61 protein-coding genes and 1 tRNA gene (2 of these 62 cut by a window edge) are annotated in these 53,138 nt (G+C 66.1%); 43 read left to right on the plus strand and 19 right to left on the minus strand.

Annotation, left to right across the window (positions count from 1 at the left end):
* Both glnA and LX70_RS07925 read right to left on the minus strand, forming a co-directional pair.
* Window positions 1–507 carry the start of a type I glutamate--ammonia ligase gene (glnA, locus tag LX70_RS07920; protein ID WP_105514005.1) on the minus strand. It extends 903 nt beyond the left edge of the window, so 507 of the gene's 1,410 nt are visible here — the first part of the coding sequence; its start codon is at window positions 505–507; its stop codon lies beyond the left edge, outside the window.
* A gap of 48 nt (window positions 508–555) precedes the next feature.
* Window positions 556–894: a P-II family nitrogen regulator gene (locus LX70_RS07925; protein WP_105514006.1), complete on the minus strand. Its 339-nt coding sequence runs from the start codon at window positions 892–894 to the stop codon at window positions 556–558.
* A gap of 178 nt (window positions 895–1,072) precedes the next feature.
* On the opposite strand from LX70_RS07925, the gene LX70_RS20910 reads away from it, so the two are divergent.
* The 3 genes from LX70_RS20910 to tig all read left to right on the plus strand — a co-directional run bounded on the left by LX70_RS20910 (window position 1,073) and on the right by tig (window position 4,512).
* Window positions 1,073–2,971, plus strand: a complete 1,899-nt coding sequence (locus LX70_RS20910; RefSeq protein WP_245884988.1) for an NAD(P)H-hydrate epimerase — start codon at window positions 1,073–1,075, stop codon at window positions 2,969–2,971.
* 101 nt (window positions 2,972–3,072) lie between these two features.
* A tRNA-Leu gene (locus tag LX70_RS07935) sits at window positions 3,073–3,157 on the plus strand.
* Window positions 3,158–3,177: 20 nt separating this feature from the next.
* Window positions 3,178–4,512 (plus strand): trigger factor, encoded by a 1,335-nt coding sequence (tig, locus tag LX70_RS07940; protein ID WP_105514180.1) that lies wholly within the window; start codon window positions 3,178–3,180, stop codon window positions 4,510–4,512.
* A gap of 73 nt (window positions 4,513–4,585) precedes the next feature.
* Here the strand turns inward: tig and LX70_RS07945 are convergent, their stop codons facing one another.
* The 6 genes from LX70_RS07945 to rpsF all read right to left on the minus strand — a co-directional run bounded on the left by LX70_RS07945 (window position 4,586) and on the right by rpsF (window position 8,547).
* Window positions 4,586–5,389 carry a CDP-alcohol phosphatidyltransferase family protein gene (locus LX70_RS07945; RefSeq protein WP_245884989.1) on the minus strand — a complete coding sequence of 268 codons (804 nt, stop codon included), beginning with the start codon at window positions 5,387–5,389 and terminating at the stop codon, window positions 4,586–4,588.
* Window positions 5,390–6,088 carry a phosphatidylserine decarboxylase gene (locus LX70_RS07950; protein WP_105514007.1) on the minus strand — a complete coding sequence of 233 codons (699 nt, stop codon included), beginning with the start codon at window positions 6,086–6,088 and terminating at the stop codon, window positions 5,390–5,392. It lies immediately after the preceding gene.
* Between the two features lie 84 nt (window positions 6,089–6,172).
* Window positions 6,173–7,117: a DMT family transporter gene (locus tag LX70_RS07955; RefSeq protein WP_105514008.1), complete on the minus strand. Its 945-nt coding sequence runs from the start codon at window positions 7,115–7,117 to the stop codon at window positions 6,173–6,175.
* A gap of 207 nt (window positions 7,118–7,324) precedes the next feature.
* Window positions 7,325–7,906, minus strand: coding sequence for a 50S ribosomal protein L9 (rplI, locus tag LX70_RS07960; protein ID WP_105514009.1), 582 nt, complete (start codon window positions 7,904–7,906; stop codon window positions 7,325–7,327).
* Between the two features lie 12 nt (window positions 7,907–7,918).
* Entirely contained in the window at window positions 7,919–8,146 is a 228-nt protein-coding gene (rpsR, locus tag LX70_RS07965; protein ID WP_105514010.1) for a 30S ribosomal protein S18, read from the minus strand.
* Window positions 8,147–8,175: 29 nt separating this feature from the next.
* Window positions 8,176–8,547: a 30S ribosomal protein S6 gene (gene rpsF / locus LX70_RS07970; RefSeq protein WP_105514011.1), complete on the minus strand. Its 372-nt coding sequence runs from the start codon at window positions 8,545–8,547 to the stop codon at window positions 8,176–8,178.
* Between the two features lie 306 nt (window positions 8,548–8,853).
* On the opposite strand from rpsF, the gene fabD reads away from it, so the two are divergent.
* From fabD to mltG, 7 genes are all read left to right on the plus strand, one after another.
* Window positions 8,854–9,783: an ACP S-malonyltransferase gene (fabD, locus tag LX70_RS07975; RefSeq protein WP_105514012.1), complete on the plus strand. Its 930-nt coding sequence runs from the start codon at window positions 8,854–8,856 to the stop codon at window positions 9,781–9,783.
* A gap of 84 nt (window positions 9,784–9,867) precedes the next feature.
* Complete coding sequence (gene fabG, locus LX70_RS07980; protein ID WP_105514013.1) at window positions 9,868–10,605, plus strand: 3-oxoacyl-[acyl-carrier-protein] reductase; 738 nt, start codon at window positions 9,868–9,870, stop codon at window positions 10,603–10,605.
* Window positions 10,606–10,780: 175 nt separating this feature from the next.
* Window positions 10,781–11,014, plus strand: coding sequence for an acyl carrier protein (locus LX70_RS07985; RefSeq protein WP_085816406.1), 234 nt, complete (start codon window positions 10,781–10,783; stop codon window positions 11,012–11,014).
* A 69-nt stretch (window positions 11,015–11,083) separates the two neighbouring features.
* A complete protein-coding gene (locus LX70_RS07990; protein WP_105514014.1) occupies window positions 11,084–11,608 on the plus strand; it encodes a GNAT family N-acetyltransferase in 525 nt (174 codons plus the stop codon).
* A gap of 115 nt (window positions 11,609–11,723) precedes the next feature.
* Entirely contained in the window at window positions 11,724–12,194 is a 471-nt protein-coding gene (gene dps / locus LX70_RS07995) for a DNA starvation/stationary phase protection protein Dps (RefSeq protein ID WP_105514182.1), read from the plus strand.
* A gap of 131 nt (window positions 12,195–12,325) precedes the next feature.
* The gene (gene fabF, locus LX70_RS08000) at window positions 12,326–13,588 is read left to right on the plus strand and encodes a beta-ketoacyl-ACP synthase II (protein ID WP_105514015.1); all 1,263 of its coding nucleotides are present in this window, start codon (window positions 12,326–12,328) and stop codon (window positions 13,586–13,588) included.
* Window positions 13,588–14,754 carry an endolytic transglycosylase MltG gene (gene mltG, locus LX70_RS08005; RefSeq protein ID WP_105514016.1) on the plus strand — a complete coding sequence of 389 codons (1,167 nt, stop codon included), beginning with the start codon at window positions 13,588–13,590 and terminating at the stop codon, window positions 14,752–14,754. Before fabF ends, mltG begins: the two co-directional genes overlap by 1 nt.
* Window positions 14,755–14,766: 12 nt before the next feature.
* Here mltG and LX70_RS08010 read toward each other — a convergent pair whose 3' ends face one another.
* Window positions 14,767–15,261 (minus strand): anthrone oxygenase family protein, encoded by a 495-nt coding sequence (locus LX70_RS08010; protein WP_105514017.1) that lies wholly within the window; start codon window positions 15,259–15,261, stop codon window positions 14,767–14,769.
* A gap of 79 nt (window positions 15,262–15,340) precedes the next feature.
* On the opposite strand from LX70_RS08010, the gene LX70_RS08015 reads away from it, so the two are divergent.
* The 21 genes from LX70_RS08015 to cysE all read left to right on the plus strand — a co-directional run bounded on the left by LX70_RS08015 (window position 15,341) and on the right by cysE (window position 32,004).
* Window positions 15,341–15,961, plus strand: coding sequence for a TetR/AcrR family transcriptional regulator (locus tag LX70_RS08015; protein WP_105514183.1), 621 nt, complete (start codon window positions 15,341–15,343; stop codon window positions 15,959–15,961).
* Between the two features lie 144 nt (window positions 15,962–16,105).
* A complete protein-coding gene (locus LX70_RS08020) occupies window positions 16,106–16,432 on the plus strand; it encodes a BAR domain-containing protein (protein ID WP_146111566.1) in 327 nt (108 codons plus the stop codon).
* Window positions 16,380–17,723 (plus strand): DNA-packaging protein, encoded by a 1,344-nt coding sequence (locus LX70_RS08025; protein WP_105514019.1) that lies wholly within the window; start codon window positions 16,380–16,382, stop codon window positions 17,721–17,723. The genes LX70_RS08020 and LX70_RS08025 overlap by 53 nt, the downstream gene beginning before the upstream one ends.
* Before the next feature lie 103 nt (window positions 17,724–17,826).
* The gene (locus tag LX70_RS08030) at window positions 17,827–18,999 is read left to right on the plus strand and encodes a phage portal protein (RefSeq protein WP_105514020.1); all 1,173 of its coding nucleotides are present in this window, start codon (window positions 17,827–17,829) and stop codon (window positions 18,997–18,999) included.
* Between the two features lie 2 nt (window positions 19,000–19,001).
* Window positions 19,002–19,238, plus strand: a complete 237-nt coding sequence (locus LX70_RS08035) for a GTA head formation protein, RCAP_rcc01685 family (protein WP_105514021.1) — start codon at window positions 19,002–19,004, stop codon at window positions 19,236–19,238.
* A 2-nt stretch (window positions 19,239–19,240) separates the two neighbouring features.
* Complete coding sequence (locus LX70_RS08040; RefSeq protein ID WP_425430578.1) at window positions 19,241–19,804, plus strand: HK97 family phage prohead protease; 564 nt, start codon at window positions 19,241–19,243, stop codon at window positions 19,802–19,804.
* Window positions 19,805–19,844: 40 nt separating this feature from the next.
* The gene (locus LX70_RS08045; protein WP_105514022.1) at window positions 19,845–21,053 is read left to right on the plus strand and encodes a phage major capsid protein; all 1,209 of its coding nucleotides are present in this window, start codon (window positions 19,845–19,847) and stop codon (window positions 21,051–21,053) included.
* Window positions 21,054–21,216: 163 nt separating this feature from the next.
* Entirely contained in the window at window positions 21,217–21,813 is a 597-nt protein-coding gene (locus LX70_RS08050) for a head-tail connector protein (protein ID WP_105514023.1), read from the plus strand.
* Complete coding sequence (locus LX70_RS08055; RefSeq protein ID WP_105514024.1) at window positions 21,810–22,148, plus strand: head-tail adaptor protein; 339 nt, start codon at window positions 21,810–21,812, stop codon at window positions 22,146–22,148. The genes LX70_RS08050 and LX70_RS08055 overlap by 4 nt, the downstream gene beginning before the upstream one ends.
* Complete coding sequence (locus LX70_RS08060; protein WP_105514025.1) at window positions 22,145–22,552, plus strand: DUF3168 domain-containing protein; 408 nt, start codon at window positions 22,145–22,147, stop codon at window positions 22,550–22,552. The genes LX70_RS08055 and LX70_RS08060 overlap by 4 nt, the downstream gene beginning before the upstream one ends.
* An 89-nt stretch (window positions 22,553–22,641) precedes the next feature.
* Entirely contained in the window at window positions 22,642–23,055 is a 414-nt protein-coding gene (locus LX70_RS08065) for a phage major tail protein, TP901-1 family (RefSeq protein WP_105514026.1), read from the plus strand.
* Complete coding sequence (locus LX70_RS08070) at window positions 23,055–23,375, plus strand: gene transfer agent family protein (protein ID WP_105514027.1); 321 nt, start codon at window positions 23,055–23,057, stop codon at window positions 23,373–23,375. Before LX70_RS08065 ends, LX70_RS08070 begins: the two co-directional genes overlap by 1 nt.
* The gene (locus LX70_RS08075) at window positions 23,372–23,620 is read left to right on the plus strand and encodes a rcc01693 family protein (protein ID WP_105514028.1); all 249 of its coding nucleotides are present in this window, start codon (window positions 23,372–23,374) and stop codon (window positions 23,618–23,620) included. Before LX70_RS08070 ends, LX70_RS08075 begins: the two co-directional genes overlap by 4 nt.
* Window positions 23,568–24,230, plus strand: coding sequence for a phage tail tape measure protein (locus tag LX70_RS08080; RefSeq protein WP_105514029.1), 663 nt, complete (start codon window positions 23,568–23,570; stop codon window positions 24,228–24,230). The genes LX70_RS08075 and LX70_RS08080 overlap by 53 nt, the downstream gene beginning before the upstream one ends.
* 9 nt (window positions 24,231–24,239) lie before the next feature.
* Window positions 24,240–24,872: a DUF2460 domain-containing protein gene (locus LX70_RS08085; protein ID WP_105514030.1), complete on the plus strand. Its 633-nt coding sequence runs from the start codon at window positions 24,240–24,242 to the stop codon at window positions 24,870–24,872.
* Entirely contained in the window at window positions 24,872–25,759 is an 888-nt protein-coding gene (locus LX70_RS08090; protein ID WP_105514031.1) for a DUF2163 domain-containing protein, read from the plus strand. The genes LX70_RS08085 and LX70_RS08090 overlap by 1 nt, the downstream gene beginning before the upstream one ends.
* On the plus strand, window positions 25,756–26,193 hold the full coding sequence (locus LX70_RS08095) for a C40 family peptidase (protein ID WP_105514032.1): 438 nt from the start codon (window positions 25,756–25,758) through the stop codon (window positions 26,191–26,193). Before LX70_RS08090 ends, LX70_RS08095 begins: the two co-directional genes overlap by 4 nt.
* Before the next feature lie 12 nt (window positions 26,194–26,205).
* Window positions 26,206–30,111, plus strand: a complete 3,906-nt coding sequence (locus LX70_RS08100; RefSeq protein ID WP_105514033.1) for a baseplate multidomain protein megatron — start codon at window positions 26,206–26,208, stop codon at window positions 30,109–30,111.
* Window positions 30,104–30,814: a DUF2793 domain-containing protein gene (locus tag LX70_RS08105; protein WP_105514034.1), complete on the plus strand. Its 711-nt coding sequence runs from the start codon at window positions 30,104–30,106 to the stop codon at window positions 30,812–30,814. The genes LX70_RS08100 and LX70_RS08105 overlap by 8 nt, the downstream gene beginning before the upstream one ends.
* Before the next feature lie 6 nt (window positions 30,815–30,820).
* On the plus strand, window positions 30,821–31,114 hold the full coding sequence (locus tag LX70_RS08110) for a DUF7742 family protein (protein WP_105514035.1): 294 nt from the start codon (window positions 30,821–30,823) through the stop codon (window positions 31,112–31,114).
* A gap of 80 nt (window positions 31,115–31,194) precedes the next feature.
* Entirely contained in the window at window positions 31,195–32,004 is an 810-nt protein-coding gene (gene cysE, locus LX70_RS08115; RefSeq protein ID WP_105514036.1) for a serine O-acetyltransferase, read from the plus strand.
* Between the two features lie 71 nt (window positions 32,005–32,075).
* Here cysE and LX70_RS08120 read toward each other — a convergent pair whose 3' ends face one another.
* From LX70_RS08120 to LX70_RS08135, 4 genes are all read right to left on the minus strand, one after another.
* Window positions 32,076–33,374 carry a pyruvate dehydrogenase complex dihydrolipoamide acetyltransferase gene (locus LX70_RS08120; protein ID WP_105514037.1) on the minus strand — a complete coding sequence of 433 codons (1,299 nt, stop codon included), beginning with the start codon at window positions 33,372–33,374 and terminating at the stop codon, window positions 32,076–32,078.
* Between the two features lie 12 nt (window positions 33,375–33,386).
* On the minus strand, window positions 33,387–34,742 hold the full coding sequence (locus LX70_RS08125; protein WP_105514038.1) for a pyruvate dehydrogenase complex E1 component subunit beta: 1,356 nt from the start codon (window positions 34,740–34,742) through the stop codon (window positions 33,387–33,389).
* Window positions 34,743–34,755: 13 nt separating this feature from the next.
* Window positions 34,756–35,745 carry a pyruvate dehydrogenase (acetyl-transferring) E1 component subunit alpha gene (gene pdhA, locus LX70_RS08130; RefSeq protein WP_105514039.1) on the minus strand — a complete coding sequence of 330 codons (990 nt, stop codon included), beginning with the start codon at window positions 35,743–35,745 and terminating at the stop codon, window positions 34,756–34,758.
* Between the two features lie 376 nt (window positions 35,746–36,121).
* The gene (locus tag LX70_RS08135) at window positions 36,122–36,424 is read right to left on the minus strand and encodes an FtsB family cell division protein (protein WP_105514040.1); all 303 of its coding nucleotides are present in this window, start codon (window positions 36,422–36,424) and stop codon (window positions 36,122–36,124) included.
* 160 nt (window positions 36,425–36,584) lie between these two features.
* On the opposite strand from LX70_RS08135, the gene LX70_RS08140 reads away from it, so the two are divergent.
* On the plus strand, window positions 36,585–38,240 hold the full coding sequence (locus LX70_RS08140; protein WP_105514041.1) for an acyl-CoA dehydrogenase family protein: 1,656 nt from the start codon (window positions 36,585–36,587) through the stop codon (window positions 38,238–38,240).
* Here LX70_RS08140 and LX70_RS08145 read toward each other — a convergent pair.
* The 3 genes from LX70_RS08145 to LX70_RS08155 all read right to left on the minus strand — a co-directional run bounded on the left by LX70_RS08145 (window position 38,216) and on the right by LX70_RS08155 (window position 41,240).
* Window positions 38,216–39,109, minus strand: coding sequence for a fructose bisphosphate aldolase (locus tag LX70_RS08145; RefSeq protein WP_105514042.1), 894 nt, complete (start codon window positions 39,107–39,109; stop codon window positions 38,216–38,218). The genes LX70_RS08140 and LX70_RS08145 overlap by 25 nt on opposite strands.
* 110 nt (window positions 39,110–39,219) lie before the next feature.
* Window positions 39,220–39,993, minus strand: coding sequence for an SDR family NAD(P)-dependent oxidoreductase (locus tag LX70_RS08150; RefSeq protein ID WP_105514043.1), 774 nt, complete (start codon window positions 39,991–39,993; stop codon window positions 39,220–39,222).
* A 56-nt stretch (window positions 39,994–40,049) separates the two neighbouring features.
* Window positions 40,050–41,240 carry a phosphoglycerate kinase gene (locus LX70_RS08155; RefSeq protein WP_105514044.1) on the minus strand — a complete coding sequence of 397 codons (1,191 nt, stop codon included), beginning with the start codon at window positions 41,238–41,240 and terminating at the stop codon, window positions 40,050–40,052.
* Window positions 41,241–41,389: 149 nt separating this feature from the next.
* Between LX70_RS08155 and LX70_RS08160 the strand changes: the two genes are divergently transcribed.
* The 3 genes from LX70_RS08160 to LX70_RS21115 all read left to right on the plus strand — a co-directional run bounded on the left by LX70_RS08160 (window position 41,390) and on the right by LX70_RS21115 (window position 43,260).
* A complete protein-coding gene (locus LX70_RS08160; protein WP_105514045.1) occupies window positions 41,390–41,896 on the plus strand; it encodes a peptidylprolyl isomerase in 507 nt (168 codons plus the stop codon).
* Window positions 41,889–42,509 carry a peptidylprolyl isomerase gene (locus tag LX70_RS08165; protein WP_105514046.1) on the plus strand — a complete coding sequence of 207 codons (621 nt, stop codon included), beginning with the start codon at window positions 41,889–41,891 and terminating at the stop codon, window positions 42,507–42,509. Before LX70_RS08160 ends, LX70_RS08165 begins: the two co-directional genes overlap by 8 nt.
* 256 nt (window positions 42,510–42,765) lie before the next feature.
* Entirely contained in the window at window positions 42,766–43,260 is a 495-nt protein-coding gene (locus tag LX70_RS21115) for a YaaC family protein (protein WP_146111567.1), read from the plus strand.
* Here LX70_RS21115 and LX70_RS08170 read toward each other — a convergent pair.
* Window positions 43,187–44,536: a tyrosine-type recombinase/integrase gene (locus LX70_RS08170; protein ID WP_105514047.1), complete on the minus strand. Its 1,350-nt coding sequence runs from the start codon at window positions 44,534–44,536 to the stop codon at window positions 43,187–43,189. The two genes, LX70_RS21115 and LX70_RS08170, sit on opposite strands and share 74 nt — an antisense overlap.
* A 185-nt stretch (window positions 44,537–44,721) precedes the next feature.
* Window positions 44,722–45,156, minus strand: a complete 435-nt coding sequence (locus LX70_RS08175; protein ID WP_105514048.1) for a MerR family transcriptional regulator — start codon at window positions 45,154–45,156, stop codon at window positions 44,722–44,724.
* Between the two features lie 94 nt (window positions 45,157–45,250).
* Between LX70_RS08175 and LX70_RS08180 the strand changes: the two genes are divergently transcribed.
* Window positions 45,251–47,464, plus strand: a complete 2,214-nt coding sequence (locus LX70_RS08180) for a heavy metal translocating P-type ATPase (protein ID WP_105514185.1) — start codon at window positions 45,251–45,253, stop codon at window positions 47,462–47,464.
* A 27-nt stretch (window positions 47,465–47,491) separates the two neighbouring features.
* Here the strand turns inward: LX70_RS08180 and LX70_RS08185 are convergent, their stop codons facing one another.
* The gene (locus LX70_RS08185) at window positions 47,492–47,902 is read right to left on the minus strand and encodes a c-type cytochrome (RefSeq protein ID WP_245884990.1); all 411 of its coding nucleotides are present in this window, start codon (window positions 47,900–47,902) and stop codon (window positions 47,492–47,494) included.
* Window positions 47,903–48,046: 144 nt separating this feature from the next.
* Between LX70_RS08185 and LX70_RS08190 the strand changes: the two genes are divergently transcribed.
* From LX70_RS08190 to LX70_RS08215, 7 genes are all read left to right on the plus strand, one after another.
* Window positions 48,047–48,430: a hypothetical protein gene (locus LX70_RS08190; RefSeq protein ID WP_245884992.1), complete on the plus strand. Its 384-nt coding sequence runs from the start codon at window positions 48,047–48,049 to the stop codon at window positions 48,428–48,430.
* Window positions 48,431–48,502: 72 nt separating this feature from the next.
* Entirely contained in the window at window positions 48,503–50,038 is a 1,536-nt protein-coding gene (locus LX70_RS08195) for a multicopper oxidase family protein (protein WP_105514050.1), read from the plus strand.
* A gap of 103 nt (window positions 50,039–50,141) precedes the next feature.
* Complete coding sequence (locus LX70_RS21025) at window positions 50,142–50,270, plus strand: SHOCT domain-containing protein (RefSeq protein WP_281260436.1); 129 nt, start codon at window positions 50,142–50,144, stop codon at window positions 50,268–50,270.
* Between the two features lie 87 nt (window positions 50,271–50,357).
* Window positions 50,358–50,843, plus strand: coding sequence for a DUF305 domain-containing protein (locus LX70_RS08200; RefSeq protein WP_105514051.1), 486 nt, complete (start codon window positions 50,358–50,360; stop codon window positions 50,841–50,843).
* A 66-nt stretch (window positions 50,844–50,909) separates the two neighbouring features.
* Window positions 50,910–51,296, plus strand: coding sequence for a DUF302 domain-containing protein (locus LX70_RS08205; RefSeq protein WP_105514052.1), 387 nt, complete (start codon window positions 50,910–50,912; stop codon window positions 51,294–51,296).
* 1 nt (window position 51,297) lies between these two features.
* Complete coding sequence (locus tag LX70_RS08210) at window positions 51,298–51,972, plus strand: TVP38/TMEM64 family protein (RefSeq protein WP_105514053.1); 675 nt, start codon at window positions 51,298–51,300, stop codon at window positions 51,970–51,972.
* Window positions 51,969–53,138, plus strand: the 5' portion of a protein-coding gene (locus tag LX70_RS08215; protein WP_105514054.1) for an APC family permease. 141 nt of this gene lie beyond the right edge of the window; the window shows 1,170 of its 1,311 coding nt (coding positions 1–1,170); the start codon lies at window positions 51,969–51,971; its stop codon lies off the right edge, out of view. Before LX70_RS08210 ends, LX70_RS08215 begins: the two co-directional genes overlap by 4 nt.

The following is a 53,138-nucleotide window of genomic DNA, read 5'->3' on the forward strand; positions in this document are numbered from 1 at the left end:
GCCCATCTCGTATTCGGTGTCGGTGTTCCAGGCGGCGTCCACGGCGTCGATCTGGAAGGCGACCTTCTGCGGCGTCACGGAATAGCGCACGTCGTCGAAGACGAAGAATTCGGCTTCCGGGCCGAAATAGGCGGTGTCACCGATGCCCGACGCCTTCAGATAGGCCTCGGCCTTGACCGCGGTGCCACGCGGGTCGCGGCTATAGGGTTCGCCGGTGTCCGGCTCGGCGACGGTGCAATGCACGCACATCGTCTTTTCGGCATAGAACGGGTCGATATAGACCGAAGAGGGGTCAAGGATAAGCTTCATGTCGGACTGGTCGATCGACTTCCAGCCGGCGATGGAGGAGCCGTCGAACATGAAGCCTTCCTCGAAGAACTCCTCATCCACCAGATCCACGACCAGCGTCACGTGTTGCAGCTTGCCTTTGGGGTCGGTGAAGCGGATGTCGACATATTCGACCTCCTCGTCCTTCATCAGCTTCAAGGCGTCCTTGACCTTGCTCATCCTTCAATCCTTTCGTTTGGATGTATCACCGGGGCCTGGCCCCGAACCTCAGATCGCGTCCTCGCCGGTCTCGCCGGTGCGGATGCGGATGACCTGTTCGACGGGCGAGACGAAAATCTTGCCGTCGCCGATCTTGTCGGTGCGCGCGGCGCTGACGATCGCCTCGATGGCGGTCTCGACCATGTCGTCGGCCAGCACCACCTCGATCTTCACCTTGGGCAGAAAGTCGACCACATATTCGGCGCCGCGATAAAGCTCCGTATGGCCCTTCTGGCGGCCAAAGCCCTTGACCTCGATCACCGAAAGGCCCTGCACGCCGACCTCCTGAAGGGCTTCCTTCACCTCGTCGAGCTTGAAGGGCTTGATGATGGCTTCGATCTTCTTCATGGGGCCGACTCTCCCTGCCGCTTTTTCTCACGTCGGCCCCTGTCACCACTTTCGCGGGGCGCGAACAATTGGCTAGGGTTCCGGGGCGCCGGGCGGGCGGGGGATTCCTGCGCTGTTGCCTAATTTTTGTGCAAACTGTCCGGGTGATGGGCAGTTCGCGAACTTTGCGGGGAAAGCCATGACCGAGCTTCTGACAGCCGCCCAGATGCGCGCGATAGAGCAGTCGGCAATTGCCTCGGGCGAGGTGACGGGGCTGGAGCTGATGGAACGCGCCGGGCGGGGCGTGGTCGAGGCGATCTTTGAGGAATGGCCGGAGCTTAAAGCGGGGTCATTCCGCGCCGTCGTCCTCTGCGGTCCGGGCAACAACGGCGGCGACGGGTTTGTGGTGGCGCGGCTGTTGAAAGAGTGGGGCTGGGAGGTGGAGGTGTTTCTCTACGGCGACCCCGAAAAGCTGCCGCCGGATGCGCGGGTGAATTATGAGCGGTGGTTGGGGCTGGGCTGCGAGGTCACTGGACTTAAGTTCACTGATGAACCAGAGACGTGGCGGGCTACCAACCTGATGCTGAGATCAGATGTTGTAGTGGATGCGCTTTTCGGAACCGGGCTGTCTCGCAAGCCGCCAGACATCGAACCTTTCTATCACGTTGTTCATTTCGCGTTTGCTGACCGCTTATGGAAGTATGGTGTTGCGGAACGACCATTCGTCGTCGCGGTGGATGTTCCAACCGGTCTTTGCTCAGATTCCGGCAGGCAACTTCTTGCACCTGGGGAATACTGGCTTGGCGAGCCATACGCCGCGCATCTCACCGTCACGTTTCACCAACGAAAGCTGGGGCATGTTCTAGATGGCGGACCGCACGTCTGCACGAAAGTTGTCTGCATCGACATCGGCCTGAAAGATAGCGCCAGCGGGGCGTCAGCCCCGCTTCGCCCCCGACCCGCCCCCCAGGGCGGGGGCGAAATCGCCCCCACCCTCGGGCCGGGGGCTACGCTTGGGGGGGCAAAGATGCCGGTCAGATTGACGGACGGGCGCGCGCTCGACGGCCTCGCCAAACTGTCCACCCACAAATACACCCACGGCCACGCCCTGATCCTTTCCGGCGGCGCGGGCAAAGGCGGGGCCGCCCGCCTCGCCGCGCGGGGGGCGCTGCGGATCGGGGCGGGGCTGGTCACGGTGGGCTGTCCGCCCGAGGCGCTGGCGGAGAATGCCGCGCGGCTCGATGCGGTGATGCTGACGCCCATGGCGGATGCCGATGCGTTGGGGCGCGTGCTGGAGGACAGGCGGATCAACGCGCTCTGCCTCGGGCCGGGGCTGGGGACCGGGGCGCGGGAGGTGGCGCTGGTGGCCTGCGCGCTTGGTGTCCCCGTCCCGGCCCTGAGCCGGGACCTCTGCACCCCCGAAGCGCGCGGCGAAGGCGAAGGCCCCGGATCGGGTCCGGGGCGCGATGGGGGGATTGTGGGCGGCGGGGGCAAAACCGACCCCGTCCCGGGCCTGACCCGGGACCTCTCGTCAAACGATAGCGACGGCGCGCAGGGAGGCCCCGGATCGGGTCCGGGGCGCGGTCACGGTTCCCGCCGCCTCGTCCTCGACGCAGACGCCCTGACGATCCTCTCCCGCGAACCCGACCTCTTCGCCGCGCTCCACGAAAATTGCGTCCTCACCCCCCATGCCGGGGAGTTCGCCCGCCTTTTCCCCGACATCGCGGAAAAGCTGGCGGAACCCGCCACCAAAGGCCCCGCTTATTCCAAGGTCGATGCCACCCGTGAGGCCGCCGCCCGCGCGGGCTGCATCATCCTTTACAAAGGCCCCGACACGGTGATCGCCGACCCCTCGGGCCGCTGCTCCATCAACTCCGCCCAGTACGATCGCGCCGCGCCATGGCTTGCCACCGCAGGCTCGGGCGACGTTCTCACGGGCTTCATCACCGGCCTTCTCGCCCGTGGTTTCGCGCCCATGCAGGCGGCCGAAACCGCCGCCTGGCTCCATGTCGAATGCGCGTTGACCTTCGGCCCCGGCCTGATCGCCGAAGACCTGCCGGATCAGCTTCCGGCCGTCTTCCGCGACCTCGGCCTCTGAGCGGCCGAACACGCCATTTTACCCTCGCATCGCGCCTTTCTTCTTGCTAGAAGGGCGCGGATTTCGGGGGCGGTTCCTGATCGGGGCCGCCTTCAGGCATTGCGGGTGTGGCGAAATTGGCAGACGCACCAGATTTAGGTTCTGGCGCCGCAAGGCGTGGGGGTTCAAGTCCCTCCACCCGCACCATGGACAAGAAGGACGAAGGAATGCAGGTCACCGAGACCCTGAAAGACGGCCTGAAGCGCAGCTACACGATCACCGTGCCGGCCGCCGATCTGGACGCGAAAGTGAACGAAAAGCTCGTCGAGGCACAGCCCGAAGTCGAGATGAAGGGCTTCCGCAAGGGCAAGGTGCCGATGGCGATCCTGAAAAAGCAGTTCGGCGAACGCCTGATGGGCGACGCCATGCAGGATGCCATCGACGGCGCGATGAAAGAACATTTCGACGCCACCGGCGACCGCCCGGCGATGCAGCCGAAGGTGGAGATGAAGGACGGCGAGAAGTGGCAGAAAGGCGACGATGTCGTCGTCGAGATGTCCTATGAGGCGCTGCCCGAGATCCCGGAAGTCGACCTCTCCAAGCTGAAGCTGGAAAAGCTGGTGGTCAAGGCCGACGACGCGGCGGTGACCGAGGCGCTGGACAACATCGCCAAGTCGGCGAAGAACTTCGAGGACCGCAAGAAGGGGTCGAAGGCCAAGGACGGCGATCAGGTCGTCATCGACTTCGTCGGCAAGATCGACGGCGAGGCGTTCGAGGGCGGCGCGGGTGAGGATTACCCGCTTGAGCTTGGCTCCGGCTCGTTCATCCCCGGTTTCGAGGAGCAGTTGGTCGGCGCCAAGGCCGGTGAAGAGGTCGCGGTCAAGGTCTCCTTCCCCGAGGAATACGGCGCGAAGCATCTGGCGGGCAAGGAAGCCATCTTCGACTGCACCGTGAAGGCGGTGAAAGAGCCGAAAGCGGCCGAGGTCAATGACGAGCTGGCCAAGCAGTTCGGCGCCGAGGATCTGGAGGCGCTGAAGGGCCAGATCACCGAGCGTCTGGAAGCCGAATACACCGGCGCCGCGCGTCAGGTGATGAAGCGCGCGCTGCTCGACCAGCTTGACGGGATGGTGAAATTCGACCTGCCGCCGAGCCTGGTTGAGGCCGAGGCGAACCAGATCGCCCACCAGATCTGGCACGACGAACACCCCGAGGAACATGGCCACAACCACGGCTCCATCGAACCGACGGACGAACACAAGTCGCTGGCCGAGCGCCGGGTGCGCCTTGGCCTTCTCCTGGCCGAGATCGGCCGCAAGGAGAATGTCGAGGTCACGGATTCCGAGATGACGCAGGCCGTGATGATGCAGGCCCGCCAGTATCCGGGCCAGGAACGCGCCTTCTTCGAATTCGTGCAGAAGAACCCGCAGATGCAGCAGCAACTGCGCGCCCCGATCTTCGAGGACAAGGTCGTCGACCTCGTCGTCGAGGGGGCCAAGGTGACGGACAAGACCGTTTCCAAGGACGACCTTCAAAAGGCCATCGAGGCGCTGGACGAAATCTGACGACGGCCGGGCCGGGGGCGACCCCGGCCCGTCTTTATGCGATGACGACCTTTGGCGGTATTACGGCCGGGGGTTAGCCCTTCTCCGCCGCCCTAGCGGCCCGCCTTGCCCGCCACCAGCCGAACCCGACCTTCTGGGCCGAGCGCAGCAGGGTGGCGATGTAAAGACCCTCGATCAGGATCAGCGACAGCCAGAACCGCGTCAGCATCATGCCGACGACGAAGGGCAGGGCGATCATCACCCAGATGATGGCCCCGCGCGGGATGCGCAGCGCCTTGGGCGAGAAGGTCGGCAGGCGGCTGGCCATCAGGAAGCCCACCACCAGCAGCCAGCCCGCCACCAGCATCGGCGCCTGACGGGCATCCAGCGCGTTTTCGAAGGTCAGGAACACCGGGAAGAGCGCCAGAAGCGCCCCGGCAGGCGCCGGAACGCCGGTGAAGTGCTTGGGCGAGGCGCCGCCCGTCGCTTGCAGCTTGTCATGGGCGACGTTGAAGCGCGCAAGGCGCAGGCAGCAGCAGCTTGCATAGATCAGGACCGCGATCCAGGCCCCGGTGCGGGCGCTGGGGGCCAGCGTGAATTCCCACACGAGAAGCGCGGGCGCGACGCCGAAATTCAGGAAATCCGACAGCGAATCCAGTTGCGCGCCAATCTCGCTCGTCGCCCTCAGGCGGCGGGCAAGCAGCCCGTCCAGCCCGTCGATGGCGGCGGCAAAGAGGATCAGGATCACGGCGAAATGGAAGTTGCCGGTAAAGACGAAGCGGATCGCCGTCAGCCCGGCGCACAGGCCCAGCAGCGTGACCATGTTCGGGACCAGCGACAGGAAGGGCAGGGTATCGCCCTCAAGCTCCATCTCCTCACTCTTGGGGCGGCGCGCCATCTAGCGGATCGCCCCGCGCCGCTGGCCTTCGTCCGAGGCAAGATCGGCGATCACGGTTTCCCCGGCCACGGTGGTCTGGCCCACCGCCACCAGCGGCGCCACGCCCTCGGGCAGATAGACATCAAGGCGGGAGCCAAAGCGGATCATGCCGAAACGCTGCCCGCCCATCAGGTGAACGCCCTCATTGACCTCGCAGACGATGCGGCGCGCGACAAGGCCCGCGATCTGCACCACACCGATGCGGCGGCCATCCTCCATCAGGATCGTCAACCCGTTCCTTTCGTTATCCACGCTCGCCTTGTCGAGCGAGGCGTTCAGGAACTTGCCCGGCCGGTAGGCGATGGTTTCGACCGTGCCGGGGACGGGCGCGCGGTTCACATGGCAGTTGAAGACGTTCATGAAGACCGAAACACGGGTCAGCGGCACCGCGCCCAGCCCAAGCTCCGCCGGGGCGACGGCGGGTTCGATCATCTGCACGATGCCGTCCGCGGGGGAAATCACCAGCCCCTCGCGCGCCGGTGTCACCCGGTCGGGGTCGCGGAAGAAGTAATAGCACCAGACCGTCAGCCCGACGCCGATCCAGCCCAGCGGCTCCCAGATCAGGAACAGGACGACCGTGATCGCGGCGAAGATGGCGACAAAGCGATAGCCCTCGCGGTGCATGGGCTTGAGGAAGGTGGACAGCATCGACACTGACATCGGCGGTTGGCCCCGGCTTGTTCCGAACGGATACCTTTTGACGATGAATGCGGTGGCGCGCAACCGTTACGCGCCCGTCCGGGGTCAACGGGTCGAGAGGTTCTCCCGGTAAAGGACGTAAAGCCCGGCGCCGATGATGACGAAGATCCCGGTCCAGCCGGTCGCATCGGGCCAGTCGCGCCAGAAGAGCCAGCCGTAAAGCACGCCCCAGACCATCGCGGTATATTCGAACGGCGCCACAAGGGCCGAGGCGGAGACGCGGTAGGCCTGCGTCAAAAGCGTCAACCCCGCCGCCGCGATCCCGCCGCAGAGCATCATCAGCGCAAGGTCGCGCGGCGTCGGCGTAACCCAGCCGCGCGTCAGGAAGCCAAGGCTGGGATGGACCTGATCCGAAAACTGCCCGTCCGCCAAGAGCAGCGTCATGGCAAGCGCGATGGCAAGGAACACGAGATTGCCCCAGAAGGCCAGCGCGGCGGCGGTCTCTGTGGTTCCCAGGCGTCGGGCTGTCACCATCGACAGCGCATAGGCCAGCCCCGCGCCAAGCGCCAGAAGCGCCGCCCAGTCGAACAGGTCCGACCCTGGCCGCACCATGATCAGAACCCCGCCAAAGCCCGCCAGCACCGCAACCCAGCGGCGCGGCCCCACCTGTTCGCGCAGGATCAGGACCGACAGGATGGTGATGAAGAGCGGCGCGGTGAAGAAAAGCGCGACCGTGGTCGCCAGCGGCAGCGAGGCCAGCGCGAGGTAATAGGCCGTATAGGCGCAGAAAAGCAGCCCCCCGCGCAGGATCATCTTGCCCATGGCGGGCGTGAAGAGCGTGCGGGTCCCGCCGTTTAGATACACCAGCAGCAGAAGGAACGGCAGCGCGGTCAGGCTGCGAAAGACCATCGCCTCATAAAGCGGATAGCTGCCGCTGAGAAGCTTCAGGATCAGGTCCTGAACCGAAAAGACCGCGATCCCCGCAACCAGATAGCCGATGCCGGAGGCACCGGCGCGCGGGCTGGGAAGCGGGGCTGCAAGATGTGCCATCGGGGGCCGTCCGTCCTGATCTTGTCAGGAAGGCTAGGGGAGGCGGCAGGACGGCGCTGCGCGACGCGCGACATCGGGTGTGACGGAAATGGCGGATGGGCTTCTGTCCGCCCGCAGACAGGGCGCGCCGCCGCGCCCCCCTTGCCAACGAAAAACCGCGCCGGGTTGCCCCGACGCGGTTTCCATTGTCTCTCGGGATCGGGCCGGTTATTCGGCCATCTCGTCGTCCTGACCGGCGCTGCCGATATCGTCGAACAGCTCCGCAATCTCGAAGTTCGCTTCGGCTTCGGCCTCGGCGGCAAGGTCCTGAATGGACTTGCCCGACGCCTGAAGCTCCGCTTCCTCGTTCGACCGCGCGACGTTCAGCGTGACGGTCGCCGTAACCTCGGGGTGCAGCACGACCTCGACCGTGTGCAGGCCCAGTTCCTTGATCGGGCGGGTCAGCACGACCTGCTTGCGATCGACGGTAAAGCCCGCCGCGGTCGCCGCATCGGCGGCGTCACGGGTGGTGACGGAACCGTAAAGCGCGCCGGAATCGGAGGCCGAGCGAATCACGATGAAGGTTTCACCGTCAAGCTTGGCGGCCACACCGTCGGCCTCTTTCTTGGTCTCGAGGTTTTGCGCCTCAAGCTGCGACTTGCGGGCCTCGAAGGACTTGATGTTGTCCGCCGACGCGCGCAGCGCCTTGCCCTGCGGCAGAAGGAAGTTGCGCGCATAGCCGTCTTTCACTTTGACGACTTCGCCCATCTGGCCAAGCTTGGCCACACGCTCCAGAAGGATGACTTGCATGGGACTCGCTCCTTACTTCACGGCATAGGGCAGCAGGGCGAGGAAGCGGGCGCGCTTGATGGCGCGGGCCAGCTCACGCTGCTTCTTGGCCGAAACGGCGGTGATGCGGGCAGGCACGATCTTGCCGCGCTCGGAGATGTAGCGCTGAAGAAGACGGACATCCTTGTAGTCGATCTTCGGCGCGTTGTCGCCCGAGAAGGGGCAGACCTTGCGGCGGCGGAAAAACGGTTTGTTCGCCATGGCTTATATTCCTTTCCTCAGGTCCCGGATCAACGACGGTCGCCACGGTCGCGGCGATCGCCACGGTCCCCGCGCTCGTCACGCTTCTGCATCTGGACCGAAGGGCCCTCTTCATGCGCGTCGACCTTGATCGACATCACGCGCATGACGTCGTCATGCAGACGGGCCAGACGCTCCATCTCCTGCACGGCGGCCGAGGGCGCGTCGGTGCGCAGATAGGCATAATGCCCCTTGCGGTTCTTGTTGATCTTGTAGGCCATCGTCTTGACGCCCCAGTACTCGCTCTCGACGACCTTGCCGCCGTTATCGGTAAGCACCGTGGAGAAATGTTCGACAAGGCCTTCGGCCTGCGCGTTGGACAGATCCTGACGCGCGATGAGGACATGCTCGTAAAGCGGCATGTAGGCTCCTTTTTCGTCTCAGGCGGCTTCATAGGCGGGCGACCCCTTCCGCAGCCCGCCACGAGAGGCATCGCCGGTTCCCGTGAATGCGGAAGGATGCGGCCTTATAGAGGAACGCGGGACGGATGCAAGCCGAAGGACTCCCGCCTGCTTCTTCGTTGTCCAAATACTCCGGGGGGGGTCTTGGGGGGCTGGCCCCCCAAGCGGGTCCGCGCCGCAAGGCGCGGAAGCATGTCCGGACGCGCCCTCGGCTTGTTTCATGACATTAAAGACCTTAGAGGTGATCGAAACGACGAAGGGGGCATCATGACACGGGCATTCGTATTTCCGGGACAGGGGGCGCAGACCGTGGGCATGGGCCGCGCGCTGGCCGAGGCCTATCCGGTCGCCAGGGCGGTGTTCGATGAGGTCGACGCGGCGCTTGGCGAAAAGCTCTCCACCCTGATCTGGGAGGGGGATCAGGACACCCTGACCCTGACGCAGAATGCCCAGCCCGCGCTGATGGCGACCTCGATCGCCGCGATGCGCGCGCTTGAGGCGGAGGGGATCGCGGTCACCTCGGCGGCCTATGTCGCGGGGCATTCCCTGGGTGAATATTCGGCGCTTTGCGCGGCCGGCAGCCTCAGCCTGGCCGATACCGCGCGGCTGTTGCGGCTGCGCGGGCAGGCGATGCAACAGGCGGTGCCGGTCGGCGTTGGCGCGATGGCAGCGCTTCTGGGCCTCGATTTCGACACCGCGCGCGCCGTGGCCGAGGAGGCCGCGGAGGGCGAGGTCTGCCAGGCCGCGAACGATAACGACCCGGCGCAGGTCGTGGTGTCCGGCCACAAGGCGGCGGTCGAGCGGGCGGTGGAAATCGCCAAGGCGAAAGGCGCCAAGCGGGCGCTGCTCCTGCCGGTTTCGGCCCCCTTCCACTGCGCACTGATGGAACCTGCGGCGCGCGTAATGGCCGAGGCGCTGGACGATGTGGAGATCCATGAACCCGCCGTGCCGCTGGTCGCCAATGTGCGGGCCGAGGCGGTGCGCAACCCGGCGCTGATCCGGTCGCTTCTGGTCGAGCAGGTGACGGGATCCGTGCGCTGGCGCGAGTCCGTCGCATGGATGGCCGCGAAGGGTGTGACCGAGTTCTGGGAGATCGGCGCCGGGAAGGCGCTGTCGGGGATGATCCGGCGCATCGCGAAAGAGGCGGAGACCCGCGCGGTCGGCACGCCCGAGGATGTGGCTGCCACCAAGGGCTGAGCAGATGGAGAGGCCGGGGCGGGCGCCGCCCTCCCCGGACCCCACCCGGAGTATTTTTGAACAGAAGAAGATGAGGAGCGGGCAATGTTCGATCTGACGGGAAAGGCGGCGCTGGTCACGGGTGCTTCGGGCGGGATCGGCGGCGCGATCGCGACGGCGTTGCATGGCGCGGGGGCGGTGGTCGGGCTGTCCGGCACGCGCGAGGCGCCTTTGGCGGAGCTGGCGGCGGAACTGGGGGAGCGGGCGCATGTGCTGCCCTGCGACCTGTCGGACATGGCGGCGGTCGAGGCGCTGCCGAAGCGGGCGGTGGAGGCGATGGGGGCGCTCGACATCCTCGTCAACAATGCGGGCATCACGCGCGACAACCTTTTCATGCGGATGTCGGACGAGGACTGGCAATCGGTCATCGACGTCGATCTGACCTCGGCCTTCCGGCTGTGCCGGGGCGCGGTCCGGGGCATGATGAAGGCGCGCTGGGGCCGGATCGTGAACATCACCTCGGTCGTCGGGACGGCGGGCAATCCGGGGCAGGCGAATTACTGCGCCGCCAAGGCCGGGCTGACCGGCATGTCGAAGGCGCTTGCCCAGGAAGTGGCGAGCCGGGGGATCACCGTCAACTGCATCGCGCCGGGCTTCATCGCCACCGCGATGACCGACAAGCTGAACGATGAACAGAAGGGCCGGATCACCGCGTCGATCCCGACGGGGCGCATGGGCGCGCCGGAGGAGATCGCCTCGGCCGTGCTATATCTGGCGAGTGTCGAGGCGGGCTATGTCACCGGCGCGACGCTGCATGTGAACGGCGGAATGGACATGGTCTGAGCCGGTCTTTTCGGCGTTGCGAAAGCGTTTGCGTCCCGTCTAGACTGTGATATAGGCGGCGCTGACCCGCCGGGGGGCTTGGCCGACCCGGGCGCCTGCGCTACATGCGGGGGCATAGCCGCTCGGAACGAGCAGAGAGAGGAGCGGGCCTGTCCCGCCAACATGAGGAAGTGACATGAGCGACATCGCCGATCGCGTGAAGAAAATTGTCGTCGAGCATCTGGGCGTCGAGGAAGACAAGGTGACCGAGAATGCGTCGTTCATCGACGATCTGGGCGCGGACAGCCTTGACACCGTCGAACTGGTGATGGCGTTCGAAGAGGAATTCGGGATCGAGATCCCGGACGATGCCGCCGAAACCATCCAGACCTTCGGCGATGCGGTGAAATTCATCTCTGACGCGTCCTGATCGGCCAAGGGCCGAGGGATCGGAAGCGGCGCCCCAAGCGGGCGCCGTTTTGCTTTTGGAGGGGTGGGTATGATACCGCGTATCGAGACGGACCGGCTGATCCTGCGCGGCTATGTCCGCGACGATTTCGAGGATTATGTGGCGCTGTGGCAGGACCCTGACGTGGTGCGGTTCACCGGGGGGCGGGCGCGGTCGGTTGCCGAGAGCTGGGGGCGCTTTCTGAACATCGTAGGCCATTGGGCACTGGAGGGTTACGGCCAATGGGCGGTGATCCGCCGCGCCGATGGCAGGCTGATCGGGCAGACCGGGATCTTCCGGGCCATGCGCGGCCTTGGTGCTGAGTTCGATGCGGCGCCTGAAGCAGGGTGGATTCTGACAGGCGCGGCGCATGGGCAGGGCTATGGGGGCGAGGCGGTGGACGCGGCGCATCGCTGGTTTGACGCCAGCCGCCATGCCGGGCCGCTTCACGCGATGATCGAGCCGGAGAATGCGGCCTCGTTCCGCATCGCGGAGCGGTTCGGCTATCTGCGGGGCCGCGAGGCTGAATATGAGGGCGCGGGGGTGGTGCTGATGCGGCGGCCCGCGCAGCGCTGAAGGGCGCGGGGTCTGCCGGGAAATTTTGCCCCGGCAGCGGAACCGGGCCGGGGGGCAGTCCGTTCTGATCCCGAGTGCCGCGAGGATACGCGGCGACGGGATGAAGGAGGCTGCCATGCCGGTTAAAGGCTTGAAAGATAACGCCATCAAAACCTCGATCGAGACGCTGAACGCCACGCTGGCCGACCTTGTCGCGCTGCGTCTTGCGCTGAAACAGGCGCATTGGAACGTGAAGGGACGCAACTTCATCGCCATTCATGAGCTGTTCGACGCGGTCTTCGACCGGGTGGGTGAAGGGGCCGATACGGTGGCCGAACGGGTGCAGATCCTTGGCGGCGTCGCCATGGGGACGGCCGAAGTGGTCGCGGGCAAGGCGAAGATGGCGCCCTATCCGACCGATGCGGTTGAAGATGCGCGCCATGTCGAGGAAATCTCCACCCGCCTCGCCGATGTCGGGGGCCGGGTGCGCAAGGCGATCGAGACGGTCGCAGAGACCGGGGACGAGGGGACGGTGGACATCTTCGTCGGCCTGTCGCGGCAGATCGACAAGGATCTGTGGTTCATCGAAAGCCATCTGGGCAAATAGCCTGGCAGGAAAGCCCGGCCCGCGCGCGGGGATGTGCCGCGGGGCATGGGGGCGTGGTCTCGGCGATTGCAGAGGCCGCGCCCCCCGTGTATCACCCTTTCGGACGTAAGAACTTGGCCGGAGAGGTGGGCATGAGGCGGGTCGTAGTCACGGGTTTGGGGATGGTCACGCCGCTGGCGGCGGGCGTCGAGGAGACCTGGAAGCGCTTGATCGCGGGGCAGTCCGGGGCCGGGCCGATCACGAGGTTCGACACGTCGAACGTGGTGACGACCTATGCCTGCGAGATCCCCTTTGGCGATGGCAGCGACGGGACGTTCAACCCCGATGCCTATATGGAGCCGAAGGACCGCCGGAAGGTCGACGATTTCATCCTTTACGGCATGGCCGCCGCGCAGATGGCGGTCGAGGATGCGGGCTGGACGCCCGAGGACAATGAAAGCCGGTTGCGCACCGGCGTGATGATCGGGTCGGGGATCGGCGGGCTGTCCTCCATCGCCGAGACGGCGGTGCTGATCAAGGAAAAGGGGCCGAAGCGGGTGTCGCCCTTCTTCATCCCCGGCGCGCTGATCAACCTCATCTCTGGCCAGGTGTCGATCCGCTACGGCTTCAAGGGGCCGAACCATGCGGTTGTCACGGCCTGTTCGACGGGCGCCCATGCCATCGGCGACGCGGCGCGGCTGATCCAGTGGGGCGATGCCGACGTGATGGTCGCGGGCGGCGCGGAAAGCCCGATATCCGAGATCGGGATCGCCGGGTTCAACGCCTGCAAGGCGCTGTCCACCAAGCGCGGTGAGGAGCCGACGAAGGCCAGCCGCCCCTATGACGCGGATCGCGACGGGTTCGTGATGGGCGAGGGCGCGGGCGTCGTCGTGCTTGAGGAATACGAACACGCCAAGGCGCGGGGTGCCAAGATCTATGCCGAGGTGCTGGGCTATGGCCTGTCGGGCGACGCCTATCACATCACCGCGCCGTCGGAGGATGGCGAGGGCGGCTATCGCGCGATGGAGGCGGCGCTGAAGCGCGCCGGGATCGCGCCCTCGGCGGTCGACTACATCAACGCGCATGGCACCTCGACCATGGCCGACACGATCGAGCTTGGCGCGGTGGAGCGACTTCTGGGCGATGCGGCGGCGAAGGCGACGATGTCGTCGACGAAATCCGCCATCGGCCACCTTCTGGGGGCTGCGGGCGCGGTGGAGGCGATCTTTTCCATCCTCGCGATCCGGGATCAGATCGCGCCGCCGACCATCAACCTCGACAACCCTGCGGTGACGCCGAAGCTTGACCTGGCCGCGAACAAGGCCGTGAAGCGCGACATCAAGGTGGCTTTGTCGAACTCCTTCGGGTTTGGCGGTACCAATGCCTCGCTCGTCCTTGGCAAGGTGGACGGCTGATGTGGCGTAGCATCGCCTCGAACTTCCTGACCATCGCGATTGTGCTGATCGCGGGGGTGGCGGGGATCATCGCCTGGGGGAAGAACCAGTATTCCGGCCCCGGACCGCTGGCCGATGCGATCTGCCTGAAGGTTCCGAACGGGGCCACCTTCCGCAGCGTCGCGGCCGATCTGGCCGACAGGCAGGCCGTCAGTTCCGCCTATATCCTGAAGGTCGGCGCGGAGTATGAGGGCAAGACCGCCAAGCTGAAGGCGGGGTCGTTCCTTGTCCCCGAACATGCCTCGATGGCCGAGATCGTGGACGCGGTGACGCGCGGCGGGCAATCGACCTGCGGGACGGAGGTGAATTATCGCATCGGTGTGAACGGCTCCGACCTGATCCTGCGGGAGCTTGATCCGGCGACCACCAATTACGTCGAGGTGGTGAAGTTCGACCCCGCGCAGGGGGCCGCGCCGGAGGAGTACACCCGGGCCACGGGCGATGCCGATGTGCGCTACCGCGTGACGCTGGCCGAGGGGGTGACAAGCTGGCAGGTGGTCGATGCGCTGACGCGGGCCGATTTCCTGAGCGGTGAGGCGGGCGACGTGCCGCCGGAAGGCATGCTGTCACCCGACAGCTATGAGGTGACGAAGGGCGAGCCGCGGGCCGAGCTGCTGGCCGACATGCAGGCGCGGCAGGAGGCGACGCTGGCCGAGCTGTGGGCCACGCGGGCCGAGGGGCTGCCCTATGCGACGCCGGAAGAGGCGCTGACCATGGCCTCCATCGTCGAGAAGGAAACCGGCATCGCGGATGAACGCCCGCTGGTGGCGAGCGTCTTCATCAACCGGCTTGAGCAGGGGATGAAGCTGCAAACCGACCCGACGGTGATCTATGGCATCACCAAGGGGCAGGGCATCCTCGGGCGCGGTCTGCGGCAGAGCGAACTGCGCGGGCGGACGCCCTACAACACCTATGTGATCGAGGGGCTGCCGCCGACGCCGATCGCCAATCCGGGCCGCGACAGCATCGCCGCCGCGCTGAACCCGGCGACGTCGGACTATCTGTTCTTCGTGGCCAAAAGCCTTGTGCCGAGCGACGGCCATGTCTTCGCGGCTACGCTGGCCGAGCATAACGACAATGTCGCGAAGTTCCGGGCGCTGGAGCAGCAGGGGGGCGCGGGGAACTGATCCCCGCGCGGTCTACTGCCCCAGAGCGTATAGTCCCAGCGCGGTGAGCAGAAGCGCGGCGCCCGAGGCGATGGTGCGGATCTGGTTGAAGACCTGCCAGCGTGAGGAATAGTCCGCCCAGATCGCGCGGGCGGCCTCGGCGTCGTCAGGGATTGCGACGGCGGCCAAAGCCTCATTCATCGGAACGTTGACGGATACCGTCAGGAAGAAGCCTCCCAGCGCGTAGGTTAGGGCCGCGACGGCGAAGAGCGTTGCGGGCAGACGCCGCCCCGAAGCCAGCGCGAGGCCCGCGGTCAGGAGCAGCGCGGGCGCGGTGCCGAAGAAGGTGGGCGCGAAAATGGCATTGCGGACCGAGGCGTTCATGGCCTGCATCGCCGCGATGGCGGTCCGTGGGTCGGTGGCATCGAGGCCCCACATTGTCGAGCAAACCCATGCGTAGAAGAAGCCGAAGATCCCCCCGGTGAGTAGGATTGAGACGAGAGCGGAGGGCAGGGTGAAACGTTGCATGAAAAATCCGTAATTTAGGTTACGCTTTTCAATACGCGTAATCGTGTGTACGGTAATTGTCAATGGTCGGGAGATGGGCATGCGCGAAGAAACACGGAGCGGGCGGCGGAAAGAGATCGAGGACGCGGCTTGCCGCTTGCTGGAAACGCAGGGATACGCCGGTGCGTCTATGTTGAGCGTCGCCAAGGCCGTCGGCGCATCGAACGAGACGCTCTATCGCTGGTATGGCGACAAGAAGGGACTGTTCCGGGCGGTTGCGGAAGCCAATGCAGAGACGGTAGGGGCGCGGCTGGACGCTGCGCTGGCGGGGCAGGGCGATCCCATTGCCGCACTTACAGAGGTCGGTGAGCCGCTGTTGAAAATGCTGACTGGCCCGCGTGCGGTCGCGTTGAACAGGGCCGCTGCGGCCGACCCAACGGGTGAACTGGGCAAGGCGATAGCAGAGGGCGGGCGGGAGGCTGTGCTGCCAAGGATCGTGGCGCTTGTGGCTGCGGGCGTCGGGGCAGGTCGGCTGGACGTTTCCTCAGCCGAGGCAGGGGCCGACCTATTCCTTCGGTTGCTGATCGGAGACTGGCAGGTTCGCCGGGTGATCGGGGCGATGGAGGTTCCGGAGCAGGCGGCAATTGCGGCACGGGCGCGAGAGGCCATGGTGGCGTTCCTGACGCTCTGCGCCCCGGCGAACGATCCGTTAACCATCTGATAACACAGTTTTTCTTGACTTTCCGAACGGTCGGGGATATTCCTTCGGGCAAGCTAGAAGAAGTGGGCAAGCGGCCGGGGGCGACCTCAGGGCCGCTTTTTCATTTCGCTCGTGCGGACAGGCATGAGAGGCGGGCCAGACTGCATGATTACCTTGATTTCGGAAGACGAAATCTCCTCCAGCCCTTCGGTCGTGGAGGTTGGGGAACTGATCAATGAGGCGAAGGAGGCGCTGAACGCCGCGCTGCGGAGGTTCAGGGCGGGTGAGTTGGGGGAGGCAAGGGAGATCGCCAAGCAGATTGGCGAGGTCCGGTCTGCCTACAAGACGGCATTGGAAGAGAGGATACGCGTTGCAAAACTTCGCAAAGACGAAGCCGGGGTCGTTTACGACTACGCGCTCGACTTCGACGCGGCGCGGGATGAAATCTGCCGCCGCCTGGCTTGCCTGCGCGACGCCGGAGACGGTCGATGAGTTCCTGACCGGCCTCAGCGACGCGGCGCTGATGTCGCTGCCCTGGCTTTTCGAGGTCTGGGCGCTGCCGCATCAGCTGCCGCCCGAGGGGGTCTGGAAGACCTGGATCATCATGGGCGGGCGTGGCGCGGGCAAGACCCGCGCCGGGTCCGAATGGGTCCGGGCCGAGGTCGAGGGGGCGCGCCCCCTCGATCCCGGCCGGTCGAAGCGGGTGGCGCTGGTCGGCGAGACGCTGGAGCAGGTCGAGAAGGTGATGATCTTCGGCGACAGCGGCATCATGGCCTGTTCGCCGCCCGACCGGAAACCGAAATGGGAGGCGACGAAGCGGCGGCTGGTCTGGCCGAACGGGGCGGTGGCGGAGGCCTATTCCGCCTTCTCCCCCGAGGCGCTGCGGGGGCCGCAATTCGATGCCGCCTGGGCCGATGAACTGGCGAAATGGACCAAGGGCGAAGAGGCCTGGGACATGCTGCAATTCGCGCTGCGGCTGGGTCCCGACCCGCGCCAGGTGGTGACGACGACGCCGAGGAACGTGGGCGTGTTGAAGGCGATCCTGAAGAACCCGTCGACCGTCATCACCCAGGCCCCGACCGAGGCGAACCGGGCCTATCTGGCGGCCTCGTTCCTCGAAGAGGTGCGGGCGCGCTATGCCGGGACAAGGAAGGGGCGGCAGGAGTTGAACGGCGAGTTGCTGGAGGATCTGGAGGGCGCGCTCTGGACCGCGTCGATGATCGAGGCGGCGCAGGCGGAGGCGCCCAAGGCCTTCAGCCGCGTGGTGGTGGCGGTCGATCCGCCGGTCACCGGGCATGAGGGATCGGACGAATGCGGTATCGTCGTTGTGGGCGCGCTGACCGAGGGGCCGCCGTCGGACTGGCGGGCCTGGGTTCTGGAGGACGCGAGCGTCAGCGCGGCAAGCCCCGACGCCTGGGCGCGGGCCGCGGTGGCGGCGATGCACCGGCATGGCGCGGACCGGCTGGTGGCCGAGGTCAATCAGGGCGGTGCGCTGGTGGAAAGCGTGGTGCGGACGGTCGATCCGCTGATCTCTTACCGGCCGGTTCATGCCTCGCGCGGGAAGGCGGCGCGGGCGGAGCCGGTGGCGGCGCTTTACGAGCAGGGCCGGGTGCATCACCTGCGCGGGCTTGAGGTGCTGGAGGACCAGATGGGCCGGATGACGACACGCGGCTATGAGGGGCGCGGATCGCCGGACCGGGTGGATGCGCTGGTCTGGGCGCTGACCGACCTCATGCTGGACCCGGCGGCGAAATGGCGGCGGCCGCAGGTGCGAAGCCTGTGACGGCGCGGCGGGGGGCCGTCTGCCCCCCGCACCCCCCGAGAGTATTTCGACCACAGTGAAAGCAGGGGCGCCGGCCCCTGGTGGCTGAACGAGGAGAATTCGGATGGCATGGAACATCTTCCGGCGCGCCGAGGGCGTGGTGCCGGAGCAAAAGGCCTCGGCCACGGGGCGGGTGATCGCCTGGGGATCGTCGGGGCGCGTGGCCTGGTCGCCCCGCGACGCGGTGAGCCTGACCAAGACCGGGTTTTCCGGCAATCCGGTGGGGTTCCGGGCGGTCAAGCTGATCGCCGAGGCGGCGGCGGCGCTGCCGCTGGTCTGTCAGGACCGCGAGCGGCGCTATGACCTGCACCCGGTGATCGACCTGATGCGGCGGCCCAATCCGGGGCAGGGGCGGGCCGAGCTGTTCGAGGCCTTGTATGGTCAGCTCTTGTTGAGCGGGAACGGTTATGTCGAGGCGGTGGGGGGCGCCGGGCTGCCGGTGGAGCTGCATGTGCTGCGGTCCGACCGGATGTCTCTGGTTCCCGGTGCCGATGGCTGGCCGGTGGCCTATGACTATACCGTCGGCGGGCGCAAGCATCGTTTCGACATGGCGGGGCCGGTCGATCCGGTCTGCCATATCAAGAGCTTTCATCCGCAGGACGATCACTACGGGCTGTCGCCGATGCAGGCGGCAGCGGTGGCGGTCGATGTGCATAACAGCGCCTCGAGCTGGTCGAAGGCGCTTTTGGACAATGCGGCGCGGCCTTCGGGGGCCATCGTCTACAAGGGGACGGACGGGCAGGGGGCGCTGGCGCCCGACCAGTATGACCGGCTGATCCACGAGATGGAGATGCACCATCAGGGCGCGCGCAATGCCGGGCGGCCGATGTTGCTGGAAGGGGGGCTGGACTGGAAGCCGATGGGGTTCAGCCCGTCGGACATGGAGTTCCAGAAGACCAAGGAGGCGGCGGCGCGGGAGATCGCGGTGGCCTTCGGGGTGCCGCCGATGCTGCTGGGCATTCCGGGCGACGCGACCTATGCGAATTACCAGGAGGCGAACCGGGCCTTCTATCGCCTGACAGTTCTGCCGCTGGCAACGCGGGTCACGGCGGCGGTGGCCTATTGGCTGTCCACCCATCTGGGCGAGGAGATCGAGCTGAAGCCCGATCTGGACCAGGTGCCGGCGCTGGCGGGCGAGCGCGACCAGCAATGGAAGCGGGTCGGCGAGGCGCTGTTCCTGACCGATGCTGAAAAGCGCGCCATCCTTGGCCTGCCGCCGCTGCCGGGCGGGGCGTGAGCATGGCGGGTGCGGGGTCGCGTTACCTCAAGGAGCCGTTTCCCTGCGCGCATGAGCATCGCTTCGAGGCGGTGGACCGGATCATGTCCCTTCAGTTCGAGACCGTCGAAAAGCGGCTTGAGCGGATCGAGGGCATGATCCTGGGCGTGGAAAAGCGGCTTTGGATGACGGTGTTCGGGGTCGTCGGCGTGATCCTGAGCCAGGCGGCGCAGTCGATCATCGAGTTCGGGCCGAAATGAGGATGAGCCAGATGGTGAACGAATACGGGCTGGAGACGAAGTTCTGCCGGCTGGGCGAGGATATCCGGCTGACCGAGGGCAGCCGGATCGAGGGCTATGCGTCCTTCTTCGGCCTGACCGATCAGGGCGGCGATGTGGTGATGCCGGGGGCCTATGCGCGGTCGCTGACACGGCTGAAGGCCGAGGGGCGCGCGGTCAGGATGCTGTGGCAGCATGACGCGACGCAGCCCATCGGCGTCTGGGACGAGATCGCCGAGGACGGGCGCGGCCTGAAGGTGAAGGGCCGTATCCTGACCGAGGTGGACAAGGGCCGCGAGGCGGCGGCGCTGGTTGCGGCGGGGGCGATCGACGGGCTGTCGATCGGCTATCGCACGGTGACGGCGGAGAAGGATGCGAAGGGCCAGCGGCTTCTTCGTGAGGTGGAGCTTTGGGAGGTGTCGCTTGTCACCTTCCCGATGCTTCCCGAGGCGCGGGTCGGGGCCAAGGGCGACAGCCCGGAGGCCATGGACCTGCGCGAACTGGCGGCGCTGTTCGACGCGGCGCGGCGGGTGTTGGCGGGGCGCTAGCCGCCCCTTTCGACGCAACCCCTGACACGAGGTGATGGGTATGAAGACGACCGAGACGAAAGCTCGGGCCGGGGAAGGCGTGTCCGGCGCTCCGGCCGAGGAGGTGAAGTCCGCGCTTGCCGGTTTTCTGGGCGAGTTCAAGGGCTTTCAGGACGAGATGACATCGAAGCTGCAACAACAGGAAGAGCGACTGACCATGCTGGATCGCAAATCTACGACTGCCGGTTTTGCCCAGGGGCGCCCGGCGCTGTCCACCGCCGTTGACCTCGACGCGCCGCACAAGAAGGCGTTCGGCGCCTATCTGCGGTCGGGCGACGATGACGGGCTGCGGGGCCTTGTCCTTGAGGGCAAGGCGCTGAACACGCAGGTCAACGCCGATGGCGGGTTCCTTGTCGATCCCGAGACCTCGGACCGCATTCGCGGGGTTCTGAAATCCACCGCCTCGGTCCGCGCCATCGCCAATGTCGTGCAGGTCGAGGCGACCTCGTTCGACGTGCTGGTCGACCACACCGACCTCGGTTCCGGCTGGGCGACGGAGACCGGCACGCTGAGCGAGACCGGCACGCCGCAGATCGACCGCATCTCCATCCCGCTGCATGAGCTTTCGGCGATGCCCAAGGCCAGCCAGCGCCTGCTGGACGACAGTGCCTTCGACGTCGAGGGCTGGCTGGCCGAACGCATCGCCGACAAGTTCGCCCGCGCGGAATCGCAGGCCTTCGTGTCGGGTGACGGGATCGACAAGCCGACAGGTTTCCTGAGCCACACGGCGGTCGACAATGGCCTTTGGACCTGGGGCTCGCTGGGCTATGTGCCGACCGGCGCGGACGGCGATTTCGCGCCCACCAACGCCTCGGATTCGATCATCGACCTGGTCTATGCGCTGGACGCCGAGTACCGCGCCAACGCGACCTTCGTGATGAATTCGAAGACCGCGGGCGCGGTGCGCAAGATGAAGGATGCCGATGGCCGCTTCCTGTGGTCCGACGGTCTGGCGGCGGGGGAACCCGCGCGCCTGATGGGCTATCCGGTCCTGATCTCGGAGGACATGCCGGACATCGCCTCAGGTACCTTCGCGGTTGCCTTCGGGGACTTCCACAACGGCTATACGGTCGCCGAACGCCCCGACATGCGGGTGCTGCGCGATCCGTTCTCGGCCAAGCCGCATGTCCTCTTCTACGCCTCCAAGCGCGTGGGCGGCGATGTGAGCGACTTTGCCGCGATCAAGCTTCTGAAGTTCGCCATCGCCTGAGGTGGCGTTCCGGCCGGGGGCCTTCGCGGGTCTCCGGCCGTTCGGGCGCGGGTCGCCGGTTTTTCCCCCGTATTGTCTAGCTGCTCCCTCCGTCCGAGCAATGCGGGCAGACCCGCGCCCGTTTCCTTCCCGGATCGGGGGCGCATAAAGCGGAGATATTCCCATGATGCTGAGCGAAGTTCTGGCGGTGCCGCAGGCCGCCTTGCCGGTGGCGGCCTTCAAGGACCATCTGCGGCTTGGCACCGGGTTCGCCGATGACGGCGTGCAGGACGCGCTGGCCGAAAGCTATCTTCGCGCGGCGATGGCCGCGATCGAGGGGCGGATCGGCAAGGCGCTGATCGCGCGGGATTTCCTGCTGTCGCTGGAAGGCTGGCGCTGGCCGGACAGCCAGGCGCTGCCGCTGGCGCCGGTGACGGGGGTGGTCTCCCTCACGGTTTATGACCGCGACGGGGTGCCGGACCTGATCGACCCGGCGCGCTACCGGCTGGCAAAGGACATGCATCGGCCGCGCCTTGTGGCGGCGGGCGCGCTGTTGCCCGGCATCGCCAGCGGCGGGCGGGCGGAGATCGTGTTTTCGGCCGGGTTCGGCCCGGCCTGGGCCGATGTGCCGGGCGATCTGGCGCAGGCGGTGTTCCTGCTGGCGGCGTCTTATCACGAGGTGCGCCATGAACAGGGCGAGGGCGCGGCGATGCCTTTTGGCGTGACGGCTCTGATCGAGCGCTGGCGCACGGTGCGCGTGCTGGGCGGGGGCGCGGCATGAGGGTGCCGCATCTGAACCGCAAGCTGGTGCTGGAAGAGGCGCAGCGCGTGGCCGACGGCGCGGGCGGGTTCGCGCTGACATGGGTGGCGATGGGCGCGCTTTGGGCCGCGGTCGATGCCGGGACGGGGCGCGAGCGGGCGGGCGAATTCGCGACGCTGTCGCAGGTCACCTACCGCATCACCGTGCGCGGTGCGCCGCAGGGGGCGCCGTCGCGGCCGAAGCCGGAGCAGCGGTTCCGGGACGGTGCGCGTATCTTCCGCATCACGGCCGTGACCGAGGCCGATGAGGCGGGCCGTTATCTGGTCTGTTACGCGCAGGAGGAGGTCCTGGCATGAGCTATGGTGTCGGCGCCGCGCTTCAGGCGGCGGTCTATCAGCGGCTGGTGGGGGACGGGGCGCTGGATGCGCTGGTTTCCGGCGCGATCCACGATTCGATCCCGCCGGGGACGGTGACGGGGACCTATGTCTCGCTTGGCCCCGAGGATGCGCGCGATGCCTCCGATCAGGTCGGACGCGGCGCGCTGCATGAATTCACCGTCTCGGTCGTCACCGATCAGGCGGGGTTCCAGCAGGCCAAGGCGGTCGCGGCGGCGGTGTCGGACGCGCTGACCGGGGCAAGCCTGCCGCTGTCGCGGGGGCGGCTGGTCGGTCTGTGGTTCCTGTCGGCGCGCGCAAGGCGGGTCGAGAAGGCGGATGTGCGCCGGATCGACCTGACCTTCCGGGCGCGGGTCGAGGATTAGAGCGATCTGATCGCTTTCACAAATCGAACAATATTTGGCAAGAAACGGCATAAAATCTGCCGTTCTGTTTCACATATCGGAGAACTCTCATGGGTGCCCAGAACGGCAAGGACCTTCTTGTCAAGCTCGACCTCACCGGGGGCGGGCAATTCACCACCATCGCGGGGCTGCGCGCCACGCGGATCAGCTTCAACGCCGAAACGGTCGATGTCACCAGCCTTGAAAGCCAGGGCGGCTGGCGCGAGCTTCTGGGCGGCGCGGGGGTGCGGTCGGCCTCGGTCTCCGGCTCGGGCGTGTTTGTGGACAGCGCCACGGATGACCGCGCGCGGCAGATCTTCTTTTCCGGCACGGTCGAGGCGTTTCAGGTGATCATCCCCGATTTCGGCATCGTCGAAGGGCCGTTCCAGATCACCGCCATCGAATATGCCGGAAGCTATAACGGCGAGGCGACCTATGAGCTGTCTCTGGCCTCGGCCGGGGCGCTGAGCTTCACGGCGATCTGATGGCGAACCCCTGGACGGGCGAGGTCGCGATCACGCTGAACGGGGTGCCGCATGCCGCAAAGCTGACGCTGGGCGCGCTGGCGGAGTTGGAGGCGGAGCTTGGGACCGGGACGCTGGTCGAACTGGTCGAACGGTTCGAGGCAGGGCGGTTTTCCACCCGCGACGTGCTGATGCTGGTCGTCGCGGGCCTTCGCGGCGGCGGCTGGGGCGGAACGGCGGGTGACCTGATGGCGGTCGAGATCGGCGGCGGTCCGGTCGGCGCGGCGCGGGCGGCGGCAGAGCTTCTGGCCCGCGCCTTCACGGTGCCGGAGGCGCGATGAGCGCCTTCGACTGGCCCGGCCTGATGCGGGCGGGGATGGGGTCGCTTGGCCTGCATCCCGAGCAGTTCTGGAAGCTGACCCCGGCGGAGCTGGTGCTGATGCTGGGCGATCCGGCGGCGGTGGCGCCTCTGGACCGCGCGCGGTTGAGCGAACTGGCGCGGGCCTGGCCGGACGAGATCAAGGAGGACGAGGATGGCACTGACCGACGGGCTGGACGGCTTGGCCCAGCAGGTGACGACGCTTGAGCAGACGCTGGGCGGCGCGCAGACGATGACGGCGGCCTTTGACGCCGAGCTGGGCCGGATGCGGGACAGCATGGTCTTCACGGGGCGCGAGGTGTCTTCGCTTTCCACCAGTATCGGGGGCGGGCTGCGGCGGGCCTTCGATGGTCTCGTCTTCGACGGGATGAAGCTGTCGGACGCGCTGAAGGGCCTGGCGCAGACCATGGTGGACAGCGTCTACAACATCGCCATGCGGCCGGTGCAGCAGGCCGTGGGCGGCGCGATCGCGGGCGGGATGAACGGCCTGTTGAGCGGGCTTTTCCCCTTCGAGAAGGGTGGCAGCTTTGCCCAGGGCCGGGTGATGCCCTTCGCCAGGGGGGGTGTCGTCTCCTCCCCCACCATGTTCCCGATGCGCGGTGCGCGCGGGTTGATGGGCGAGGCGGGGCCTGAGGCGATCATGCCGCTGACGCGGGGCGCGGACGGGCGGCTGGGCGTTCAGGCGCAGGGCGGCGGGCGCGCGGTCAATATCGTGATGAACGTGACGACGCCGGATGTGCAGGGCTTCGCCCGCAGCCAGAGCCAGATCGCGGCGCAGATGAGCCGGGCGCTCGCGCGTGGCGAACGCAACAGGTGAGGGGCAGAGATGGCATTTCACGAGATACGCTTTCCCGCCAAGCTGAGCTTCGGTTCGGTCGGCGGGCCGGAGCGGCGGACCGAGATCGTCCAGCTGACGAACGGGTTCGAGGAACGCAACACGCCCTGGTCCCAGTCGCGCCGGCGCTATGACGCGGGGCTGAGCCTGCGCTCGCTGGACGATATTGGCGAGTTGATCGCGTTTTTCGAGGCGCGGCAGGGGCAGTTGAACGGATTTCGCTGGAAGGACTGGGCGGATTACAAATCCTGCGCCGCCTCGGCCACGGTCGGGTATGAGGATCAGGTGATCGGGGTCGGGGATGGCGTGACCCGCGATTTCGCGCTGTCGAAGACCTATGCCTCTGGCGGGTCGGCCGAGATGCGCGGGATCGCCAAGCCGGTGCAGGGCACGGTGCGGCTGGGCCTTCAGGGCGACGAACTGGTCGAGACGGTCCATTTCACGGTCGATTACGCCACCGGCATCGTGAGTTTCGCCAGCCCGCCCGCGGTTGGGGCGCAGGTCACGGCGGGCTATGAATTCGACGTGCCGGTGCGCTTTGACACCGACCGTATCCAGGTCTCGGTCGCGTCGTTCCAGGCTGGTGAGGTGCCGCAGGTGCCGGTGGTCGAGGTGCGGCTGTGATGGGCTATTCGGACGCTATGAAAGCGCATCTTGCGGGCGGCGCCACGACGCTGGCGCGCTGTTTCGCGGTGACGCGGAAGGACGGGCTTGTCCTTGGCTTTACCGATCACGACCGGGATCTGGGCTTCGACGGGATCACGTTTCGCGCCGATAGCGGCCTGACCGCGAAGGCGATCCAGCAGGCGACGGGCCTGTCGGTGGACAACAGCGAGGCCTTCGGCGCACTGCGGTCGGCCGCGATCACCGAGGCCGATATTCTGGCCGGGCGCTATGACGGCGCGGAGGTGCGCGCCTGGCTGGTGAACTGGGCCGATCCTGCGGTCCGGGTGCTGCAATTCCGCGGGACGTTGGGGGAAATCGTGCGGTCGGGCGGGGCCTTCACGGCCGAGTTGCGGGGGCTGAGCGAGGCGCTGAACCAGCCGGTCGGGCTGATCTATCACGCGCGCTGTTCGGCAGTGCTGGGCGACGGACGCTGCGGGTTCGACCTGTCGCAGCCGGGCTATGCCGAGGAGCGCGCCGTGGAGGCGATCGAGGAGGGCCGGGTGTTCCGCTTCGCCGCCATGCCGGGCTTCGAGGACCGCTGGTTCGAGAAGGGGCGGCTGGTGGTGCTGGACGGTGTCGCGAAGGGGCTGGTCGGGTCGATCAAGAATGACAGGGTCAGGGGCGCGGGGCGCGAGGTGGAGCTTTGGCAGGGCCTTGGCGCCGTTCCCGCCGAGGGTGACATGGTGCGGATCGAGGCCGGGTGCGATCGGCGGGCAGAGACCTGTCGGTTGAAATTCAACAATTTCCCGAACTTCCGCGGCTTTCCTCATGTTCCGGGAGAGGATTGGGTGATGTCCTATCCGGTCAGCTCCGCCCGCAACGATGGCGGGAGCCTTTCGGGATGAGCGGCACGAATGACCGCGCCGTTGCCGTTGCGCGGGGCTGGATCGGTACGCCTTATCGGCATCAGGCGGCGGTGCAGGGGGCCGGGACGGATTGCCTTGGCCTCTTGCGGGGTGTCTGGCGCGCGGTCTACGGCACCGAGCCGGAAGCGGTGCCGCCCTATACCGAGGACTGGAGCGAGCCGGGCGGCGAGGAGCGGCTTTGGGCGGCGGCGCTGCGCCATCTGGCCCCGGTCGCGCCGGGTGCCGCGCTGGCGCCGGGGCAGGTCCTGCTGTTTCGGATGCGCGATGGCGCGGTGGCGAAGCATCTGGGGCTGGTCGGGCGGGCCGGGTCCGCGCCGACTTTCATTCACGCCTATAGCGGGCATTCGGTCGTCGAAAGCCCGCTGTCGGCGCCCTGGTTGCGGCGTGTCGTCGCCCGTTTTGACTTTCCCTGAAGGAGCCTGAGCATGGCGACCATAGTCCTTTCCGCTGTCGGTGCCTCGGTCGGGGCGGGGTTCGGTGGCTCGATCCTTGGCTTGTCCGGCGCGGTGATCGGCCGTGCGGTGGGCGCGACCATCGGCCGGGTCATCGACCAGCGCCTGATGGGCGGCGGCGCGCGCGCGGTAGAGACGGGCAAGGTCGACCGCTTTCGCCTGAGTGGCGCCAGTGAAGGTGCGCCCATCGGGCAGGTCTGGGGCCGGATGCGGGTCGCTGGCCAGATCATCTGGGCGTCGCGCTTTCTGGACAGCACCACGGTCAGCGGCGGTGGCGGCAAGGGCGCGCCGAAACAGCCCAAGGTTACGGAACACAGCTATTCGGTCAGCCTTGCCATCGCGCTCTGCGAGGGGGAGATCGCGCGGGTCGGACGGGTCTGGGCCGACGGGACCGAAATCTCGCTGAGCGATGTGTCGATGCGCGTCTATACGGGCGCCGGGGATCAGCTTCCCGATCCGAAGATCGAGGCGGTCGAGGGGGCGGGGATGGCGCCTGCCTATCGCGGCCTTGCCTATGTGGTCTTCGAGGACCTGCCGCTTGGCGCCTATGGCAACCGGGTGCCGCAGTTCAGCTTCGAGGTGTTCCGCCCGGCGCAGGGGCCGGGGATCGGCGACGTGCCGGACCTGAGCCATGCCATCGCGGGCGTGACGCTGATCCCCGGCACGGGCGAATACGGGCTGGCAACGACGCCGGTGCATTATGCCGAGGGGTTGGGTCGCAACGTGTCGGCCAATGTCCATACGCCCGGAACGGCGACCGACCTGACGGTGTCTCTGAACGCTTTGGGCGAGGAATTGCCGGGCTGTGGGTCGGTCTCGGTCGTGGTGTCGTGGTTCGGGGACGATCTGCGTTGTGGCCAGTGCAGCGTCGCGCCGAAGGTGGAGAATACCGCCTTTGACGGGGTCGGGATGCCGTGGCGGTCGGGCGGGATCGGCCGCAGTCAGGCGGCCATGGTCGCGCGGGACAATGGGCGGCCTGTCTATGGCGGCACACCGGCAGATGCGGCCATTGTCGAGGCGTTGCAGGCTGTCAAACAGCGGGGCAAGGCGGCGGTTTTCTACCCCTTTATCCTGATGGAGCAACTGGCGGGCAATGGCCTGCCCGACCCGTGGAGCGGGGCGCCGGATCAGCCGGTCCTGCCCTGGCGCGGGCGGATCACGCTGTCGGTGGCGCCGGGGCAGGCGGGCAGCCCGGAGGGCAGCGCGCAGGCCGATGCCGAGGTTGCGGCCTTCTTCGGGACGGCGCAGGCAGGGGATTTTTCCACCACCGGGGGCATCGTCAGCTATTCCGGCCCGGCAGAGTGGTCCTATCGCCGCTTCATCCTGCACAACGCCCATCTTTGCGCGCTGGCGGGCGGCGTGGACGCCTTTTGCATCGGCTCGGAAATGCGGGGGCTGACACAGATTCGCGGCGCGGGGGGCGGGTTTCCCGCCGTTCAGGCGCTGCGCGCTCTGGCCGCCGATGTGCGCGCGATCCTCGGCCCTTCGGTCAAGATCGGCTACGCGGCGGACTGGTCGGAATATGCCGGGACGCAGGGCGCGGGGGGAGAGTTCCTTTATCACCTCGACCCGCTCTGGTCCGACCCCGAGATCGACTTTGTCGGCATCGACAACTACATGCCGCTGTCGGACTGGCGCGAGGGGGCCGACCATGCCGATGCGGGCTGGGGATCGGTCTATGACATCGACTATCTGAAGGCGAATGTGGCCGGGGGCGAGGGGTTCGACTGGTATTATGCCAGCGCGCAGGAGCGCGAGGCCCAGATCCGCACGCCGATCACCGATGGCGCCTATGGCGAGGACTGGGTCTGGCGGATCAAGGACATACGGTCCTGGTGGGAAAACCCGCATCACGACCGGCCCGGCGGCGTGAAGGGCGCACAGACGGCTTGGGTGCCGGGATCGAAGCCGGTCTGGTTCACCGAGTTCGGCTGCGCGGCGATCGACAAGGGGACCAACCAGCCGAACCGCTTCCTTGATCCGAAATCCTCGGAATCCGGGCTGCCATACTACTCTAACGGGCGCCGCGACGACCTGATGCAGATGCAATACCTGCGGGCCATGGTCGATTACTGGCGCGATCCGGCGAACAACCCGGTGTCAGAGGTCTATGGCGCGCCGATGGTCGATATGGGCCGCGCCCATGTCTGGGCCTGGGACGCGCGGCCGTTCCCGCAGTTTCCGGGCGACCGGGCGTTGTGGAGCGACGGCGACAACTATGCGCGGGGCCATTGGTTGAACGGGCGGGCGACGGCGCAGCCCCTGGCCAATGTCGTGGCGGAGATCTGCGAACGCTCTGGCGCGGAAGGTGTCGATGTTTCAAACCTTTACGGCCTCTTGCGCGGCTATGTGGTGGCCGATAACGGCAGCGGGCGCGGTGCGCTTCAGCCCTTGATGGTCAGCTATGGTTTCGACGCGGTGGAGCGCGACGGCGCCCTGCGCTTCGTCATGCGGACGGGGCTTTCGGACGCGGCCCTGTCGGCCGGAGACCTTGCCGTCGGCGAGGACACGAATGGCTGGGTCGAGACGCTGCGCGCGACGGATGCCGAGACGGTCGGCCGGGTGCGGCTGAACTATGTCGAGGCCGAGGGCGATTACGAAAGCCGCGCTGTCGAGGCGCTGCATCCGGCGGGCGATCTGCAATCGGTGTCGCAATCGGAATTCGCCATCGCCTTCACCCAGGCCGAGGCGCAGCGGACGGTGGAACGCTGGCTGACAGAGATGCGCGTCGCGCGGGACGGGGCGCGCTTTGCGCTGCCGCCGTCGCTGGGCCATGTCGGCGTCGGCGATGTGGTGGAGATGGAGGGCGGCCAGCGCTACCGGATCGACCGGGCCGAACAGGCGGGCGCGATCCAGCTTGAGGCGGTCAGGGTGGAACCGGGGGTCTATGTCGCCTCGGACGAAGCCGAGGGCGCGGTGGCGCCGCGCAACTTCGTGGCGCCGGTGCCGGTTCTGCCGATCTTCCTCGACCTGCCCCTGATGACGGGTGAGGAGGTTCCCCACGCGCCGCATCTGGCGGTGGCCGCGACCCCCTGGCCGGGATCGGTGGCGATCTATGGATCAGACCAGGATGCGGGCTATGTGCTGAACCGGCTGATCGCGGCGCAGGCGGTGATCGGGCGGACCGAAGGGCTTATGGCGCCGGCGCGTGGCTCGGTCTGGGACCGTTCGGCGCCTGTCCGGGTCGTGATGTCGGGCGGGGCGCTCAGCTCGGTCGCGGCGTCGCAACTGCTGAACGGGGCCAATCTCATGGCGGTGGGCGACGGCACGGCCGGCAACTGGGAGCTGTTCCAGTTCGCCGATGCCACGCTGGTTGCGCCCGATACCTACGATCTGTCGCTTTTGCTGCGCGGGCAGGCGGGAACCGAGGCTGCGGGCGCGGCAGGCTGGCCGGTGGGCAGTACGCTGGTCCTGATGAACGGCGCGCCGGGGCAGATCACCTTGCCTGTGAACGAACGCGATCTGGCGCGGCATTACCGGATCGGCTCTGCCCGGCTGGGCTATGACGATCCGTCCTATGTCCACCGGGTCGAGGCCTTCGCGGGCAACGGCCTGCGGCCCTATGCGCCGGTCCACCTGCGGGCGCTGGCGGGCGCGGGGGGCGATCTGGATGTCACCTGGACGCGCCGGACGCGGATCGGGGGCGATAGCTGGACCGGCCTCGATGTGCCGCTGAGCGAGGCTTACGAGGCCTATATGGTCCGTGTCCATGACGGCGGCCAGATGCGACGCGAGGCGGTGGTGAGCCAGCCGGGCTGGACCTACGGCGCGGCGCAGCAGGCCGCCGACGGGGTGGGTCAGAACTTTGAACTTCAGGTCGCCCAGCTGTCCGACACGTTCGGGCCGGGGGTGTTTGCGAGGATGGTCGTCAATGTCTAATACCACTCAACTCGGTCTGCCGCTGGTTCAGGCGGCGCAGGCGCAGAAGCATGTCACCGTGAACGAGGCGCTGATGCGGCTTGACGGTCTGGTGCAGCTGGTTCTGGTGTCCAAGACGCTGACGGTGCCGCCGGTCGCGGTGGTGGATGGCAGTTGCTACGCGGTTCCGGTGGGCGCGGTGAATGCCTGGAGCGGGCAGGAGGGCGCGATCGCCATCGGCGCGAATGGCGGCTGGGATTTCGTCGCCCCGAAGCGCGGCTGGCGCGCGTTCATCGCCGATGAGGGGGAGGCGGCGGTCTTTGACGGTGCGGACTGGCGCGACGGGTTCGTGACGCTGTCGCCCCATAACGCGGGCATGGCGATGCGGGTGGTCGAGGCCGATCACGTCATCGCGTCGGGGGCGACCTCGGCCACCGGATTCATCATCCCGTCAAACGCGGTGGTCGTGGGGGTGACCGGGCGTGTTCTGACAGACATCACCGGGACGCTTGGCACTTGGTCGCTGGGCAATCCCGGCGCGCCGACGCGGTTCGGGAGTGGGATCGGGACCGGCGCCGGGTCCTGGGTGCGGGGCCTACTGTCGCAGCCGACGGCCTATTACGCGCCCGAGGTCCTGCACCTTGAGGCGAGCGGCGGCGATTTCGCGGGCGGCACGGTACGCTTCGCGGTCCACTACCTTCAGATCGGGTTGCCGGATCTTTGACCGCCGATGCGCGAGGTCGTTCATGGCGACGTGGTGGCCACCGCCTGCGCCCTGATGGCGGTGCCGCCGGAGGGGTGGGAGGCCCGGATCGCGGGCTACCTGATCCGGGCCGATGCCGCGGACCGCTATCGCAGGCGGATCGGCCGGGCGCATCCCCACTGGGGCAATGGCAGCCTGATGGGCGCGGTCCTGTCCGGGGGCGATGTCTGGCCCGAACCGCGCCTGTCGGACCCGGTCTATGCCGAGGCGATGGTGGCTGTGCTGATGGCGCTGATCCGCCGAAAACAGGCGGTGCAATGACAAATCATTATGGAACGGGGCCTTCCCGTTTCCTGCCGGTTGTCTATCTGATATGCTCTGCACGAATGCGGAGAATTGCCATGTCTGAAAAACGCGCCGCCATTGCCCGAGTCGATCCCGTCTGGTCGCATATCTGCGACGAGGCCCGTGCCGCCGTCAGGGATGAGCCGCTGATGGGCGGGCTGATCCATTCCGGCATCCTGCACCACCCGACGCTGGAACGCGCGCTATCCTATCGCTTTTCGCTGAAGCTCGCCTCGGGCGAGATGAGCGAGCAGATCCTGCGCGAGATCGCGGATGAGGCCTATGCAGCCGACCCCGATCTTGGCCAGTCGGCGCGGGCCGATATCGTTGCCGTCTATGACCGTGACCCGGCCTGCCACCGCTTTATGCAGCCGCTTTTGTACTTCAAGGGCTATCAGGCGGTTCAGGCCTACCGGATCGGCCATTGGCTGTGGGGGCAGGGGCGGCGTGACCTTGCCTATTTCGTGCAGATGCGGGTGAGCGAGGCCTTTGGCGTCGATATTCATCCCGGCGCGGTGATCGGCAAGGGGATCATGATCGACCATGCCCATTCCATCGTCATCGGGGAAACGGCGGTCGTGGGCGACAATGTCTCCATGCTGCATTCGGTGACGCTGGGCGGGACCGGGAAAGAGGACGGCGACCGGCATCCGAAGATCGGCGATGGTGTGCTGATCGGGGCCGGGGCCAAGGTGCTGGGCAATATCCATGTCGGCGACCGCTCCCGTATCGCGGCCGGGTCGGTCGTGCTGCATGACGTGCCGTGCTGCAAGACGGTCGCGGGCGTGCCGGCAAAGGTGATTGGCGACGCGGGCTGCGACCAGCCGGCGCTGCTCATGGATCAGTTGATCGACCGCGAAAGCTGACTTTCGACGGGCTTGAACGAAAGGGGCCGGGCATCGCTGCCCGGCCCCTTTCGTGTTTTCGGCGAGGCCCCTCAGGCCAGCATCGCCATCGGGTTTTCCAGATAGTCGACAATGGCCTTCAACACCTCGGCGCCAAGCGCGCCGTCGATGACGCGGTGATCGACCGAAAGCGTCATCGACATCACCGTCGCGACCCCGATTTCGCCATCCGCCTTCACCACCGGCTTTTTCACCCCCGCGCCGACAGCCAGGATCGCGCCATGCGGCGGGTTGATGACGGCGTCGAAATTGTCGATGCCGAACATGCCGAGGTTGGAAATCGCGAAGCTGCCGCCCTGATATTCATGCGGTGCAAGCTTGCGGTTCCGGGCACGGGCGGCGAGGTCCTTCATCTCGGCCGACAGCGCCGAAAGCGTCTTTTTCTCCGCATCCTTCAGGACCGGCGTGAACAGCCCGCCCTCGATCGCGACGGCAACCGCGACGTCGGAGGGTTTGAGTTTCAGGACCCGGTCCCCGGCCCAGACGGCGTTTGCGTGCGGCACGTCCTGAAGCGCCAGCGCGCAGGCCTTGATGATGAAGTCGTTGACGGAGAGCTTCACACCGCGCGCCTCAAGCTGGGCGTTCAATTGGCTGCGGAACCTCATCAGGTTGTCAAGCTGCACGTCGCGGCGCAGGTAGAAATGCGGGATCGTCTGCTTGGCCTCGGTCAGCCGCGCGGCGATGGTCTTGCGCATCCCGTCGAGGGCGACCTCTTCATAGTCGCGCCCCTCATACATCTTGGCGACGGTGCTGGCCGACGGGCCGGCGGGCATCGCGGCTGCTGCCGGGGCAGGCGGCGCCGCCGGGGCCGCAGCGGGTTTGGCCGCGCCGCCCTTGGCCGCCGCCTCCACATCCGCCTTGACGATCCGGCCATGCGGGCCGGTGCCGGTCAGCGTGGCGATGTCGATCCCCTGTTCCTTTGCCAGCCGCCGGGCGAGCGGCGAGGCGATCACGCGCTTGCCGCCGGATTTCGGCGCCGCCGGGGCCGGGGCAGATGTCGCAGCGGCCGGGGCCGCATCCGCCTTGGCGGGCGCCGCCGCTTCGGCCTTGGCCGCAGGTTTCGCCGCCGGGGCGGCATCGGCGCTTTCGCCCTCTTCGACCAGGACCGCGATGGGCGTATTGACCTTCACGCCCGCCGTGCCTTCGGCGATCAGGATCTTGCCGACGATGCCTTCATCGACCGCCTCGAATTCCATCGTCGCCTTGTCGGTCTCGATCTCGGCCAGGATATCGCCGGACTTGACCTCATCGCCTTCCTTGACCAGCCATTTGGCTAGCGTGCCTTCCTCCATCGTGGGGGAGAGGGCGGGCATCAAAACTTCGGTTGCCATGATCTCTCTCCCTTACCTGTAGGTAACTTTCTTGACCGCCGCGACGACCTCGTCCGACGTGATGAGCGCGTGCTTTTCAAGGTTCGCGGCATAGGGCATCGGCACGTCCTTGCCGGTGCAGTTGATGACCGGCGCGTCGAGATAGTCGAAGGCCTGTTCCATCAAGACCGCCGAGATGTGGTTGCCGATCGAACAGACCGGGAAGCCCTCCTCGACCGTCACGCAGCGGTTGGTCTTCATGACCGAGTTGATGACCGTCGCGGTGTCCATCGGGCGCAGCGTGCGCAGGTCGATGACCTCGGCGCTGATCCCGTCTGCGGCGAGCTTCTCGGCGGCCTCAAGCGTATGGCTCATCCCGATGCCGAAGCTGACCAGCGTCACGTCGCTCCCCTCACGCCAGATCTTCGCCTTGCCGAAGGGGATGGTGAAATCCTCCATGTCCGGCACGTCGAAGGAACGGCCATAAAGGATCTCGTTCTCCAGGAAGATCACCGGGTTCGCATCGCGGATCGCGGTCTTCAAAAGGCCCTTGGCATCGGCCGCCGAATAGGGCTGCACGACCTTCAGGCCGGGGATCTGTGCATACCAGGCGGCGTAGTCCTGGCTGTGCTGGGCGGCCACCCGCGCCGCCGCGCCGTTCGGGCCACGGAAGACGATGGGACAGCCCATCTGCCCGCCCGACATGTAAAGCGTCTTGGCGGCGGAGTTGATGATCTGGTCGATCGCCTGCATCGCGAAGTTGAAGGTCATGAACTCCACGATCGGACGCAGACCGCCAAAGGCAGAGCCGACGGCGATGCCCGCAAAGCCATGCTCGGTGATCGGCGTGTCGATCACCCGCTTCGGGCCGTACTTGTCCAGCAGCCCCTGGCTGATCTTGTAGGCGCCCTGATATTCGCCCACCTCCTCACCCAAGAGGTAGACATCCTCGTCGCGCCCCATCTCTTCTTCCATCGCCTCTCGCAGCGCCTCGCGCACGGTCATGGTCTTCATCGCCGTGCCTTCGGGCCAGTCTGGCGATGCGTCCACCTTCGGCGCCGCCGGGGCCTCGGCAGGGGCGGATTTGGCCTCGGCAGGGGCCGCTGCCGCTTCGGCCTTGGGGGCGGGGGCCGCATCGGCGCTTTCGCCCTCCTCGACCAGAACCGCGATGGGCGTGTTGACCTTCACCCCATCGGTCCCCTCGGCCACGAGGATCTTGCCGACGATCCCCTCATCGACCGCCTCGAACTCCATCGTCGCCTTGTCGGTCTCGATCTCGGCCAGGATATCGCCGGAGGAGACGGTGTCGCCCTCCTTCACCAGCCATTTCGCCAGCTTGCCCTCTTCCATCGTGGGCGAAAGCGCGGGCATCAGTACTTCGGTTGCCATGGTCTCTCCCCCCTCAGGCGTAAATGTCGGTCCAAAGCTCCTCGAGCGCGGGCTCGGGGCTTTCCTTGGCGAAGTCGGCCGCCTCATTGACGATGGCCTTGATCTCCTTGTCGATGGCCTTCAGCTCATCATCGCTGGCATGCTTGCCTTGCAGGATCAACTCGCGCACATGCTCGATCGCATCGCGTTCCTCGCGCATCTTCTGCACCTCTTCGCGGGTGCGGTACTTGGCGGGGTCAGACATGGAATGGCCGCGATAGCGGTAGGTCATGATCTCAAGAATATAAGGCCCTTCGCCGGAGCGGCAGTGCGCGACGGCCTTCTCGCTTGCCGCCTTCACGGCCAGCACATCCATGCCGTCCACCGTCTCGCCGGGGATGCCGAATGCCTCGCCCCGGGTGTGCAACTCGGGCGTGGAGGTCGACCGTTTCTGCGCCGTCCCCATCGCGTACTGGTTGTTCTCGATCACGAAGATGACGGGCAGCTTCCAGAGTGCGGCCATGTTGAAGGTCTCATAGACCTGGCCCTGGTTCGCCGCGCCGTCGCCGAAATAGGTGAAGGTGACGCGGCCGTTTTCCTTGTACTTGTCGGCAAAGGCGAGGCCCGCGCCCAGCGGCACCTGCGCGCCGACGATGCCATGGCCGCCGTAGAAATGCTTTTCCTTCGAGAACATGTGCATGGAGCCGCCCTTGCCCTTGGAAAGCCCCCCCTCGCGCCCCGTCAGCTCGGCCATGACGCCCTTGGGGTCCATGCCGCAGGCAAGCATATGGCCGTGATCGCGGTAAGATGTGATGCGCTTGTCGCCCTCTTCCGCCGCCGCTTCCAGCCCGACGACAACCGCCTCCTGCCCGATATAGAGGTGACAGAAACCACCGATCAGGCCCATGCCGTAAAGCTGGCCGGCCTTTTCCTCGAATCGCCGGATCAGCAGCATGTCGCGGTAGAATTTCAGCAGTTCGTCTTTGGAAGTATTTGACTTCGCAGCGGACTTTCGTGCGGCCATCGCGCGCTCCTCCCGTTGGCGTAAAAATAGTTCAACGTTAAACGATCTTATATCGCAAGGATTTGCAACAGGCGAGGGCTAATTCCGGGTCCTGAAGGATCGCCGCGCGTTCCGCGCGCCGACCCGCCGGGGAGGCGCTGCCTCCCCGGACCCCACCGGAGTATTTTAACCACAATGAAAGGAATAGGAGCTCAACTGGACCCACGGTACAGGCGGGAGCGCCGATGACCGTCCACGGTGAAAGCACCCCGTTCGGCGCAAGCAGGGCGGGGTGCCGAACCTGCCTTTCAGCGTGGCCCAAATACTCATGCCTGAGGAGGCGGCCGCAAGGCCGGTGACGAGGGAAAAATCCTGCGCCGCAGGCGCGCCTTCGGGATCAGTGGATGACGATCTCGTCGGACCGGATCATGCCCAGCACATTGCGGGCGCGTTCGTCCAAAAGGTCGAGGTCGAGATAGGTATCCGACAGCCGCCGCGTCAGGTTTTCCATCTTCGCGGCCTCGGCCTTCAGCCGGTCGCGTTCGGCGGTCAGCGCCTCGCGCTCCGCCTCGGCCTGGACGCGGCGGAAGACGCCGTAATCGCCCTGGATCGCGGCGAAGGTGAAATAGAAGCCAAGCCCGCCGATGGCGAGGAAATAAAGCGCCATGCCGACGGCCGGCTTCTTGCGGGGTACGTTCATGCTCTGCCTCGAATGGGGCCTCTTGGCGGGTCCCCTGTTCCGCGAATCATGTCATATCCGAATCGGTTTGTGAATCCCCCGCAGGGCTGAAATTCCCTTGAAAAGCGGACTGTCGCGCGTTTCCGCCGGGCGCGGTAGACTGGCGGGGAAAGGATATGCCATGGACCGCGATCCCGCGCCGCTTCCGCCCCGTTCCGTGCTTTCAACCCATGAGGTCGCGAACCAGCCGGGCGATCAGCCTGCCCGCGATCCCTGGGCGGGGGATGGGGTGTTGCGGGGCTGGCTCGGGCTGTGGGGCGGGGCGGTCGATGACGCGGCGCGTTTCGGGGCGGCCTTGGCAACGCCTGCCTTGCGCGCGGCGGCGAAGGCCGCGCGCCATGTGCCGCCGGAGCTTGCCCCTTTCGACCGGGCCGGGCGGCGGCTGGATGAGGTGCGCTTTCACCCCGGCTACCACGCCGTCATGGCCACAGGCGTCGCGGCGGGCTATGCCGCCCTGCCGTGGGAGGGCGCCGCGGGCGGTCACATGGGTCATGCCGCGATGGTCTACATGCTCAGCCAGGTGGAGCCCGCGATCTGCTGTCCGCTGACCATGACCTATGCCGCCGTTCCGGCTTTGGCGGTCGATCCGGGCGTCGGGGCGGCGTGGCGGGCGAAGCTGACCGCGCGGGATTACGACCCGGCGATCCGGCCGCTCGCGGAGAAGGCGGGCGCGACGCTCGGCATGGCGATGACGGAAAAGCAGGGCGGGTCGGACCTGCGCGGCTGTTCCACGCGGGCCGAGCGGGACGGTGGGGGCTGGCGGCTGACGGGACACAAGTGGTTCTGTTCGGCGCCGATGTCGGACGGGTTCCTGACGCTGGCGCGGACTGGCAAGGGGCTGACCTGTTTCCTCGTCCCGCGCTGGCTGCCCGAGGGGCGCAATGCCATCGCGCTGATGCGGTTGAAGGACAAGCTCGGCAACCGTGCCAATGCCTCGGCGGAGATCGAGTATCAGGGCGCGTTTGCCCATCGGCTGGGTGAGGAGGGGCGCGGCATCGCCACGATCATCGAGATGGTCCATCACACCCGCCTCGACACCGCCATCGCGCCCGCGGGCCTGATGCGCGCGGCGCTGGCGGAGGCGCTATTCTGGGCCGAAGGGCGCACCGTATTCCAGCGCCGCTTGATCGACCAGCCGCTGATGCGCGCGGTTCTGGCCGATCTGGCGCTGGACTGGGAAGGCGCGCTGGCGCTGTCGATGCGGGTTGCCGCGGCCTTTGACGGCGGGGCGGAGGCCGACCGCGCCTTTGCCCGGATCGCCGTCGCGCTGGCGAAATTCCTCAACAACAAGCGCTGCCCGGTGGTGGTGGCCGAGGCGATGGAGGCCCTTGGCGGCATGGGCTATGTCGAGGAGACGCCAATGCCGATGCTCTACCGTGAGGCGCCCCTGAACGGGATCTGGGAAGGCTCGGGCAACGTGATCTGCCTCGATATCCTGCGCACGCTGGCGAAAGAGCCCTTGGCGGCAGAGGTGCTGGCGGCGGAACTGGACGCGGGCAAGGGGGCCGACCGGCGCTATGATGCGGCGCTGGCGGGGCATCAGGCGCGCTGGCCGGGATTGCCGCCGGAGGCGGAGGCGCGGCTTTTCGCCGAACGCACGGCGGTTCTGCTGGCGGCCTCGATCCTCATCCGCCATGCGCCCGGCGCGGTCGCGGACGGCTATGTCGCGACCCGCGTGGCGGGCGAAGGCGGGCGGGTTCCCGGCGCGGTGTCGGGCCTCGACACCGCCGGGATCCTGTCAAGGTTTGGCGATCAGCCCGCGACCGAGGCGTCGTAGATCGACTGGATCGCGCCGTCGAGCATGGCGTTGAACTCTGCCTCGGACTGCTTGGCCGAGAGGCCTTCGGTCAGCCCGCGCGAGAAGCTGGCGATCATGCCCGCGTTCTGCGCCAGAAGCCTGTTGGCATCCTCGCGGCTATAGCCGCCCGACAGCGCCACGACGCGCATCACGCGCGGATGGTCGACCAGCGGCTTGTAGAGGTTGGCCTTGGTCGGCAGCGACAGTTTCAGCATCACCTGCTTGTCGGCGGGGACGGTGTCGAGATGCTTCAGGATCTCGGCCAGCAGGATATCTTCCGCCTCGGCCTTGTCGGCGATGGAGATCGTGACCTCCGGCTCGATGATCGGGACCAGACCGTGGGACAGGACCTGCGCGCCCAGCTCGAACTGCTGCGCGACGATGGCGGCGATGCCCTTGGGGTTGGCCGCGTCGATGACCGAACGTTCCTTGGTGCCGAAGATGCCCTTGGCGACCGCGCGTTTCAGCAGCTCGTCAAGGCCCCCGATCGGCTTCATCATCTTCACGCCGTCCTTCTCCTCCTCAAGACCCTTGTCGATCTTCAGGAACGGGACGACGTGCTTTTCTTCCCAGAGGTAGGTGGCGGCGGGCTTGCCCTCGAAATCGCCATCCATGGTCTTTTCGAACAGGATCGCGCCGACGACGCGCTTGCCGTCGAAGACCGGGGCGGTGGCGATGCGGGCGCGCATCTGGTGGATCAGGTCGAACATCCCGGCGTCGTCGGACCAGGCGCCTTCCTCCACCCCGTAAAGCTTCAGCGCCTTGGGCGTCGATCCCCCGCTTTGGTCGAGCGCGGCGATGAAGCCCTTGCCCGAACGCATCTGTTCCGCCTGCTTTTGCCGTGCCATGGAAGTACCTCGCTTGACTGGTGGACCCTGGGCGCCGCCCGATTGCCCCGCTTCTAGGGGAGTCTCCGGGGCGCTGCAATTCTGTTGCCGCTAACGCCGCGCGGCCGGGGCTATTTCAGAAACAATGCCGCGATCCGGGTGACGAACGCGCGCGGCACAAGACGTGGAGCAAATGCGAAAAGCTTGTTCGGCAGGCCGGTGACGTGAACCCGCTTGCCGCGCTTCATCGCCTTCCAGCCGGACTTTGCGACCCTGGCCGCCGTGGGGACGGGCAGGGTGCTGAAAAGCCTGATATGTTCCATCCCCGCATCCGTCGCGAAATTCGTTCGCGTCGCGCCGGGGCAAAGCGCGGTGATGGTGACGTCGCCGCCCCGCAGCTCCTCGGCCACAGCTTCGGAAAGCGACAGAAGATAGGCCTTCGTCGCGTGATAGACGGCCATGTTCGGCCCCGGCATGAAGGCCGCGGTAGAGGCGAGGTTCAGCACCCGCCCGCCGCCCTGCTGCGCCATATGGGCCACCGCGCGTTTCATCAGGATCGTGGCGGCCACGACATTGACCATGACCGACTGCATTTCCCGCGCGCCGTCGCCGTCAAGAAACGGGCCGTTATAGCCAAGGCCTGCATTGTTCACGAGGATCTCGATATGCCGGCGCAGCGCGACCTTGCGCCAAAGCGTCTCGACCGTCTGCGGGTCCGACAGGTCCGCCGGGATCACCTCGACCGCGATCCTGTGTTTTGCGCGCAACTCATCGGCCAGACGCTCCAACTTCTGCGCCTGCCGCGCGACGAGGATCAGGTCACGCCCCTCGGCCGCCGCGAGACGGGCGAACTCCACGCCCAAACCTTCCGACGCGCCGGTGATCAGCGTCCATTTCGATGCCATCCATACCTCCGCGCCCCCGGTCCCTAGCTAGGGCGCGGGCGGGGGAAGTCAACCGTTCAGCGTTGCAACGCCACGACGCCGGGCAGGGCCTTGCCCTCCATCCATTCCAGGAACGCGCCCCCGGCGGTGGAGATATAGCTGAAATCGCCCGCCACACCCGCCTTGTTCAGCGCCGCGACCGTATCGCCGCCGCCTGCGACCGAGGTCAGCCTGCCCGCCTGCGTCAGGTCCGCCGCCTTGCGCGCCGCCGCGTTGGTGGCGGCGTCGAAAGGCGCGATCTCGAAAGCGCCCAGCGGGCCGTTCCAGATCAGCGTGCGGGACGCCTCGAACACCTTGCCGATCTCCTCGACCGATTTCGGCCCGGCATCAAGGATCATCGCGTCCGACGGGCAGGCATCCGCCGCCACGACCTCTGACGGCGCGCCGTCGCGGAATTCGCGGGCCACGACCACGTCCGAGGGCAGGTGGATCTTGCAGCCGGTTTCCTTCGCCCTTGCCAGGATCTCGCGCGCGGTATCGGCCATGTCATGTTCGGCCAGCGACTTGCCCACATCCACGCCCTGCGCCACGAGGAAGGTGTTGGCCATGCCGCCGCCGATCACCAGATGATCGACCTTGGCCACAAGGTTGCCAAGCAGTTCCAGCTTGGTCGAGACCTTCGCCCCGCCCACGACCGCGGTCACCGGGCGCAGCGGATCGCCAAGCGCGGCGGTCAGCGCCTTCAACTCCGCCTCCATCAGCCGACCGGCGCAGGCGGGCATCAGATGCGCCACGCCCTCGGTGGAGGCATGGGCGCGGTGGGCGGCTGAAAAGGCGTCGTTCACATAGGCATTGCCAAGCGCCGCAAGGCCAGCCGCGAAGACCGGATCGTTCTTTTCCTCGCCCTCGTGAAAGCGCGTGTTCTCCAGCAGCAGCACATCGCCCGGCCCCATCGCCGCGACGGCCTTCTTCGCCGCCAGCCCCACGCAATCCTCGGCGAACCCGACGGGCTGACCCAGCGCCGCCTCAAGCGCGGGCAGGGTGACCTTCAGGCTCATCTCCGGGACGACCTTGCCCTTGGGGCGGCCGAAATGGGCCAGCAGGACCGGGCGCCCGCCCTTCTTCTGGATGTCCTTGATGGTGGGGACGATCTTTTCGATTCGCGTTGCATCGGTCACCCGCCCGGCCTCTACCGGCACGTTGATATCGACGCGGACAAGGACGATCTTCTCCGCAAGGTCCATGTCGTCGAGCGTTTTCCAGTCCATCGCGGCATCCTTTCTGACAGGCGGCCTCGCGCCGCCGTTATCGCCAAATCACCCGAAGCATGGGCGAAGGTCAACTCATCACCGCGCTTTGCCCTTCCCTTGCCCCGCGCGCCCGACTAGGGTCCGCCCGAGATTTAAAGGAGACCCCGATGGCCGATATCAAGGACCCCGAAAACACCATCATCATGACGCTGAAGGACGGCGAGGTGGTGATCGAGCTTCTGCCCGACGTGGCGCCGAAACATGCCGAGCGGATGAAGGAACTGGCCCGCGCGGGCAAGTATGACAACGTCGCCTTCCACCGCGTGATCGACGGCTTCATGGCCCAGACCGGGGACGTGGAACACGCCAATATGGAAGACGGCTGGAACCCGCGCCGCGCCGGGACCGGGGGCTCGGACCTGCCCGACCTTCCGGCGGAATTTTCGAAGCTGCCGCATGACCGTGGCACGCTGGGCGCCGCGCGCTCGCAAAACCCCAACTCCGCCAACAGCCAGTTCTTCGTGAACTTCAAGGACAACCACTTCCTGAACGGGCAATACACCGTCTATGGACGGGTGATTTCCGGCATGGAGCATGTCGACAAGATCCAGCGGGGAGAGCCGCCGGTGAACCCCGACCGGATGATCTCCGTCCGGGTCGCGGCCGATGTCTGACACGCGGATTTTCGTGGGTGCGATGGCGGCGGGTGTCGCCGCCATCGCCGCTGCCTGGTTTCTTTACGCCAAGACCTCGACAAGCAGCTTCTCGGGCGAGGACGGGCCGGGTCCGAACCTGGTGATCGACATCAGCGGGCAGGGCGCGCAAGGCACCGTCGTGATCGACCTTCTGCCCGACGTCGCCCCGCAACATGCCCAGCGCCTGACCGAGCTTGCCGAGGCGGGCGCCTATGACAACGTGGTCTTTCACCGCGTGATCGACGGCTTCATGGCGCAGACCGGCGATGTGGAGTTTGGCAAGGCCGATGGCGGGCAGCTGGACCTGGCCGGATCGGGCAAGTCCGACCTGCCCAACCTTCCGGCCGAGTTCTCCGACATCCCCTTCCTGCGCGGCATCGTCGGCATGGCGCGCTCGAACCGCCCCGACACCGCCAATTCCCAGTTCTTCATCATGTTCGCGCCGGGCGAGTTCCTGAACGGCGATTACACCGTCGTCGGCCATGTCGTGTCCGGCATGGACGTCGTCGACAAGATCAAACGCGGCGACCCCGACCGCAACGGCCTTGTCGAGGACCCCGACAGGATGGTCACGGTCCGGGTGGACCGGTAGCGGCTGTCCGGGGGCATCCGGCCCGGCAAAAGGATCGTGGGGAAAGCGACGGTGGCGGAGAGACAGGGATACTACGCCATTTCCATTAGAGCATTGATATAGCGTGATAAATTAAGCTGTCGTTGTCCATTATGATGGGTTGTCTGTTCTGGACAACACTACATCGAAGCTCCTTTCTCTACAATCGCCTCTGATTGAAGTACTGAAAAGCATCGCTCGGCTTCATGGTGCGGCCTGCGAAGAGGGGGTGACGCCAATGGATAAGGAGACTTGGGCACGCCTATCGCGCCTCGAAAGCCAAGACGCCGTAGGGCGAGCCTATCAAATTTTGCATGGAAGAAACCTCAACGCAGCGAGAGCTAAACAGATCATGGCTTCAGCGCGGCAAGCGCGGGAGTACTTTCGAAACGCTAATTCAGCAGACGTGTCGGTGCGCCCCCTGTTAGCGTTCTATGGAGTATCAGGGTTGGCGAGAGCCTGTGTCCTGCTACTGGGAAAGCACTCCGGCGAAGCGTCCTTAACCCCCGGCCACGGCCTCCGCACAATCGAATGGAGGCAGGCGCTGTCAAGCAACTTGTCCGATGGCTTGACCTCGCTCGCGGGGCTGAGGGTGCTGAGTTGCCGTGGCCTGTTTTCCGACCTCGTATTCCACACCAACAATTTGGTCTGCTGCCATGTTAGTTCAGGAGCAGTAGACTGGCACGTGGAACTACCCCACGCTCTTGCAGCCCAGCGCGAAGGGCGACTGTGAACCAAGTGTGGCGGGTGGAGTGCATCGTCAGGCGACCGTCAGTCTCTTCTCCGAGGGTATCGCGACGGAAGCGGGTGAACCACTGGGATACAGCCGCAGCCTTCTCTGTGGCGGGCCTGATGGGCCATTCGGGGAACAGGCGACCTGTGGAGCCATGGGCGGCGAGGCGGGCCTGTAGCAGTGTTCTGGCTTCTCCGACGACGGGGATGAAGCGATTGCCGTTCTTGGTCTTGGCGTCTTCGACTCTGAACCCGGTCCCGTCAGGTTTTACTTGGGCGACATTGAGGGATGCCAATTCGTCAACCCGGCAGCCTGTGGCGATGGCGAGGCGGATAACGTCGCCCTGCCGTGTCCCGCGACTAGTCGCTTTGAGGAGTTTCGCGGTCTCTTCGGGGGCGTATGGGTCGCGCTGGCGCTCGGTCTTGATGCCACTACGGCTCAGGCCCTCGGGGAAGTCCCAAGGATTTGTGGCATCCGGGCCGAGGCGTCTTGTCTCCATGGCCCACACCCATATCGGGCGGAGCAGGGTGATGTTCTTCGCAATGGTCTTCGCAGACAGACCGTCCGGGCTGCGGTGTCCTTTCAGTCCCGGCAGGTACTCATCGCGGAACTTGATGGTGTCCGATAGCGTCACGTCCTCCAAGCAGGCCGTTTCCCCGTCATCACGTAGGAATGCCCGGAGGTGTTTCACGGCTGTTGCAAGGTTGAGGGTTGTGGCCAGCTTCAGGGGGGAATAGCCATGTGGGTTGCCGGGGCGGCGGGCGTGTAAGTATTGCTCATGGGCGCGGCTCAGAGGGAAACCCTTCCCGCTAGCGAAGCGAGAGAAACGCTCCAGTTCTACTTGGGGAACGCCACGGGCTTCTGCCTCTTCCAGCTTGCCATGCAGGACAAGCTCTATGCCCACGTTGGCGCGGCTGGTCGCGGTTTCTCGGGCGGACAGCACGGCCTCGCGCCATTCTTCAGCAGTCGCTAGAGAGAAGGCGGCGTCATCGGACAGGGCCTCTTGAAGCCTAAGGATGTCACCAAGAAGCTGATCGCGGCGCTTTCTTGCTGTCGGGAGATGCCGTGTCTTCAGCCCCCGAGCGATGGTTCCGCGTATCGGTTTGCCGTCCCAAGGGTTCGGAAGGCCGATGAGATGGGCGGGGGCGACGAAGCGAAACACCCAGCTTGTGCCGGGGCCACGGGGCTGCTTCAGGTAACGCATGTCCTCGCCGTCTGCCTTCCTGTTGTCCAATTTGGACAACGTGCTGCTGGACAACGTGCGATATTTCTTCATCAGATCAATGCGTTAGGGAAAATGGCGGAGGGGATGGGCCTGATATCCAACCTTCTCCACTTTAAGTCATTGTTTTTGTTAGTTTTCAGACGTTCTTTTTGAGGGGACTTGAGGGGTCGACTGCGGCATCTTCGGCGGTTCGGCAATAGCCGCGACAGGAAAGTTCTTCTTGGTCGACAGGGCCGTCACTCAACTGCCTCGGAAATCCTGTGGTCCTGAGAGCAATGCGAATGGTCGCCGAGCACCTTGATGATCCGGCAGTCGGCGATGGTTCCCTGCGCACACTGGGCGATCATCCGCTCCAGTTCCGCTTTCAGCGCCGTCAGACGCGCGATGCGTGCGTCCACCGCGGCAAGCTGGTCCTTCGCGATTATGTCGGCGGCTGCGCACGACTGGTCAGGACGATCGGATAGGCTCAAGAGGTCGCGGATCGCCTCCAACGGAAACCCAAGCTCGCGGGAGTGGCGAATGAAGGCCAATCGTTCCAGCGCGGACTTCCCATAGAGCCGCTGGTTTCCAGCGCTCCGCTCCGGCTCCGGTAGAAGGCCGATCTGTTCGTAGTAGCGGATCGTCGGCACCTTTACCCCGGCCGCGTTGCCCAATTTTCCGATCGTGAGCATCAGATGCCTCTTGAACCTCTATCTACTAGAGACATTAGGTTGCCGACTCGATGGAAACAAGAGCGCGTGTTGCGAGTGGGAGGACGAGATGACGATGAGGGATGGAACAAGCCGCGAGTGGACGGTCACCGGCATGGACTGCGGGGCCTGCGTGGGCAAGGTCCGGAATGCGGTAGAGCGTCTGCCGGGCGTAAGCCAGGTCGACGTCGCCCTGATGACCGAGCGACTGCGCGTCACGCTCGATGAGGGACAGACCACGCGCGAGCGGGTCGAGGCGGCGGTTCGGTCGCTCGGATACGGCATCGCGCAGAATGGGACAGCGCCCGAGCGCAAGGGCTTCGTACTGCCCGAGATCACCGGCAGCGACGCTGCCCTCGAAGACCAGACCGCGCACGCTTCTGGAAGCGTTGCAGCCGACGCTCCCGTCAGTCGCTCAACGCCTTGGTATCGGACCGGCAAGGGCCGGCTGGTCATAGGGACCGGACTTCTGCTCGTTGTCGCCTGGACCGTCAGCCTTCTGGCGTCCGACGAGGTCGCGCGCTGGGCATTCGTCCTCGCGACGGTGATCGGGGTGATGCCCATTGCACGGCGGGCCTTCAGTGCTGCCCGCGCGGGCATGCCATTCACCATCGAAATGCTGATGACCATCGCCGCGACCGGAGCTCTGTTCATCAATGCAGCCGAAGAGGCTGCGCTGGTCGTCTTCCTATTTGCGGTGGGCGAGATGCTGGAAGGTGTCGCGGCGAACAAGGCACGCGACGGGATCCGAAGCCTCGCCAGTCTCGTGCCGAAGACGGCGCTTCTGGAAGTGGATGGGAGAGCCCGTGAAGTGCCGGCCGAGGCGTTGCAAATCGGGCAGACGGTGCTCGTGCGTCCGGGTGATCGTATCCCTGCGGATGGAGAGGTGATCGAAGGCCTTTCGGGCGTGGACGAGAGCCCCGTCACAGGCGAGAGCGTGCCGAAGCCGAAGGAGCCGGGCGACTGGGTTTTCGCAGGTTCGATCAACACTGAGGCCGCATTGCGCGTGAAGGTCACCAAGGCTGCCGAGGACAACACGATCTCCCGCATCATTCGTCTGGTCGAGGAAGCCGAGAGCGCCCGCGCGCCGACCGAGCGTTTCATCGACAGCTTCAGCCGCATCTACATGCCCGCCGTGGTCGGGGTTGCGCTGCTGGTCGCCATCGTCCCGCCGCTCGCTTTCGCGCAGGCCTGGGATGTCTGGATCTACCGGGCGCTCGCACTGCTCCTCATCGGCTGCCCCTGCGCCCTCGTGATCTCGGTGCCGGCCTCCATCGCATCAGCGCTGTCCTCCGGCTCGCGCCGTGGGCTGCTGATGAAGGGTGGCGCCGTCATCGAGGCTGCGGCGAGGACCACGGACATAGCTTTCGACAAGACGGGCACGCTGACCCACGGTCGTCCGCGAGTGACGGATGTGGTCCCCCTCGGCGGGACGGAGGCCGAGGTTTTGTCGCTGGCTGCCGCAGTCGAGACCGGGTCGAACCACCCGCTGGCAGCAGCGATCGTCTCGCGCGCGCAGGCCGACGGCGCGCCGTCGCTGCCGGCCTCCGCAGCCAGAGCATTGCCGGGCAAGGGAGCGGAGGCGGTGATCGATGGCGAACCCGCATGGGTGGCCTCGCCACGGTTCGCTGGAGCCAGCGGCGTCATCAACGAAGAGGTCAGCCGTATTGCGGCCCGGCTCGAGGACGAGGGCAAGACCGTCGTGGCAGTGTTCCGTCCGGACCGGCTGATCGGGCTCGTCGCTCTTCGCGACGAGCCGCGCGAGGACGCGGCGGCAGCGGTCCGCCAGCTTCAGACGCTCGGCATCCGCTCAGTCATGCTCACCGGCGACAATGCCCGTACCGCCGCCGCCATCGCAGGCCATGTAGGCATTCAGTACCACGCTGAACTGATGCCCGAGGACAAGGTCGCCGCAATCCGCGAGATGGTGGCGAATGGCCGGGTCCTCATGGTCGGCGACGGCATCAACGACGCCCCGGCCCTGGCCTCGGCGCATGTCGGCGTGGCCATGGGGTCTGGAACCGATGTAGCTCTCGAGACCGCCGACGCTGCAATCCTGCGCAACCGGGTCACGGATGTCGCCGGCAAGATCAGGCTCGCCCGCGCCACCATGGCGAACATCCGCCAGAACGTGGCGATCGCGCTGGGCCTGAAGGCGGTATTTCTCGTGACCACCGTCCTCGGGATCACCGGACTCTGGATCGCGATCCTCGCCGACACCGGGGCGACGGTGCTGGTGACGCTCAACGCGTTGCGGCTCCTTGCCTTCAACCCGGATCGCGAGGTCTGAGACGCTTTCACCCCTTCCATGCGGTGTTCACTCGCCCCTCGTTACCGCCTGTTGGTATCCGCGCTCTCGCTCCGGCCAATTGCTCTTGATATATGCGAGCACGGCGCGAATGTCCGCGTCGCTCAGCACGTCTCCGAAGCCTGGCATGTCGCTCTCGTAGCCGCCGCCGACGATGGCGGCCGTGCCTTCCTTTACGATGCGGAATAGCACATCGTCGGGATGGTGCCAGGTGTGGCCGCTGGCATCATGCGGCGGCGCAGGCAACCGTCCGGACGGAAGCGGCGAGCGCCAGTCGGGCTGGCCCACCAGATCCGCGCCGTGGCAGGCGGCGCACTGATCGACATAGACCTGCCGACCTTGAGAAATGACTTCCTCGGATGCCGCTGCGGTGGACGCAGTACGGGTGTACTGCCATCCAGCGAAGATCGCGAGGATCAACACTCCGGCAAACAGTCCGATCCAGAAAGTATTGGGGAGGCCCTTTGGCAAAACGCTGATGTCCGTTGATTAGTAGGGCGCCTTCACTTCACGCCGAGTTGACGTTCTGCCTGAGACGCCCCGCTTCGCACAATGGACATTCTCGTGAGCAGCGCCTATCTTTCGGCCATGCTTGCGCGTCTCATCAGCATCCTTGCCATACTCGCGATCGCCGTTGTCACCACGGTCAGCGCAGCGCATGCGGCGCGCATGGTTGGCATGCAGGTGGATCACGCGGTCCATGCGGGCGAGATGATGCACGCGTCGACCGACGGTCATCCGTCCTGCGACGGCGGCCAGCATTGTGGATCGGCGGACGCCGGAATGTGCGAGTTCGTCTGCGCGGGCCTGTCGGTCGTTCTGACGATGCCGGGTGCTGAAACCGGCCACGCGTTCGGGCCTGCCAGCCACGATCTTCCGTCCGAGCCCAGCCATGTCAGCAGTTCGCCCGGACTGAACGAGCGACCTCCCAAACTCAGTCTCCTCTGAGCGCGCCCGGGCAGACGCCTGCGGCGTCCCATCGGTGTTGATGAACGGGACGGATGTCCCGAGGAGACGACCATGTATACCCTTTCGCGACGCGGCTTTCTCGCCGCAAGTGCTGGCGCCATTGCCGCTGCACAGATGCCCCGTCTTGCTTTCGCGCAGACGGACTCCCCTGTCACCCTGTCCGCCGCAACCCGTACTCTCGACATCAACGGGCGCGCGGCCACCGTGTTCGGCCTTGCCGGTCCCGGCGGCCAAGGCCTCGTGCTCGATCCCGGCCAGATGTTCCGGGTCGACCTGAAAAACGATCTCGACGTCGCGACGATCATCCACTGGCACGGCCAGATCCCGCCCAATGCGCAGGACGGCGTGCCAGACATGCCGATGCCCCTTCTCGCCCCGGGTGAGACCCGATCCTACGACTTCGAGGCACGGCCGGGCACCCACTGGATGCACAGCCACGTGCCGATCCAGGAGATGCAACTGCTTGCCGCACCGCTGATTGTGCGCACGCAGGAGGATTTGGCAGCAGACCGGCAGGAGGTCGTGATGTTCCTGCACGACTTCTCGTTCAAGTCTCCCGAAGAGGTTCTGGCGGAGATCAGCGGCGGGTACGGCGCAGGTCATGCCGCCGCCGCTGAAGCGAGCCCCAGGCAGGGCGTGCCCATGGAGGGCTTGGGCGGGATGCCGGGCATGGGTCATGGCGGTATGGGGCACGGTGCCATGGGCGGCATGGCGATGGGCAATATGCCAGGAATGGGCGGGATGATGGACATGGGCGGTATGGCCATGGACCTGAACGACTATAATTGGGATGCCTATCTCGCCAACGACCGGACACTGTCGGACCCGGAGGTAGTGCGGGTCGAGCGCGGCGGGCGTATCCGGCTCCGGGTCATCAACGCCGCAGCGGCGACGGTGTTCTGGATCGACACCGGGGCGGCCGAGGCGCGGCTGGTCGCGGTGGACGGGCACGCCGTCCAGCCTATCGCGGGCTCGCGGTTTGGGCTGGCGATGGGCCAGCGGCTGGACATCGAGATCGACCTGCCGAACGAGGGCGGCGCCTGGCCGATCATTGCGCTACGCGAAGGGGCGCGGGAGCGCACCGGGCTCATCCTCGCCACGCAGGGCGCCGAGGTCCGGCGCCTCGATGCCGTGGCGGAGTCCGAAGCGCCCGCTTTCGACACCGATCTGGCGCAGGAGGCGCGCCTGGTCGCGCTGAATGCCCTGCCGGACCGGCCGGTGGATCGCAGCCAGATGCTTATGCTGGGCGGTTCGATGCAGCCCTATCTCTGGACGATCAACGGGGCTGTCTGGGGCCAGCACCAGCCGATCACCGCGCGCAGCGGCGAGCGCGTCGTACTGTCGTTCCACAACATGTCGATGATGGCCCACCCGATGCATCTGCACGGCCATGTGTTCCAGGTCGTCGGGTTGAACGGGCGACGCGTTACCGGTGCGCTGCGCGACACGGTTCATGTGCCGCCGATGTCCAGGGTCGACGTCGCGCTCGATGCAGGCGAAGCCGCCCGCTGGATGCTGCACTGTCACCACATGCCGCACCTCGCCTCGGGCATGATGACCGAGTTCGCGGTCACTGCTTCGGTCTGACTTAGTCGGGGCGCTCGGACCGATCGCCCCGACGTCCTGCCCCTTGTTGTCGCTAGGGTCAGTTACGAAGCCCATCCCAGGGCTGAAAAACACGGAGTATGAAATGATGAACGGCGACAACACGGGCTCGATGATGGGTTGGGGAATGGGCTTCGGTTGGCTCTGGATGATCGTCATCCTTGTGCTGGTCGGTCTCGTGATTGCCGCGCTGATAAAATATCTGCGCAAGTGAGGGCTTTCCCTTCTCTGAAAAACCAAGGGCATTGTTGCTTTGCTGAATGCGCTTAACTTGCAGCAACATTCGTTCAGGAGCTGAAATATGAACTACGGACGTTTCTTTGCAATGATTGCGACTTCGACGGTCGTGATGTTTGGATTGATGTATCTGAACACCTACGCGCTCGACCACATCTTCTTCTCGCAGACGCGGATGTGGATGGCGATCTATATGGGCGCGGTGATGGCAATCATCATGCTCGCTTTCATGCTGGGCATGTATTCCAACAAGAAGGTCAATTTCGCGATCTTCGCGGGCGCTGCCGCAGCCTTCGCCCTGTCGCTGTGGCTTGTCCGCAGCCAGGAGACGGTCGACGACCTCGCCTGGATGCGGGCGATGATCCCACACCATTCCATCGCCATCCTGACCAGCGAGCGCGCCAATATCTCAGATCCTAGGGTTCGGGCACTGGCAGATGCAATCATCGAGGCACAGCTCAGCGAAATCGCTGAAATGAAGAGCTACATCGCAGACATCGAGGCGAATGGCGAGGCCCCCGCGGGCACGCCCCGCGCCGAAATTGAATGACGCCACAGCCTGGTGGAGAGCAGATTCCGCTGCTGGAGTAGAAGTGATGAACCGAAAGGAACGACAATGGACTACACGATCAACCGCCTGATTGCGGACGCAGAATTTGACGCCGTCGAGGCCCGCACCCGTGCGGCGTTGACCGACAACGGTTTCGGCATCCTGACCGAAATCGACGTCAAGGCGACGATGAAAAAGAAGTTGGATGTCGAGATGCCGGCCTATCGCATCCTCGGTGCCTGCAACCCCAAGATGGCACATCAGGCGATCGGGATCGAGCCTAGGGTGGGCGCGATGCTGCCCTGCAACGTCATCTTGCGCGAAGTCGAGGACGGCGTCGAGGTCAGCGCTATCGATCCTGTGGCGTCGATGCAGGCGATCGAGAACGCCGAGCTGACGGCCGTGGCAGGCGAGGTGCGCGACCTGCTGACGAAAGCCGTCGAGGCGATCTGAGATGAGCCTGCGCGCCGCCATCCTCACGGGCCTTGCGATCCTCGGGATCGGACTGCTCGCTGTCTGGCAGTTCGCGCCTTCGGTATTCGCCGAGGCGCGCAGCCTTCTGGACGTCGAGCGTCTGGAAATGCTGGTGGCGCGCTCCGGTCTCTGGGGGCCGGTCCTGATCGTCACGCTTATGACCCTTGCGGTCGTGGCCAGCCCCATCCCGAGCGCGCCGATCGCACTGGCGGCAGGAGCGGCCTACGGACATCTCTGGGGGACCGTGCAAGTCGTCATCGGCGCCGAGCTCGGGGCGCTGATCGCCTTCGGTCTCGCACGGGTTCTAGGGCATGATGTCTTGCGGCGGGTGTTCGGTGATCGCGTCGATGCCGGGCTTCTCGGCTCGCAGACCGCGTTGACGGCGACGGTTTTTGCCAGCCGCCTGATGCCCTTCGTGTCCTTCGACATGATCAGCTACGCGGCCGGACTGAGCCGATTGCACGCCTGGCTTTTCGCCCTCGCAACATTGGCGGGGATCATCCCGGCAAGCTTCCTGCTGGCACATTTCGGCGGTGAGGCGGTTAGCGGAGACCTAGGGCGCGCGACATGGGCGGTACTTGGACTGGGGCTTGTGACGGGGCTGCCGCTGCTCTGGGTGGCGCTGCGGCAAAAGCCTGAAAAGGAAAATCCATGACGAAAAGCGATTACGAGAAGAATAGCATTACCCTGCCGGGCGCAGTGGCCATGGGAACCGGCGTGATGATCGGCGCGGGCATTTTCGCGCTGACCGGACAGATCGCCGAACTCGCCGGGCCGCTCTTCCCGCTCTCGTTCGTCGTCGGCGCCATCGTGACCGCGTTCAGCGCCTACACCTACATCAAGATGTCGAACGCGTATCCGTCAGCGGGCGGCATCGGGATGATCCTGAAGAAGGCGTACGGCCCGACGACGGTCGCGGCGGGTGCTGCACTTCTGATGGCTCTGTCGATGGTGATCAACGAAAGCCTCGTCGCGCGCACCTTCGGCACCTACACTCTGCGGGCGTTCGGCGGCGATCCGGACAGCATCCTGGTGCCGGTGCTCGGCGTCGGGCTGATCGTCTTCGCGTATCTCGTGAACGTATCGGGCAACCGGTCGGTGGGGCTTTTGTCCATCGTCATGGCCGTTCTCAAGGTGGGCGGTATTGCGCTGTTCGGGGCCGCCGGCCTCTGGGCGAGCGGCATCTCGTTCGAGGCGACGGGTGGAGACATGGGCGCCACCGGCTTCGTTGCGTCGGTTGCGCTGTCGATTCTCGCCTTCAAGGGCTTCACGACCATCACCAACAGCGGCGCAGAGGTCACCGACCCGCATCGTAATGTAGGCCGGGCCATCATCTGGTCGATCGCCATCTGCGTCGTCGTCTATCTGCTGGTGGCCTTCGCGGTCGGCTCGAGCTTGCCACTCGACCGCATCGTGGCGGCGAAGGACTATGCGCTGGCCGAAGCGGCCCAGCCCTCCCTCGGTCAGACCGGCTTCTACCTGACCGTGGCGCTGGCGCTGGTGGCCACGGCGTCAGGTCTGATCGCCAGCGTGTTCGCGGTCTCGCGGATGCTGGCGATGCTGACCGACATGAAGATGATCCCGCACAGCCATTTCGGAATGCCAGGCACGATCAAGGACCACACACTCGTCTACACGGTCGTGATCGCGGGCTTTCTGACGGTCTTCTTCGACCTCAGCCGGATCGCATCGCTCGGGGCCTTCTTCTATCTGGTGATGGACATCATCATCCACTGGGGCGTGTTCCGGCACCTGCGCGAGGAGATCGGCGCGCAGGGCTGGGTGCTGCTGACGGCTATCGCCCTCGATGCCGTGGTGCTG

Origin of the sequence: Albidovulum denitrificans, from assembly GCF_002973535.1 — a bacterium.
GTDB classification, from domain to species: domain Bacteria; phylum Pseudomonadota; class Alphaproteobacteria; order Rhodobacterales; family Rhodobacteraceae; genus Albidovulum; species Albidovulum denitrificans.

Excerpts from the sequence above, each read along its gene's own strand:
- LX70_RS08080 (WP_105514029.1), top strand. The coding sequence starts at position 23,568 with ATGGCACTGACCGACGGGCTGGACGGCTTGGCCCAGCAGGTGACGACG.
- LX70_RS08025 (WP_105514019.1), top strand. The coding sequence starts at position 16,380 with ATGAAATCTGCCGCCGCCTGGCTTGCCTGCGCGACGCCGGAGACGGTC.
- LX70_RS08160 (WP_105514045.1), top strand. The coding sequence starts at position 41,390 with ATGGCCGATATCAAGGACCCCGAAAACACCATCATCATGACGCTGAAG.
- LX70_RS08050 (WP_105514023.1), top strand. The coding sequence starts at position 21,217 with ATGATGCTGAGCGAAGTTCTGGCGGTGCCGCAGGCCGCCTTGCCGGTG.
- LX70_RS08140 (WP_105514041.1), top strand. The coding sequence starts at position 36,585 with ATGGACCGCGATCCCGCGCCGCTTCCGCCCCGTTCCGTGCTTTCAACC.
- LX70_RS08055 (WP_105514024.1), top strand. The coding sequence starts at position 21,810 with ATGAGGGTGCCGCATCTGAACCGCAAGCTGGTGCTGGAAGAGGCGCAG.
- LX70_RS08045 (WP_105514022.1), top strand. The coding sequence starts at position 19,845 with ATGAAGACGACCGAGACGAAAGCTCGGGCCGGGGAAGGCGTGTCCGGC.
- LX70_RS07985 (WP_085816406.1), top strand. The coding sequence starts at position 10,781 with ATGAGCGACATCGCCGATCGCGTGAAGAAAATTGTCGTCGAGCATCTG.
- LX70_RS07955 (WP_105514008.1), bottom strand. The coding sequence starts at position 7,117 with ATGGCACATCTTGCAGCCCCGCTTCCCAGCCCGCGCGCCGGTGCCTCC.
- LX70_RS21025 (WP_281260436.1), top strand. The coding sequence starts at position 50,142 with ATGATGAACGGCGACAACACGGGCTCGATGATGGGTTGGGGAATGGGC.
- LX70_RS07925 (WP_105514006.1), bottom strand. The coding sequence starts at position 894 with ATGAAGAAGATCGAAGCCATCATCAAGCCCTTCAAGCTCGACGAGGTG.
- fabD (WP_105514012.1), top strand. The coding sequence starts at position 8,854 with ATGACACGGGCATTCGTATTTCCGGGACAGGGGGCGCAGACCGTGGGC.
- LX70_RS08070 (WP_105514027.1), top strand. The coding sequence starts at position 23,055 with ATGGCGAACCCCTGGACGGGCGAGGTCGCGATCACGCTGAACGGGGTG.
- fabF (WP_105514015.1), top strand. The coding sequence starts at position 12,326 with ATGAGGCGGGTCGTAGTCACGGGTTTGGGGATGGTCACGCCGCTGGCG.
- LX70_RS08195 (WP_105514050.1), top strand. The coding sequence starts at position 48,503 with ATGTATACCCTTTCGCGACGCGGCTTTCTCGCCGCAAGTGCTGGCGCC.
- LX70_RS08205 (WP_105514052.1), top strand. The coding sequence starts at position 50,910 with ATGGACTACACGATCAACCGCCTGATTGCGGACGCAGAATTTGACGCC.
- LX70_RS07950 (WP_105514007.1), bottom strand. The coding sequence starts at position 6,088 with ATGTCAGTGTCGATGCTGTCCACCTTCCTCAAGCCCATGCACCGCGAG.
- cysE (WP_105514036.1), top strand. The coding sequence starts at position 31,195 with ATGTCTGAAAAACGCGCCGCCATTGCCCGAGTCGATCCCGTCTGGTCG.
- LX70_RS08060 (WP_105514025.1), top strand. The coding sequence starts at position 22,145 with ATGAGCTATGGTGTCGGCGCCGCGCTTCAGGCGGCGGTCTATCAGCGG.
- tig (WP_105514180.1), top strand. The coding sequence starts at position 3,178 with ATGCAGGTCACCGAGACCCTGAAAGACGGCCTGAAGCGCAGCTACACG.
- LX70_RS08170 (WP_105514047.1), bottom strand. The coding sequence starts at position 44,536 with ATGAAGAAATATCGCACGTTGTCCAGCAGCACGTTGTCCAAATTGGAC.
- LX70_RS21115 (WP_146111567.1), top strand. The coding sequence starts at position 42,766 with ATGGATAAGGAGACTTGGGCACGCCTATCGCGCCTCGAAAGCCAAGAC.
- LX70_RS07945 (WP_245884989.1), bottom strand. The coding sequence starts at position 5,389 with ATGGCGCGCCGCCCCAAGAGTGAGGAGATGGAGCTTGAGGGCGATACC.
- LX70_RS07990 (WP_105514014.1), top strand. The coding sequence starts at position 11,084 with ATGATACCGCGTATCGAGACGGACCGGCTGATCCTGCGCGGCTATGTC.
- LX70_RS08075 (WP_105514028.1), top strand. The coding sequence starts at position 23,372 with ATGAGCGCCTTCGACTGGCCCGGCCTGATGCGGGCGGGGATGGGGTCG.
- LX70_RS08165 (WP_105514046.1), top strand. The coding sequence starts at position 41,889 with ATGTCTGACACGCGGATTTTCGTGGGTGCGATGGCGGCGGGTGTCGCC.
- LX70_RS08090 (WP_105514031.1), top strand. The coding sequence starts at position 24,872 with ATGGGCTATTCGGACGCTATGAAAGCGCATCTTGCGGGCGGCGCCACG.
- dps (WP_105514182.1), top strand. The coding sequence starts at position 11,724 with ATGCCGGTTAAAGGCTTGAAAGATAACGCCATCAAAACCTCGATCGAG.
- LX70_RS08155 (WP_105514044.1), bottom strand. The coding sequence starts at position 41,240 with ATGGACTGGAAAACGCTCGACGACATGGACCTTGCGGAGAAGATCGTC.
- rpsF (WP_105514011.1), bottom strand. The coding sequence starts at position 8,547 with ATGCCGCTTTACGAGCATGTCCTCATCGCGCGTCAGGATCTGTCCAAC.
- rpsR (WP_105514010.1), bottom strand. The coding sequence starts at position 8,146 with ATGGCGAACAAACCGTTTTTCCGCCGCCGCAAGGTCTGCCCCTTCTCG.
- LX70_RS08200 (WP_105514051.1), top strand. The coding sequence starts at position 50,358 with ATGAACTACGGACGTTTCTTTGCAATGATTGCGACTTCGACGGTCGTG.
- LX70_RS08135 (WP_105514040.1), bottom strand. The coding sequence starts at position 36,424 with ATGAACGTACCCCGCAAGAAGCCGGCCGTCGGCATGGCGCTTTATTTC.
- LX70_RS08210 (WP_105514053.1), top strand. The coding sequence starts at position 51,298 with ATGAGCCTGCGCGCCGCCATCCTCACGGGCCTTGCGATCCTCGGGATC.
- LX70_RS08040 (WP_425430578.1), top strand. The coding sequence starts at position 19,241 with ATGAGCCAGATGGTGAACGAATACGGGCTGGAGACGAAGTTCTGCCGG.
- LX70_RS08110 (WP_105514035.1), top strand. The coding sequence starts at position 30,821 with ATGCGCGAGGTCGTTCATGGCGACGTGGTGGCCACCGCCTGCGCCCTG.
- LX70_RS08010 (WP_105514017.1), bottom strand. The coding sequence starts at position 15,261 with ATGCAACGTTTCACCCTGCCCTCCGCTCTCGTCTCAATCCTACTCACC.
- LX70_RS08150 (WP_105514043.1), bottom strand. The coding sequence starts at position 39,993 with ATGGCATCGAAATGGACGCTGATCACCGGCGCGTCGGAAGGTTTGGGC.
- LX70_RS08145 (WP_105514042.1), bottom strand. The coding sequence starts at position 39,109 with ATGGCACGGCAAAAGCAGGCGGAACAGATGCGTTCGGGCAAGGGCTTC.
- fabG (WP_105514013.1), top strand. The coding sequence starts at position 9,868 with ATGTTCGATCTGACGGGAAAGGCGGCGCTGGTCACGGGTGCTTCGGGC.
- LX70_RS08105 (WP_105514034.1), top strand. The coding sequence starts at position 30,104 with ATGTCTAATACCACTCAACTCGGTCTGCCGCTGGTTCAGGCGGCGCAG.
- LX70_RS08095 (WP_105514032.1), top strand. The coding sequence starts at position 25,756 with ATGAGCGGCACGAATGACCGCGCCGTTGCCGTTGCGCGGGGCTGGATC.
- pdhA (WP_105514039.1), bottom strand. The coding sequence starts at position 35,745 with ATGGCCGCACGAAAGTCCGCTGCGAAGTCAAATACTTCCAAAGACGAA.
- LX70_RS08180 (WP_105514185.1), top strand. The coding sequence starts at position 45,251 with ATGAGGGATGGAACAAGCCGCGAGTGGACGGTCACCGGCATGGACTGC.
- LX70_RS08085 (WP_105514030.1), top strand. The coding sequence starts at position 24,240 with ATGGCATTTCACGAGATACGCTTTCCCGCCAAGCTGAGCTTCGGTTCG.
- LX70_RS08030 (WP_105514020.1), top strand. The coding sequence starts at position 17,827 with ATGGCATGGAACATCTTCCGGCGCGCCGAGGGCGTGGTGCCGGAGCAA.
- LX70_RS08035 (WP_105514021.1), top strand. The coding sequence starts at position 19,002 with ATGGCGGGTGCGGGGTCGCGTTACCTCAAGGAGCCGTTTCCCTGCGCG.
- LX70_RS08065 (WP_105514026.1), top strand. The coding sequence starts at position 22,642 with ATGGGTGCCCAGAACGGCAAGGACCTTCTTGTCAAGCTCGACCTCACC.
- LX70_RS08175 (WP_105514048.1), bottom strand. The coding sequence starts at position 45,156 with ATGCTCACGATCGGAAAATTGGGCAACGCGGCCGGGGTAAAGGTGCCG.
- LX70_RS08015 (WP_105514183.1), top strand. The coding sequence starts at position 15,341 with ATGCGCGAAGAAACACGGAGCGGGCGGCGGAAAGAGATCGAGGACGCG.
- LX70_RS08125 (WP_105514038.1), bottom strand. The coding sequence starts at position 34,742 with ATGGCAACCGAAGTACTGATGCCCGCGCTTTCGCCCACGATGGAAGAG.
- rplI (WP_105514009.1), bottom strand. The coding sequence starts at position 7,906 with ATGCAAGTCATCCTTCTGGAGCGTGTGGCCAAGCTTGGCCAGATGGGC.
- mltG (WP_105514016.1), top strand. The coding sequence starts at position 13,588 with ATGTGGCGTAGCATCGCCTCGAACTTCCTGACCATCGCGATTGTGCTG.
- LX70_RS08020 (WP_146111566.1), top strand. The coding sequence starts at position 16,106 with ATGATTACCTTGATTTCGGAAGACGAAATCTCCTCCAGCCCTTCGGTC.
- LX70_RS08100 (WP_105514033.1), top strand. The coding sequence starts at position 26,206 with ATGGCGACCATAGTCCTTTCCGCTGTCGGTGCCTCGGTCGGGGCGGGG.
- LX70_RS20910 (WP_245884988.1), top strand. The coding sequence starts at position 1,073 with ATGACCGAGCTTCTGACAGCCGCCCAGATGCGCGCGATAGAGCAGTCG.
- LX70_RS08120 (WP_105514037.1), bottom strand. The coding sequence starts at position 33,374 with ATGGCAACCGAAGTTTTGATGCCCGCCCTCTCCCCCACGATGGAGGAA.